Origin of the sequence: Hydrogenophaga sp. IBVHS2, from assembly GCF_002127215.1 — a bacterium.
Taxonomy (GTDB): domain Bacteria; phylum Pseudomonadota; class Gammaproteobacteria; order Burkholderiales; family Burkholderiaceae_C; genus Hydrogenophaga.
The window spans coordinates 281025-336502 of the sequence record NZ_NFUT01000004.1 but is presented as its reverse complement, the minus strand read 5'-3'; the positions used below and the strand labels follow the sequence as shown (position 1 = coordinate 336502).

Annotated in this window: 54 protein-coding genes and 1 pseudogene (2 of these 55 cut by a window edge); 27 read left to right on the top strand and 28 right to left on the bottom strand. The window is 68.4% G+C overall.

All coding sequences use genetic code 11. From position 1 onward, the window contains the following. Both CAP38_RS12340 and rsmA read left to right on the top strand, forming a co-directional pair. A protein-coding gene (locus CAP38_RS12340; RefSeq protein ID WP_086121695.1) for a peptidylprolyl isomerase crosses the window boundary here: on the top strand, positions 1-612 show its 3' end. The gene continues 738 nt to the left of window position 1, outside the view; only the last 612 of its 1350 coding nucleotides appear in the window; the start codon falls outside the window, past its left edge; it ends in the stop codon at positions 610-612. Further along, positions 609-1376: a 16S rRNA (adenine(1518)-N(6)/adenine(1519)-N(6))-dimethyltransferase RsmA gene (gene rsmA / locus CAP38_RS12335; RefSeq protein ID WP_086121694.1), complete on the top strand. Its 768-nt coding sequence runs from the start codon at positions 609-611 to the stop codon at positions 1374-1376. The genes CAP38_RS12340 and rsmA overlap by 4 nt, the downstream gene beginning before the upstream one ends. A 194-nt stretch (positions 1377-1570) precedes the next feature. Here the strand turns inward: rsmA and CAP38_RS12330 are convergent. From CAP38_RS12330 to CAP38_RS12305, 6 genes and pseudogenes are all read right to left on the bottom strand, one after another. Beyond that, positions 1571-1966: pseudogene (locus CAP38_RS12330) on the bottom strand (barstar family protein); the annotation flags it as partial. Positions 1967-2015: 49 nt separating this feature from the next. Further along, on the bottom strand, positions 2016-2474 hold the full coding sequence (locus CAP38_RS12325; protein WP_086121692.1) for a ribonuclease domain-containing protein: 459 nt from the start codon (positions 2472-2474) through the stop codon (positions 2016-2018). 190 nt (positions 2475-2664) lie between these two features. Further along, positions 2665-4992, bottom strand: coding sequence for an NADP-dependent malic enzyme (locus tag CAP38_RS12320; RefSeq protein ID WP_086121691.1), 2328 nt, complete (start codon positions 4990-4992; stop codon positions 2665-2667). Positions 4993-5124: 132 nt separating this feature from the next. Next, complete coding sequence (locus tag CAP38_RS12315) at positions 5125-5715, bottom strand: MOSC domain-containing protein (protein ID WP_256924441.1); 591 nt, start codon at positions 5713-5715, stop codon at positions 5125-5127. Between the two features lies 1 nt (position 5716). Further along, entirely contained in the window at positions 5717-7114 is a 1398-nt protein-coding gene (locus CAP38_RS12310; RefSeq protein ID WP_086121690.1) for an aminopeptidase P N-terminal domain-containing protein, read from the bottom strand. A 26-nt stretch (positions 7115-7140) separates the two neighbouring features. After that, positions 7141-7908 carry a nucleotidyltransferase family protein gene (locus CAP38_RS12305; protein WP_256924440.1) on the bottom strand — a complete coding sequence of 256 codons (768 nt, stop codon included), beginning with the start codon at positions 7906-7908 and terminating at the stop codon, positions 7141-7143. A 132-nt stretch (positions 7909-8040) separates the two neighbouring features. Between CAP38_RS12305 and tkt the strand changes: the two genes are divergently transcribed. From tkt to CAP38_RS12285, 4 genes are all read left to right on the top strand, one after another. After that, positions 8041-10098, top strand: coding sequence for a transketolase (tkt, locus tag CAP38_RS12300; RefSeq protein ID WP_086121688.1), 2058 nt, complete (start codon positions 8041-8043; stop codon positions 10096-10098). Between the two features lie 39 nt (positions 10099-10137). Then, positions 10138-11136 carry a type I glyceraldehyde-3-phosphate dehydrogenase gene (gene gap / locus CAP38_RS12295; RefSeq protein WP_086121687.1) on the top strand — a complete coding sequence of 333 codons (999 nt, stop codon included), beginning with the start codon at positions 10138-10140 and terminating at the stop codon, positions 11134-11136. Positions 11137-11248: 112 nt separating this feature from the next. Then, positions 11249-11887 carry a TetR/AcrR family transcriptional regulator gene (locus tag CAP38_RS12290; protein ID WP_086121686.1) on the top strand — a complete coding sequence of 213 codons (639 nt, stop codon included), beginning with the start codon at positions 11249-11251 and terminating at the stop codon, positions 11885-11887. Then, entirely contained in the window at positions 11884-12789 is a 906-nt protein-coding gene (locus CAP38_RS12285; RefSeq protein WP_086121685.1) for an alpha/beta fold hydrolase, read from the top strand. Before CAP38_RS12290 ends, CAP38_RS12285 begins: the two co-directional genes overlap by 4 nt. Here the strand turns inward: CAP38_RS12285 and CAP38_RS12280 are convergent. Genes CAP38_RS12280 through CAP38_RS12270 form a run of 3 tightly spaced genes read right to left on the bottom strand, consistent with a single transcriptional unit; the run spans position 12765 to position 14830 of the window. Further along, positions 12765-13514 carry an SPOR domain-containing protein gene (locus CAP38_RS12280; protein WP_086121684.1) on the bottom strand — a complete coding sequence of 250 codons (750 nt, stop codon included), beginning with the start codon at positions 13512-13514 and terminating at the stop codon, positions 12765-12767. The genes CAP38_RS12285 and CAP38_RS12280 overlap by 25 nt on opposite strands. Then, positions 13508-14290 (bottom strand): biotin--[acetyl-CoA-carboxylase] ligase, encoded by a 783-nt coding sequence (locus CAP38_RS12275; RefSeq protein ID WP_086121683.1) that lies wholly within the window; start codon positions 14288-14290, stop codon positions 13508-13510. The genes CAP38_RS12280 and CAP38_RS12275 overlap by 7 nt, the downstream gene beginning before the upstream one ends. 18 nt (positions 14291-14308) lie before the next feature. Then, positions 14309-14830 (bottom strand): SET domain-containing protein, encoded by a 522-nt coding sequence (locus tag CAP38_RS12270; protein ID WP_143435824.1) that lies wholly within the window; start codon positions 14828-14830, stop codon positions 14309-14311. Between the two features lie 100 nt (positions 14831-14930). Here CAP38_RS12270 and CAP38_RS12265 point away from each other — a divergent pair, with 100 nt between their 5' ends. Next, complete coding sequence (locus tag CAP38_RS12265) at positions 14931-17885, top strand: DNA topoisomerase III (protein WP_086121682.1); 2955 nt, start codon at positions 14931-14933, stop codon at positions 17883-17885. 19 nt (positions 17886-17904) lie between these two features. Continuing rightward, positions 17905-18552: a glutathione S-transferase family protein gene (locus CAP38_RS12260; RefSeq protein WP_086121681.1), complete on the top strand. Its 648-nt coding sequence runs from the start codon at positions 17905-17907 to the stop codon at positions 18550-18552. Here CAP38_RS12260 and CAP38_RS12255 read toward each other — a convergent pair. From CAP38_RS12255 to CAP38_RS12245, 3 genes are all read right to left on the bottom strand, one after another. Continuing rightward, positions 18537-19922: a sensor histidine kinase gene (locus CAP38_RS12255; protein ID WP_086121729.1), complete on the bottom strand. Its 1386-nt coding sequence runs from the start codon at positions 19920-19922 to the stop codon at positions 18537-18539. The genes CAP38_RS12260 and CAP38_RS12255 overlap by 16 nt on opposite strands. Positions 19923-20001: 79 nt before the next feature. Continuing rightward, a complete protein-coding gene (locus tag CAP38_RS12250) occupies positions 20002-20676 on the bottom strand; it encodes a response regulator transcription factor (protein ID WP_086121680.1) in 675 nt (224 codons plus the stop codon). 48 nt (positions 20677-20724) lie between these two features. Next, complete coding sequence (locus CAP38_RS12245) at positions 20725-21213, bottom strand: MarR family winged helix-turn-helix transcriptional regulator (protein ID WP_086121679.1); 489 nt, start codon at positions 21211-21213, stop codon at positions 20725-20727. A gap of 128 nt (positions 21214-21341) precedes the next feature. On the opposite strand from CAP38_RS12245, the gene recA reads away from it, so the two are divergent. Further along, entirely contained in the window at positions 21342-22463 is a 1122-nt protein-coding gene (gene recA, locus CAP38_RS12240) for a recombinase RecA (RefSeq protein ID WP_086121678.1), read from the top strand. Between the two features lie 18 nt (positions 22464-22481). Continuing rightward, complete coding sequence (recX, locus tag CAP38_RS12235) at positions 22482-22931, top strand: recombination regulator RecX (RefSeq protein WP_086121677.1); 450 nt, start codon at positions 22482-22484, stop codon at positions 22929-22931. On the opposite strand, the gene argC is transcribed toward recX, so the two are convergent. Further along, the gene (gene argC, locus CAP38_RS12230) at positions 22932-23855 is read right to left on the bottom strand and encodes an N-acetyl-gamma-glutamyl-phosphate reductase (RefSeq protein ID WP_086121728.1); all 924 of its coding nucleotides are present in this window, start codon (positions 23853-23855) and stop codon (positions 22932-22934) included. A gap of 169 nt (positions 23856-24024) precedes the next feature. On the opposite strand from argC, the gene sucC reads away from it, so the two are divergent. From sucC to tfpZ, 10 genes are all read left to right on the top strand, one after another. After that, on the top strand, positions 24025-25188 hold the full coding sequence (sucC, locus tag CAP38_RS12225) for an ADP-forming succinate--CoA ligase subunit beta (protein WP_086121676.1): 1164 nt from the start codon (positions 24025-24027) through the stop codon (positions 25186-25188). 16 nt (positions 25189-25204) lie between these two features. Beyond that, the gene (sucD, locus tag CAP38_RS12220; protein WP_086121675.1) at positions 25205-26098 is read left to right on the top strand and encodes a succinate--CoA ligase subunit alpha; all 894 of its coding nucleotides are present in this window, start codon (positions 25205-25207) and stop codon (positions 26096-26098) included. Positions 26099-26345: 247 nt separating this feature from the next. Beyond that, on the top strand, positions 26346-29000 hold the full coding sequence (locus tag CAP38_RS12215) for a CHASE2 domain-containing serine/threonine-protein kinase (RefSeq protein WP_218776579.1): 2655 nt from the start codon (positions 26346-26348) through the stop codon (positions 28998-29000). Between the two features lie 12 nt (positions 29001-29012). After that, on the top strand, positions 29013-29798 hold the full coding sequence (locus CAP38_RS12210) for a Stp1/IreP family PP2C-type Ser/Thr phosphatase (protein ID WP_086121673.1): 786 nt from the start codon (positions 29013-29015) through the stop codon (positions 29796-29798). A gap of 36 nt (positions 29799-29834) precedes the next feature. Further along, positions 29835-30464 carry an FHA domain-containing protein gene (locus tag CAP38_RS12205; protein WP_086121672.1) on the top strand — a complete coding sequence of 210 codons (630 nt, stop codon included), beginning with the start codon at positions 29835-29837 and terminating at the stop codon, positions 30462-30464. Between the two features lie 134 nt (positions 30465-30598). Continuing rightward, a complete protein-coding gene (locus CAP38_RS12200; protein ID WP_086121671.1) occupies positions 30599-31384 on the top strand; it encodes an MBL fold metallo-hydrolase in 786 nt (261 codons plus the stop codon). A gap of 141 nt (positions 31385-31525) precedes the next feature. Further along, entirely contained in the window at positions 31526-32020 is a 495-nt protein-coding gene (locus CAP38_RS12195; protein WP_086121670.1) for a pilin, read from the top strand. A 172-nt stretch (positions 32021-32192) separates the two neighbouring features. After that, positions 32193-32666 (top strand): pilin, encoded by a 474-nt coding sequence (locus CAP38_RS12190; RefSeq protein ID WP_086121669.1) that lies wholly within the window; start codon positions 32193-32195, stop codon positions 32664-32666. A gap of 61 nt (positions 32667-32727) precedes the next feature. Further along, complete coding sequence (locus CAP38_RS12185; protein WP_086121668.1) at positions 32728-34503, top strand: PglL family O-oligosaccharyltransferase; 1776 nt, start codon at positions 32728-32730, stop codon at positions 34501-34503. A 47-nt stretch (positions 34504-34550) separates the two neighbouring features. Beyond that, the gene (gene tfpZ / locus CAP38_RS12180) at positions 34551-35300 is read left to right on the top strand and encodes a TfpX/TfpZ family type IV pilin accessory protein (protein WP_086121667.1); all 750 of its coding nucleotides are present in this window, start codon (positions 34551-34553) and stop codon (positions 35298-35300) included. A gap of 20 nt (positions 35301-35320) precedes the next feature. Here tfpZ and moaC read toward each other — a convergent pair whose 3' ends face one another. Continuing rightward, positions 35321-35818, bottom strand: a complete 498-nt coding sequence (moaC, locus tag CAP38_RS12175; protein WP_086121666.1) for a cyclic pyranopterin monophosphate synthase MoaC — start codon at positions 35816-35818, stop codon at positions 35321-35323. Between the two features lie 58 nt (positions 35819-35876). Here moaC and CAP38_RS12170 point away from each other — a divergent pair, with 58 nt between their 5' ends. Next, a complete protein-coding gene (locus CAP38_RS12170) occupies positions 35877-37403 on the top strand; it encodes a M48 family metalloprotease (RefSeq protein WP_086121665.1) in 1527 nt (508 codons plus the stop codon). Between the two features lie 21 nt (positions 37404-37424). Here the strand turns inward: CAP38_RS12170 and CAP38_RS12165 are convergent, their stop codons facing one another. Continuing rightward, positions 37425-37778 carry a phage holin family protein gene (locus CAP38_RS12165; RefSeq protein ID WP_086121664.1) on the bottom strand — a complete coding sequence of 118 codons (354 nt, stop codon included), beginning with the start codon at positions 37776-37778 and terminating at the stop codon, positions 37425-37427. A gap of 10 nt (positions 37779-37788) precedes the next feature. Then, positions 37789-38487, bottom strand: coding sequence for a TerC family protein (locus tag CAP38_RS12160; protein WP_086121663.1), 699 nt, complete (start codon positions 38485-38487; stop codon positions 37789-37791). Between the two features lie 189 nt (positions 38488-38676). Between CAP38_RS12160 and CAP38_RS12155 the strand changes: the two genes are divergently transcribed. Then, positions 38677-39084, top strand: coding sequence for a DUF3717 domain-containing protein (locus CAP38_RS12155; protein WP_086121662.1), 408 nt, complete (start codon positions 38677-38679; stop codon positions 39082-39084). Between the two features lie 2 nt (positions 39085-39086). Here the strand turns inward: CAP38_RS12155 and purB are convergent, their stop codons facing one another. Then, positions 39087-40511, bottom strand: coding sequence for an adenylosuccinate lyase (purB, locus tag CAP38_RS12150; RefSeq protein ID WP_086121661.1), 1425 nt, complete (start codon positions 40509-40511; stop codon positions 39087-39089). A gap of 89 nt (positions 40512-40600) precedes the next feature. Here purB and CAP38_RS12145 point away from each other — a divergent pair, with 89 nt between their 5' ends. Beyond that, positions 40601-41215, top strand: a complete 615-nt coding sequence (locus CAP38_RS12145; protein ID WP_086121660.1) for a glutathione S-transferase N-terminal domain-containing protein — start codon at positions 40601-40603, stop codon at positions 41213-41215. On the opposite strand, the gene CAP38_RS12140 is transcribed toward CAP38_RS12145, so the two are convergent. From CAP38_RS12140 to CAP38_RS12100, 9 genes are all read right to left on the bottom strand, one after another. After that, complete coding sequence (locus tag CAP38_RS12140) at positions 41216-41665, bottom strand: nuclear transport factor 2 family protein (RefSeq protein ID WP_086121659.1); 450 nt, start codon at positions 41663-41665, stop codon at positions 41216-41218. A 3-nt stretch (positions 41666-41668) separates the two neighbouring features. Beyond that, positions 41669-42532, bottom strand: a complete 864-nt coding sequence (locus CAP38_RS12135; RefSeq protein WP_086121658.1) for an SDR family oxidoreductase — start codon at positions 42530-42532, stop codon at positions 41669-41671. Next, positions 42529-43068: a DUF3833 domain-containing protein gene (locus tag CAP38_RS12130; protein ID WP_086121657.1), complete on the bottom strand. Its 540-nt coding sequence runs from the start codon at positions 43066-43068 to the stop codon at positions 42529-42531. The genes CAP38_RS12135 and CAP38_RS12130 overlap by 4 nt, the downstream gene beginning before the upstream one ends. Before the next feature lie 26 nt (positions 43069-43094). Then, a complete protein-coding gene (locus CAP38_RS12125; RefSeq protein ID WP_086121656.1) occupies positions 43095-44411 on the bottom strand; it encodes an MFS transporter in 1317 nt (438 codons plus the stop codon). Continuing rightward, positions 44408-44995, bottom strand: a complete 588-nt coding sequence (locus CAP38_RS12120) for a chalcone isomerase family protein (protein WP_086121655.1) — start codon at positions 44993-44995, stop codon at positions 44408-44410. Before CAP38_RS12120 ends, CAP38_RS12125 begins: the two co-directional genes overlap by 4 nt. A gap of 20 nt (positions 44996-45015) precedes the next feature. Then, positions 45016-46245 (bottom strand): cyclopropane-fatty-acyl-phospholipid synthase family protein, encoded by a 1230-nt coding sequence (locus CAP38_RS12115; RefSeq protein WP_086121654.1) that lies wholly within the window; start codon positions 46243-46245, stop codon positions 45016-45018. Next, complete coding sequence (locus CAP38_RS12110) at positions 46242-47051, bottom strand: DUF1365 domain-containing protein (RefSeq protein WP_086121653.1); 810 nt, start codon at positions 47049-47051, stop codon at positions 46242-46244. The genes CAP38_RS12115 and CAP38_RS12110 overlap by 4 nt, the downstream gene beginning before the upstream one ends. Then, on the bottom strand, positions 47048-48415 hold the full coding sequence (locus tag CAP38_RS12105) for an NAD(P)/FAD-dependent oxidoreductase (RefSeq protein WP_086121727.1): 1368 nt from the start codon (positions 48413-48415) through the stop codon (positions 47048-47050). The genes CAP38_RS12110 and CAP38_RS12105 overlap by 4 nt, the downstream gene beginning before the upstream one ends. 406 nt (positions 48416-48821) lie before the next feature. Continuing rightward, a complete protein-coding gene (locus tag CAP38_RS12100) occupies positions 48822-49466 on the bottom strand; it encodes a glutathione peroxidase (RefSeq protein ID WP_086121652.1) in 645 nt (214 codons plus the stop codon). Between the two features lie 66 nt (positions 49467-49532). Between CAP38_RS12100 and CAP38_RS12095 the strand changes: the two genes are divergently transcribed. Genes CAP38_RS12095 through CAP38_RS12080 form a run of 4 tightly spaced genes read left to right on the top strand, consistent with a single transcriptional unit; the run spans position 49533 to position 53102 of the window. Beyond that, positions 49533-50486, top strand: coding sequence for a MerR family transcriptional regulator (locus CAP38_RS12095; RefSeq protein ID WP_179188541.1), 954 nt, complete (start codon positions 49533-49535; stop codon positions 50484-50486). Beyond that, complete coding sequence (locus tag CAP38_RS12090; protein ID WP_086121650.1) at positions 50483-50653, top strand: DUF2256 domain-containing protein; 171 nt, start codon at positions 50483-50485, stop codon at positions 50651-50653. The genes CAP38_RS12095 and CAP38_RS12090 overlap by 4 nt, the downstream gene beginning before the upstream one ends. After that, a complete protein-coding gene (locus CAP38_RS12085) occupies positions 50650-52203 on the top strand; it encodes a cryptochrome/photolyase family protein (RefSeq protein ID WP_086121649.1) in 1554 nt (517 codons plus the stop codon). Before CAP38_RS12090 ends, CAP38_RS12085 begins: the two co-directional genes overlap by 4 nt. Positions 52204-52256: 53 nt before the next feature. Beyond that, on the top strand, positions 52257-53102 hold the full coding sequence (locus tag CAP38_RS12080; RefSeq protein ID WP_086121726.1) for a ferritin: 846 nt from the start codon (positions 52257-52259) through the stop codon (positions 53100-53102). Here CAP38_RS12080 and CAP38_RS12075 read toward each other — a convergent pair. Then, positions 53050-53670, bottom strand: coding sequence for a hypothetical protein (locus tag CAP38_RS12075; protein ID WP_086121648.1), 621 nt, complete (start codon positions 53668-53670; stop codon positions 53050-53052). The two genes, CAP38_RS12080 and CAP38_RS12075, sit on opposite strands and share 53 nt — an antisense overlap. Continuing rightward, positions 53667-55478, bottom strand: partial view of a bifunctional [glutamate--ammonia ligase]-adenylyl-L-tyrosine phosphorylase/[glutamate--ammonia-ligase] adenylyltransferase gene (gene glnE / locus CAP38_RS12070; RefSeq protein WP_086121647.1) — the 3' portion only. The gene runs 978 nt beyond the window's last position; the window shows 1812 of its 2790 coding nt (coding positions 979-2790); its start codon lies beyond the right edge, outside the window; its stop codon occupies positions 53667-53669. Before glnE ends, CAP38_RS12075 begins: the two co-directional genes overlap by 4 nt.

The following is a 55478-nucleotide window of genomic DNA, read 5'->3' as shown; positions in this document are numbered from 1 at the left end:
GGCGGCACCTTCGGCATGCGACCGTCGAGTCGCCTGCCCGAGCTGTTCGTCAACGGCGTCAAGGATCTGCCGGTGGGTGGCGTGGCCGGTCCCCTGCGCAGCCCGGCCGGTTTCCACGTGCTCAAGGTGGTCGAGAAGCGCACCGCCGGCGTGGATGCCACCGTGACCCAGACCCGGGCCCGTCACATCCTGCTGCGGCCATCCGCCCAGCTCAGCCAGGCCCAGGCCATCGAGCGGCTCAACACGTACCGCCAGCAGATCCAGTCCGGTCAGGCCCGGTTCGAGGACCTGGCCCGCGAGCACAGCGCCGACGGATCGGCTGCCGGTGGCGGCGATCTGGGCTGGGCCTCGCCGGGCCAGTTCGTGCCGGAGTTCGAGCAGGCCATGGATGCCTTGAAGCCGGGCGAACTGTCCGCGCCGCTGGTCTCCCGCTTCGGGGTGCACCTCATCCGGGTGGACGAGCGTCGCCAGCAGGCACTGAGCCAGCGCGACCAGCGCGAGACGGTGCGCAACATCGTGCGCGAGAAGAAGGCCGCCGAAGCGCTGGAGCTGTGGGCGCGCGACCTCCGGGCCCGCGCCTACGTCGAGATCCGCGAAGAACCCCAGCTGTGAGCCATGTTGCCCGCAAGCGCTTCGGCCAGCACTTCCTGACCGACCACGGCATCATCGACGCCATCGTGGCCGCCATCGCCCCGGTGGCGGGTGAACCGGTGGTCGAGATCGGTCCCGGCCTTGCCGCATTGACGCAGCCGCTGGTGGAACGCCTGGGGCGGCTGACCGTCATCGAGCTCGACCGCGATCTGGCCGCCCGGCTGCGGGCCCATCCGCAGCTCGAGGTGGTGGAGTCCGACATCCTCAAGGTCGACATCACGGCCCTGGCGCAGCGGCTTCAGGCCCCGGGATCGCTGCGCATCGTCGGCAACCTGCCGTACAACATTTCCACGCCCATCCTGTTCCACCTGCTCGACCATGTGGCGGTGGTGCGCGACCAGCACTTCATGCTGCAGAAAGAGGTGATCGACCGCATGGTGGCGGCACCGGCCACCGCCGATTACGGGCGGCTGTCTGTCATGCTCCAGTGGCGCTACGCCATGGAGAACGTGCTGTTCGTGCCGCCCGGCAGCTTCGATCCGCCTCCCAGGGTGGACAGCGCGGTGGTGCGCATGGTGCCGCTGGCGCAGCCGCCGGCCATCGATGTCGGTCTGTACGGCGAGCTGGTGCAGACCGCCTTCAGCCAGCGCCGCAAGATCCTGCGCAACACCCTGGGCCGCTGGCTCGATGCGCGCGGCTTCGCCGGCGGGTTCGATCTGCAGCGCCGCGCCGAAGAGGTGCCGGTGGCCGAATACGTGGCGCTCACCCAGGCCGTCCAGGCATGAAAAAAAGCCGCTGGGCTCAGCGGCTTTTTTTCATCAGGTCACGGGCTTCAGGCGGCGTTGAGCCAGTAGCCGGCATTGAACGGGCTGCTCATGCGCAGCGCCATGGGGCTCACGTCCAGGATCTTGTCGGTGGGCATGGGCTCCTCGCTCTGCACCTCGATCGGCTCTTCACCCTTGGGCGTGCGGGCCACCGAGAAGGAGTAGAAGCAGCGGAACGGGATGCGGCGGTCGGACCAGTAGTCGGCGGTGTCGCGGAAGATGTCGAGCAGCTGCTCGCGGGCTTCCTTGTCGAACTTGGAGTGGGCCGGGATGTGCTCCAGCACCACGATGAAGCCGGTCTGCGGACCCGACTTGTGCACCATGTCCGTCATGCAGTCGTAGAGGGCGTCGAAGTTCTTGCCGAAGTGCGGCGGCAAGGTGTACTGCGCAGCGATCAGCTCCAGGACGTCCTGCTTGCTCTGTGCTTTGGCCAGGTTGGCGTAGAGGAAGTGATGACCCAGCTGTTCGGCGGCAGCCTGCAGTTCCTTCACGCCGAAGGCGCGAATCGACTGAACGATGTTGGTTCGTACATTACGAAGTGGCGTGTCCATCTCCGCGCTTCTTTCCACAGTCAAAGTTAAAGATCCAACGACCCCGGGGTCACCGCACGATCAGCCGGAAGCTGGCGTAGTGGTCCTCGGTGTAGTAACACGCATCCGGCTGCCGGGGCTCCTGCCCGCCGCAGACGATACGCCGCGCCCCCCGATGCTTCAGCCCTGGGGTGGGCACGGTGTATTCCCGGTAATAACCCCGCTTCTCCCGGGGCAGCAACCGTTCGCGGTTGAAAAACACGGTTCCGTCCTTTTCATAACGGAACGGGCCCCCTTGCAGGATCTGACCCATCACCTGCTGACCCTGGACCGGCAGCCCGGACAACGCGATGGTGGTCCCGGTGACGGCGCTCGAGGGCGTCGGATCCGGCGTGCGGGCCTGCACCACGATGGTGCTCAGTACCGCGGTCAGCCCTGCTGCCAGTGCCGCCGCCAACGCCGCCTTGAAGCCCTTGCCGGCCCGGTGCCGGCCGCCGCTGCGCTGGGGACGGATCTGCCACAGACCCATGAACGTTCGCTGCTCCTGAAGTGATCAACCCGCCATCTCCAATGCGATGGAGAGAGGCGGGTTTACCCTGAAATTCAAGACCGCGAGTGTGCCCTAACCAGCCCGGAAATGCAAGTTATTGCACAAAAAGCGGGCACCCGGAAGGGCCATCAGGCCCTTGCTAAGTTGGTGCCCGCTTGCGTGGAGAGGCTCAACGCGAGGCGTTGGCGTCGGCCACCGTGAGGGCTGTCATGTTGACGATCCGGCGCACCGTGGCGCTGGCCGTCAGGATGTGCACAGGTTGTGCGGCACCCAGCAGGACCGGCCCGATGGCGATGTTGCCGCCGGCCGCCGTCTTGAGCAGGTTGTAGGCGATGTTGGCCGAATCCATGTTCGGCAGCACCAGCAGGTTGGCCGAACCCTTGAGGGTCGAGTTGGGCATGAGGGCGGCCCGGGCATCGGCGTCCAGGGCCACGTCGCCGTGCATCTCGCCGTCCACTTCCAGCCACGGGGCCTGTTCGCGGAGCAGCTCCAGGGTGCGGCGCATCTTGACGGCCGAAGGCTGGCTGGACGACCCGAAGTTGGAGTGGGACAGCAGGGCCACCTTGGGCTGCAGGCCGAAACGCATCATCTCCTCGGCGGCCATGACCGTGATCTCGCAGAGCTGTTCCGGGGTCGGGTCGTGGTTGACATGGGTGTCGACCAGGAACACCTGCCGGCCGGGCAGCATGAGGCCGTTCATGCAGGCGTACACCGGGATGTCCTGCGGGGTGCGCGGGCTGCCGCCGACGCGCTTGCCGATCACCTGGTCGATGTACTCCAGGTGGTTGTGGGTGTTGCCCCAGGTGCCGCAGATCAGGCCATCCACTTCGCCCTTGTGCAGCAGCATGGCGCCGATCAGGGTGAGGCGGCGGCGCATCTCGATCTTGGCCAGTTGCTGGGTCACGCCCTTGCGCTCGGTCATGCGGTGGTAGGTCTGCCAGAAGTCGCGGTAGCGGTTGTCCTGCTCGACGTTGACCACGTCGTAGTCGAGCTCCTCGCGCAGGCGCAGGCCGAACTTCTCGATGCGCTGGGCGATCACCGCCGGGCGTCCGATCAGCGTCGGGCGGGCCAGGCCTTCGTCCACCACGATCTGGCAGGCCCGCAGCACCCGTTCCTCTTCGCCCTCGGCATAGGCCACCCGCTTGCGGGCCGCCACCTTGGCCGCTGCATAGATGGGCTTCATGATGGTGCCGGAGGCGAACACGAAGCTCTGCAGCTTCTCGCGGTAGGCGGCCATGTCGGTCACCGGACGCAGGGCCACGCCGCTGTCGGCGGCTGCCTGGGCCACAGCCGGCGCGATCTTGATCATCAGGCGCGGGTCGAACGGTTTGGGAATCAGGTACTCGGGGCCGAAGGCCAGCTTCTCGCCGGCATAGGCAGCAGCCACCACCTCGCTCTGCTCGGCCTGGGCCAGCTCGGCAATCGCGTGCACCGCGGCGATCTCCATCGCGTCGGTGATGGTGGACGCGCCGGCGTCCAGCGCACCCCGGAAGATGTAGGGGAAGCACAGGACGTTGTTGACCTGGTTCGGGTAGTCGGTGCGGCCGGTCGCCATGATGGCGTCGTCGCGCACGGCCTTCACGTCTTCCGGCGTGATCTCGGGGTTGGGGTTGGCCAGCGCGAAGATCAGCGGGCGCTCGGCCATGGACTTCACCATCGGCTGCTTGAGCACGCCGCCGGCCGACAGGCCCAGGAAGATGTCGGCGCCGGCGATCACCTCGGCCAGGGTGCGCTGCTCGGTCTTCTGCGCGAACTGGATCTTGTCCTCGTCCATCAGCTCGGTGCGGCCCTCGTACACCACGCCGGCCAGGTCGGTCACCCAGATGTTCTCGCGCGGCAGGCCCAGCTTGACCAGCAGGCCCAGGCAGGCCAGGGCGGCAGCACCGGCGCCCGAGGTGACCAGCTTGACCTGCCTGATGTCCTTGCCCACCACCTTCAGGCCGTTGAGGATGGCCGCACCCACCACGATGGCGGTGCCGTGCTGGTCGTCGTGGAAGACCGGGATCTTCATGCGCTCGCGCAGCTTGCGCTCCACGTAGAAGCAGTCGGGGGCCTTGATGTCCTCGAGGTTGATGCCGCCGAAGGTGGGCTCCAGCGAGGCAATGATGTCGACCAGCTTGTCCGGGTCCTTTTCGTTGATCTCGATGTCGAACACATCGATGCCGGAGAACTTCTTGAACAGGACCGCCTTGCCCTCCATCACCGGCTTGGCCGCCAGCGGGCCGATGTCGCCCAGGCCGAGCACGGCGGTGCCGTTGGTGATGACGGCGACCAGGTTGCCGCGGCTGGTGTACTTGAAGGCGTTGACCGGGTCGGCCACGATCTCTTCGCAGGGAGCCGCCACACCCGGCGAGTAGGCCAGGGCCAGGTCGCGCTGGTTGGTGAGCTGCTTGGTGGCGGCAATCGCCAGTTTGCCCGGCACCGGTTTCTCGTGGTACTCGAGTGCGGCACGGCGCAGCTCGGCGCGTTTGTTCTCGGGGCTGTTGTCCTTGTTCATCCGGTGTCTCCTGGCGTGTGGATTCCTGCCATGTGAAAGCAGAATTCGCATTCTAAGTTCGGACCCGGGAAAACCCGGTAATCCAGTCCGCACCCCGGGGTCGCAGGGCTTGTGACATTTCGGCGGGGAATCTCAGTCCCGCAGGTGTTTGAGCCGGCGGGCGGCAAAAGCCTCGTCCACCCGCAGACCGCGCGGACCGGGGCGCAGTTCCACCGGATCACCGGCCTGAATCCGGCCGGGCCGGACCACCGACAGGTAGAAGCCCGGGTTGAGCGCGTCCATCATGCGTTGACCCGCGTCCTTCAGGCCCATGCGGGCGTTGAACTTGAAGCAGGGTTCGCGTGGCGCCGTGATGCGCAGCACCGCATCGGGCAGGTGCAGTTCGTCGCCGATCCACAGCGCGTTCTCCAACAGACCCTGCACCAGCAGGTTCTCGCCCAGGGCCCCCGGCGGCAGCGGGTCGTCGAGCAGGCCGCCGCGCTGGGCCTGCCAGAACGGGTAGTGTTCCTGCGGGTAGGCATAGACCGCCTTGTCCAGGCCGCCGTGCACGCTGGGGTCGGCCTGTTCATCGCCCTCCAGGCCGAGCGGGCCCAGGGCCACCGGCCCTTCGACGGCGGTCTTGCCGATGGCCGAGAGGAAGCTGCGTCTGCCGATGATCAGTGGCCGGGCCTGGCCGATGCAGACGTGCAGCACACGCATGGCGGCCGACGGGTCCGCTGCCATGTCAGCCGCGCATGAGCGCTTCGATCTCGTCGGCCTTGACCGGCACGTCGCGCGTGATGAGCTCGCAGCCCTCGGGCGTGACCACCGCGTCGTCCTCGATGCGGATGCCGATGTTCCAGAACTCGCTGGGCACGCCTTCGGCCGGCCGCACGTACAGACCCGGCTCGATGGTCAGGACCATGCCGGGCCGCAGCACCCGGCTGGGCCGGTCGCGGATGGTCTCGCCCGACAGCGGGTCGCGCCGCTCGCTGACCGTGCCGAGCTCGGCGGGCTCCACGTAGCTGCCGCAGTCGTGCACGTCCATGCCCAGCCAGTGGCCGGTGCGGTGCATGTAGAAGGCGAAGTAGGCGCGGCTCGCAATGACGTCCTGCGCGTTGCCGACCTTGTTGCCATCGAGCAGGCCCAGGTCCAGCAGGCCCTGGGCCAGCACCGCCACGGTGGCCTCGTGCGGATCGACAAAGCGCATGCCGGGCCGGGTGGCCGCCACGGCGGCGTCCTGGCTGGCCAGCACGAGGTCGTACAGCGCGCGCTGCGGGCCGCTGAAGCGGCCGTTGGCCGGGAAGGTGCGGGTGATGTCGCTGGCATAGCCGTCGAGCTCGCAGCCGGCATCGATCAGCACCAGCTCGCCGTCGCGGATGGGGGCGGCATCGGCCCGGTAGTGCAGAACGCAGGCATTGGCGCCGGCCGCCACGATGCTGCCGTAGGCCGGGTACTGCGAGCCGTGCTGGCGGAACTCGTGCAGCAGTTCGGCGTCGAGGTGGTATTCGCGCACGTCCTGGCCGGCGCGCAGCATGGCAGCGCTCTTCTGCATGGCGCGGATGTGGGCCCGGGCGCTGATCTGCGAGGCCCGGCGCATGATGGCCAGCTCGTGCGCGTCCTTGATCAGCCGCATCTCGTCGAGCACGCCGCACAGGTCGTGCTGCGTCTGCGGGCACAGCGCACCGAAGCGGACCCGGGCGCGCACCTGGCGCAGCCAGCCCTCCACGCGGACCTCCAGCCCTTCGTGGGTGGCAAACGGGAACCACACGGCACTGCGGTTCTCCAGCAGGCGGGGCAGGCGGCGGTCGAGTTCGTCCACCGCGAAGGCTTCGTTGACACCCAGCGCGGCGGGCGCGGCCTGCGGGCCCAGACGGATGCCGTCCCAGATCTCGCGCTCCAGGTCCTTGGGCTGGCAGAACAGCGTGCTGTGGCCTTCGGCGGTGATCACCAGCCAGGCGTTGGGCTCGGTGAAACCGGTGAGGTAGTAGAAATAGCTGTCGTGCCGGTAGAGGAAGTCGCTGTCGCGGTTGCGCGGACGTTCCGGTGCAGTGGGCACGACGGCGATGCCGCCGGGACCGAGCTGGGCCGCCACGCGGGCGCGGCGTTCGGCATACAGGGCGAAGTGGGGGGTGGCGTCCATGGGCCGGATTGTCGGCCCATTTCGGTTCACATGTCCGGTGCGGTGGCGTTGAGTTCGGCCAGCCGCTCGGGCGTTCCGACATCGGTCCAGGCGCCGTCGAAGCGGCTCGCCGTCACCCGGCCGGCGTCCATGGCCCGGCGCAGCAGCGGTGCCAGCGGTGCGGCCGTGCCCTGGGGGTTGCCCGGGTGGATGTCGCACCAGGGCGGCTCGAACAGGGCGCGCCGGTACAGGCCGAAGGTGCTGTAGGTCAGGCGGGTGCCGTCGGGGCCATCGCCGTTGAGGGCGCGGCCTTGCGCATCCAGCCCGAAGTCGCCCCGGGGGTTGTGCGGCGGATTGGGCACCAGCCACAGGTGGGCCAGCGCATCCCCGGCGGCAAAACGGGCCACCGCCTGCGGGTCGAAGGCAAAGCCGGGGGCGTACACGTCGGCCGCCAGCACCCAGAACACCTCGTCCAGCAGCGGCAGCGCCCGCGAGATGCCGCCGGCGGTTTCCAGCGCATAGCCGAAATCGGTGCCTTCGTCGGAGATCTGCAGCGCCACACCCGGGTGCCGCGCCTGCCATTGCCGACAGTGCATGCCGATCTGTTCACCCAGCCAGGCGGTGTTGACCACGAAGCGGGTCACGCCGCCGGCGGCCAGGGCGTCCATGGGCCACTGCATCAGCGGCCGGCCGTGCACCTGCAGCAGGGGCTTGGGTGTGTGGTCGGTCAGCGGTCGCATGCGCATGCCGCGGCCGGCGGCCAGCACCATGGCGCAAGGGGCGGGCACAGGGCTGCTGGGCAAGGGTGGGGGCATGGGCGGCGGCTGGGCAGGACGGTGGGTTCGATTATGGGTGGCAGCCCGGCCCGATAAAATCCCGGTTTTTCGCGACCGCCGGCCCCGGCGGCCCCGCCGCTGCCCGAGCGGCCCTCCTCATCCGATGCCGCCATGACCGACGCCCTCCCCACCGCCCCCGTCTCTGCCCAGACCCAGGCCAATGCCATCCGGGCCCTCGCCATGGACGCGGTGCAGGCCGCCAACTCGGGTCACCCCGGCGCGCCCATGGGCATGGCCGACATGGCCGTGGCGCTGTGGGGCCGTCATCTGCGCCACAACCCGGCCAACCCGCACTGGGCCGACCGCGACCGCTTCGTGCTGTCCAACGGTCACGGCTCCATGCTGATCTATGCGCTGCTGCACCTCACCGGCTACGACCTGCCCATCGGCGAGCTGAAGAACTTCCGCCAGCTGCACAGCAAGACCGCCGGCCACCCCGAGGTGGGCATCACCCCCGGCGTGGAAACCACCACCGGCCCGCTGGGCCAGGGCATCACCAACGCCGTGGGCATGGCGCTGGCCGAGAAGCTGCTGGCGTCCGAATTCAACCGCGACGGCCATGCCATCGTGGACCACCACACCTATGTGTTCCTGGGCGACGGCTGCCTCATGGAAGGCATCAGCCACGAAGCCATCGCGCTGGCCGGCGCCTGGAAGCTCAACAAACTGATCGCGCTGTACGACGACAACGGCATCTCCATCGACGGCCAGGTCACGCCCTGGTTCATCGACAACACCGCGCTGCGTTTTGCCGCCTGCGGCTGGAACGTGATCGGCCCCATCGACGGCCATGACGCCGACGCCGTGGAGCGCGCCATCGCCGACGCACGCCGCCATGCCGACGGCCCGACCATCGTCATCTGCAAGACCCACATCGGCAAGGGCAGCCCGAACCGCGCCAATACCGCCAAGGCCCACGGCGAGCCGCTGGGCGCCGCCGAGATCGCACTGACCCGCGAGGCCCTGGGCTGGAGCCATGCGCCGTTCGAGGTGCCGGCCGAGGTGTACGCCGCCTGGGACGCCAAAGCCAAGGGCCAGGCCGCCGAGCAGGCCTGGAACGAGCGCTTTGCCGCCTACCAGGCCGCCTTCCCCGAGCTGGCCGCCGAGTTCACCCGCCGCATGAAGGGCGAGCTGCCGCGCCACTTTGCCCAGACTGCCGTCGACGCAGCCGTGGCCGCCCACACCAAGGCCGAGACCGTGGCCAGCCGCAAGGCCAGCCAGATCGCGCTGGAGCATTTCACCGCCGCGCTGCCCGAGCTGCTGGGCGGCAGCGCCGACCTCACCGGCTCCAACCTCACCAACACCAGCCACACCCCGGCCCTGCGCTTCAACCTGGCCGGTGACGTGCAGCGCAACGAGGCCGGCCAGCAAGGCCGCCACATCAACTACGGTGTGCGCGAGTTCGGCATGGCCGCCATCATGAACGGCGTGGCCCTGCACGGCGGCTACATCCCCTACGGCGGCACCTTCCTGACCTTCAGCGACTACAGCCGCAACGCCATCCGCATGGCCGCGCTGATGAAGCAGCGCGTCATCCATGTGTTCACCCACGACTCCATCGGCCTGGGCGAGGACGGCCCCACCCACCAGTCCATCGAGCATGTGGCCAGCCTGCGCCTCATCCCCAATCTGGACGTCTGGCGCCCGGCCGACACCGCCGAGACCGCCGTGGCCTGGGCCGTCGCGCTGCAGAACGCCAGCCGCCCCAGCGCACTGTGCCTGTCGCGCCAGAACCTGCCCTACGCGCCCAAGTCCGACCTGTCGGACATCAGCAAGGGCGCCTACGTCCTGTCCGAGCCGGCGCATGTGGGCCTGAAGAAGAAGGCCCAGGCGGTCATCATCGCCACCGGCTCCGAGGTGCAGCTCGCGCTCAAGGCGCAGGAGCGGCTGGCCCGCGAGCACAAGGTGGCGGTGCGCGTGGTCTCCATGCCCAGCACCAGCGTGTTCGACCGCCAGACCGTGGCCTACAAGAAGTCGGTGCTGCCCGCCGGCCTGCCGCGCGTGGCGGTCGAGATGGGCTCCACCGACGGCTGGTGGAAGTACGGCGTGTCGGCCGTGGTCGGCATCGACACCTACGGCGAATCGGCCCCGGCGCCGGTGCTGTTCCAGCACTTCGGCTTCACCGAACAGAACGTGGCGGACACGGTGCGTGCCGTGCTCGCGAAGTGATCAACCCCCTTTGAACCACCCCTCCAGGAGAGACCCGACATGACCATCAAGATCGGCATCAACGGCTTCGGCCGCATCGGCCGCAACGTGCTGCGCAGCGCCATCCAGAATTTCGCCGACATCGAGGTGGTGGCCATCAACGATCTGCTGGAGCCCGACTACCTGGCCTACATGCTGCAGTACGACAGCGTGCATGGCCGCTTCAAGGGCACGGTCAGCGTCGAGGGCAACACCCTCATCGTCAACGGCAAGAAGATCCGCCTGACTCAGGAACGCGATCCGTCCAACCTGAAGTGGAACGAGGTTGGCGCCGACGTCGTCATCGAGTCCACCGGCCTGTTCCTGGACAAGGCCACCGCCCAGAAGCACCTGGACGCCGGCGCGAAGAAGGTCATCCTGTCGGCCCCCAGCAAGGACGACACCCCCATGTTCGTGTACGGCGTCAACCACGACACCTACAAGGGCGAGGCCATCATCTCCAACGCTTCGTGCACCACCAACTGCCTGGCCCCGATCGCCAAGGTGCTGCACGACAAGTGGGGCATCAAGCGCGGCCTGATGACCACGGTGCACGCCGCCACCGCCACCCAGAAGACGGTGGACGGCCCGTCCAACAAGGACTGGCGCGGCGGCCGCGGCATCCTGGAAAACATCATCCCCAGCTCCACCGGCGCCGCCAAGGCCGTGGGCGTGGTGATCCCCTCGCTCAACAAGAAGCTCACCGGCATGTCCTTCCGCGTGCCGACCTCCGACGTGTCGGTGGTCGACCTGACGGTGGAGCTCGACAAGCCCGCGACCTACGACGAGATCAAGGCCGAGATGAAGGCCCAGTCCGAGGGCGCGCTCAAGGGTGTGCTGGGCTACACCGAGGACAAGGTGGTGGCCACCGATTTCCGCGGCGACACCCGCACCTCCATCTTCGACGCCGATGCCGGCATCGCGCTGGACGGCACCTTCATCAAGGTGGTGAGCTGGTACGACAACGAGTGGGGCTACTCGAACAAGTGCCTGGAGATGGTTCGCGTCGTCGCCAAGTAAGCACCCGCCAACTTTGTGATGCAAAGGCGCCTTCGGGCGCCTTTGTCGTTTCCGTGACCGGCCCATCACCGACCGGCTTGACACTAGACCGACCGGTCTATAGATTTGCGCCATGTCGCCCGAAACACGCCCTCCTGCCGCCGCCGCGCCGACCCCCGGCACGCGCGACCGCCTGATCGCTGCCATGACCGATGCCCTGCGCCGGCGGGGCTACCACGGCACCGGCCTGTCGGACATCCTGCAGCAGGCCGGTGCGCCCAAGGGCGTGCTCTACCACCACTTTCCGGGGGGCAAGGCCGATCTGGCGGTGGCCGCCATCGAGCAGGTGGTCGACCGCATGGAAACCGGCCTCGACCAGCTGCTGGCCCGCCAGCCCGACCCGCTGCAGGCCACGCGGCAGTGGCTTCAGGCCGCCACCGGACGGCTGCAGGCCAGCGATTTCGAGAGCGGCTGCCCGCTGGCCACCATCGCACTGGAAACCACGGCGGCCGACACCGCGCTGCGGCAGGCCCTGGCCCGCGCCTTCGACCGCCTGCGCCGGCGGCTGGCTCAGGCGCTAACGTCGGCCGGCCACGACACGTCCCGGGCCGACGCCCTGGCCGCCCTGATCGTGTCCGCCTACGAAGGCGGTCTGCTGCAGGCACGGGTGGCGCACAGCACCGATCCCCTGAACCGCGTCACCGATGCCCTGCTCGACCTGCTGGCACCCGTCGCGCGACCCGATTCCCCCGCCACCGGAGCCACCCCATGAACCCGACCGACACACCCGGCGAACGCCTCACCCTGCTGGCCGCCGACGGCTACGCCATCGCTGCCACCCGCTACCGGCCTGCGCAACCGCATCCCCGCCGGCCGGCACTGGTGGTGGCCGGCGCCACCGCCGTGCCGCAGGGCTTCTACCGGCGGTTTGCGGAGCACGCGGCGGCACGCGGTTACGACACCCTCACCCTGGACTACCGGGGCATCGGCCTGTCGGCTCCCGACACCCTCAAGGGCTTTCGCATGGACTACCTCGACTGGGGCCGGCTCGATCTGGCGGCCGGCGTGGCGGCCATGCAGAAGGAAGGGCGGCCGGTGGTGCTGGTGGGCCATTCCTACGGTGGCCATGCCCTAGGGCTGCTGCCCGACCCAAGCCAGGTCACGGCCGCCTGGACCTTTGCCACCGGCGCCGGCTGGCACGGCTGGATGCCGCCGCTCGAGCGCCTGCGGGTGCTGTTCATGTGGCGGGTGCTGGGGCCGCTCATGACCCGCCGGGCCGGCTACCTGCCCTGGAGCAAGCTGGGGATGGGCGAGGATCTGCCCCTGGACGTGTACCGCCAGTGGCGCGACTGGTGCCGCCACCCGCGCTATTTCTTCGACGACCCGGCCATGAAGCCGGTGACCGAGCGCTTCGACGCGGTGCGCTTTCCCATCGTGGCGGTCAATGCACTGGACGATGCCTGGGCGCCACCGGCCTCCCGGGATGCCTTCATGGCCGGCTACCGCCAGGCCCCGGTGCGCACGGTCACGGTCGATCCGCGGGGCAGCGGCATCGGCCCGGTGGGCCATATGGGCTATTTCAGGCCCCAGGCCCGGGCGCTGTGGAACGACGCACTGGACTGGTTCGACGGCGTGCTGGCGCAGCCCCGTCAGCCCGCGCAGGCCGTGAGCTGACGGTTGCCGATCGCCGGACCGAGCGACTGGATGCGATCGCGCTGGCTGGCGGTGATGGCCGGCAGGCGCAGGCTGAAGCTGGTGGACGCTGCCCGCTCCTGGGCCACGCGTGCGGTCTTCACCCCCTTGCGCACCACCTGCTGCAGCGCGGTCTGGGCCGCTGCCTCGCTGGAGAAGGTGCCCAGCGACAGACCGGGCGCCAGGCCGGTGGTGGCGACGTCGCGGAACTCCACCCCCAGCTCCCGCAGCTCGGCCTTCTTGGCGCTCACCTGTGCGGCGTTGTCGTAGCGCCCCATGTAGACGATCCAGCGGCCGGCACTGGCCACCTCGCTCAGGCGCCAGCCGCTCTCGGGCAGCTCCATGCGCCGCAGCTCGGCCCGCAGCCGATCGGCCTGGGCCGCATCGAAGCCGCCCGCCTCGAAGCAGGCAGTGGCTTCGGATGCCGACGCAGCGGCGGCGGAGACCGGTGCAGGCGCAGCGCTGGGCGCTTCCGGGGGCGCGGCGGCGTCGGCCACCGCCACCGGCGGTGCGGTCGACAGGGTCGGTGCGGGCGCGGTTCGCGGGCCGTTGAGCAGGCGCACGGCCTCGGGCCGCAACTGCTGCTCCACCCGCTGGGGCTCATGCGCCGACCGGGGCGCCAGTCCCCAGGGGGCGAGCCAGCCGGTCTGCCAGGCATAACTGCCCAGGTTGGCCAGCACCAGCAGGATGACGAGCGCCCTCAGCATGGCCGCACGCTCACTTCGGCGCTGCTGACCTCGCGCAGGCCCTGGGCCGTCATCACCCGCAGGCTGCCGTCGGGACCCACACCCTGTCCGGTGCCGAGGGTGCCGTCGGAGAGCACCAGTTCGCGGTCGCGCAGCGCGTCGCGCGCCGCAAAGCGGGCGGCAAACGCGCCGAAGCCCAGGCTGGCGAAGGCCAGCAGGTCGTTGACCAGCGCAGGCGCCACGGCTTCCAGGGCCTCGCCGTCGGTGAGGCCCATGCGGCACTCGGCCAGCCCGGCCGGCTGCACCGGCGGGAGTGCTCCACCCGCCGACAGCACCGACGCCGGAGGCCGGGCGATGTTCAGTCCCACGCCCACGATGACCATGCGTGCGGCGCCGGGTGCCTCACCGGCACTGGCGGTTTCCACCAGGATGCCGCCGGCCTTGCGGCCGTCCAGCCAGAGGTCGTTGGGCCATTTGAGGCGCAGATCGGGGTGCAGCGATTCGGCCAGGCTCACCCCCACCACCAGCGACAGGCCGGACCAGTCGGCCGGCGCCAGGGGCAGGCCGAGCGAGAACGCCAGGGAATGACCGGGCGGGCTGGACCAGGACTTGCCCAGGCGGCCGCGGCCGGCGGTCTGTTCCTGGGCCACCAGCAGCACCGGATCCTGCAGGCCGCTGCGCGCACGGCGCATCAGCTCGCTGTTGGTGGAATCGATGGTGGGCAGCAGCTCGACCGTGAAACCGGGCAGCACCGGTGCGATGGCTTGCCAGACGGATTCGAGGTGCGCCGTGAGCATGTCGCGCCGGGCGGTGGGTCAGCCGAGGCGGGTGGCGCGCCCGCCGCGCCTGGGGGCCAGCAGGGTGCCCCGGCATTTCGGTGCGCCGCACCAGCAGGGGTACTGCTTCTTGAGCGCGGGGGTGAGGGGTTCGTCGATCACCAGGCCGTAGTCGTAGAACAGCTCTTCGCCGGCCGGGATGTTGCGCCTGGCGCGGATGAACACCCGGCCGTCTTCCACCTCGGCCTCGCAGTTGGGGTTGCAGCTGTGGTTGATCCAGCGCGCCGAATTGCCGCCGTACTTGGCATCGATGACGTGGTCTTCGTCGATGTGGAAGTAGAAGGTGTGGTTGGGGTCGGTCGGGTCGTGCGGGTGGCGGTCGAGTGCCTCGGCCCAGGTGATGACCTCGCCCACATACTCGATGAGGGTTTCGCCCTCGGCCAGATCGACCAGCGCGTACACCCCGCGACCGTGCACACCGGAGCGTCGGACCTGGATGCGCCGCACCGGGGCGGAGGCTTTTGGCTGGCGCGCCGAGGGCTTTCCGGGGCTTTTCGTCACGGTCGGAGTTTTTGGTAAGGTTGTTTCATGCAGGTGCGCGCGTGTGTGTGCGCACCCACGAGCGCGCCTGCGTGTGCGCGCGGAAAGCCGGATTGTAGAGATGAAAACCCCTGGTTCGACCAAGACACTGGTCATTGCCGAGAAGCCGTCGGTGGCGCAGGACATCGTGCGTGCGCTCACGCCGGTGGCCGGCAAGTTCGACAAGCACGAGGACCACTTCGAGAACGAGCAGTACGTCGTGACCTCGGCCGTGGGCCACCTGGTGGAGATCGCTGCGCCCGAGCAGTTCGACGTCAAGCGCGGCAAGTGGAGCTTTGCCCACCTGCCGGTGCTGCCGCCGTATTTCGAGCTCAAGCCGATCGACAAGGCCAAGTCGCGCCTGAACGCGGTGGTGAAGCTGGCCAAGCGCAAGGATGTGGGCACCCTCATCAACGCCTGCGACGCGGGCCGCGAGGGCGAGCTGATCTTCCGCCTGATCGAGCAGTACGCCGGCGGCCTGAAGAACGGCCAGTACCAGGGCCTGGGCAAGCCGGTGCAGCGCCTGTGGCTGCAGTCCATGACGCCGGCGGCCATCCGCGAAGGCTTCGAGCAGCTGCGCAGCGACGCCCAGATGCGCGGGCTGGCCGATGCGGCCCGCAGCCGTTCCGAGGCCGACTGGCTGGTCGGCATCAACGGCACCCGGGCCATGACCGCCTTCAATTCGCGCGACGGGGGCTTCTTTCTCACCACGGTGGGCCGGGTGCAGACGCCCACGCTGTCCATCGTGGTCGAGCGCGAAGAAAAGATCCGCGCCCACAGGGCCCGCGACTACTGGGAGATCCACGCCAGCTTCCTGGCCGAGGCCGGCGAGTACCCGGGCAAGTGGTTCGACCCGAACTTCAGGAAGCCCGCCGGTGACGATGCCGACCCCGACCAGCGGGCCGATCGCCTGTGGGACCACCGCGAAGCCCTGGCCATCGTGGAGGCCGTGCGCGGCAAGGCCGCCAGCGTGACCGAGGAGCGCAAGCCCACCACCCAGGCCAGCGGCCTGCTCTACGACCTGACCAGCCTGCAGCGCGAGGCCAACGGCCGCTTCGGCTTCTCGGCCAAGACCACGCTGCAGCTGGCCCAGAGCCTGTACGAGCGCCACAAGGCCCTGACCTACCCGCGTACCGATTCGCGCGCCCTGCCCGAGGACTACCTGCCCACCGTCAAGCAGACCTTCGAGATGCTGGCCGACAGCGGCATGAAGCACCTCGCGCCGTTTGCCCTGACCGCGCTCAACAACGGCTACATCCGCCCCAGCAAGCGCATCTTCGACAACAGCAAGGTCTCGGATCACTTCGCCATCATTCCCACGCTGCAGGCGCCCAGCGGCCTGTCGGACGCCGAGCAGAAGCTCTACGACCTGGTGGTGCGCCGCTTCCTGGCGGTGTTCTTCCCCAGTGCCGAGTTCATGGTGACCACCCGCATCAGCCAGGTGCTCAACCACCACTTCAAGACCGAGGGCAAGGTGCTGGTCAAGCCGGGCTGGATGGCGGTCTACGGCAAGGAAGCCGCCGAGGACGTGGCCGATGCCAAGGACGGCGACAAGGGCCAGAACCTGGTGCCGGTGCGCGAGGGCGAGACGGTGCGCACCGAGTCGGTCGAGGCCAAGGGCCTCAAGACCCGGCCGCCGGCCCGCTACAGCGAAGCCACGCTGCTCGGCGCCATGGAGGGTGCCGGCAAGCTGGTGGACGACGACGAGCTGCGCGAGGCCATGCAGGAGAAGGGCCTGGGCACCCCGGCCACGCGTGCCGCCATCATCGAAGGTCTGCTGACCGAGAAGTACATGCTGCGCGAGGGGCGCGAGATCATCCCCACCGCCAAGGCCTTCCAGCTCATGACGCTGCTGCGCGGCCTGGAGGTGGAAGAACTCTCGCGTCCGGAGCTCACCGGCGAATGGGAATACAAGCTGGCCCAGATGGAGCAGGGCCAGCTCAGCCGCGAATCCTTCATGGCCGACATCGCCGCCATGACCGAACGCCTGGTGAAGAAGGCCAAGGAATACGACCGCGACACCGTGCCGGGCAACTACGCCACGCTGCAGTCGCCGTGTCCGAACTGCGGTGGCGTGGTGAAGGAAAACTACCGCCGTTATGCCTGCACCGGTGCCGATGGCAACAGCGAAGGCTGCGGCTTCTCGTTCACCAAGTCGCCGGCCGGCCGCACCTTCGAGATCGACGAGGCCGAAGCCTTCGTGCGCGACCGCCACATCGGCCCGCTGGAAGGCTTCCGTTCCAAGGCGGGCTGGCCCTTCGTGGCCGAGATGGTGCTCAAGTTCAGCGAGGACGACCGCAACTGGAAGCTGGAATTCGACTTCGGCGACGACAAGCGCGAGGAAGAGACCGGCGAGCTGGTCGAGTTCACCGCCAGCGAGTCGCTCGGCGCCTGCCCCAAGTGCGGCGGCGCGGTGCACGAGCATGGAGCCAACTATGTGTGCGAACGCGCCGTGCCCACGGCGCAGCAGCCCACCCCGAGCTGCGACTTCAAGAGCGGCAAGGTGATCCTGCAGCAGCCGGTGGCGCGCGAGCAGATGAGCAAGCTGCTGGCCACCGGCAAGACCGACCTGCTGGACAAGTTCGTGTCGATGCGCACGCGGCGTGCCTTCAAGGCCTTCCTGGCCTGGGACAAGGAGGCCGGCAAGGTGAACTTCGAGTTCGAGCAGCGCGAGAGCAAGTACCCGCCGCGCAAGACCGCCGCACGCCCGGCCGCCAAGGCAGCACCCGTCAAGAAGGCGGCGGCTGCCAAGAAGGCCCCTGCCGCAAAGAAGGCCGCCGCACCCAAGGCACCGCGCAAGACCACGGCTGCCACCGGCAAGCAGCCCAGCGCCGCCCTGGCGGCCGTCATCGGCGAAGGCCCGGTGTCGCGCCCCGAGGTGGTCAAGAAGCTGTGGGACTACATCAAGGCCAACGGCCTGCAGGACGCCGCCGACAAGCGCCGCATCAATGCCGATGCCAAGCTGCGCCCGGTGTTCGGCAAGGACGCGGTGACCATGTTCGAGATCGCTGGCCTGGTTGGTCAGCACCTGGAATGAGCTTCAACGGAGACAAGCCATGAGCCTCAAACTGTTTTACGCCCCGGGCGCCTGTTCCTTCGTGCCCCACGCCGCCCTGGAGCTGGCCGGTGCCACGTTCGAACCGATGCTGGTCAAGCTGCACAAGGGCGAGCAGCGCGCGCCCGAGTACCTGGCCCTCAACCCGCGCGGCCAGGTGCCGGTGCTGGTGGACGGCAGCGACGTGGTCACCCAGATCCCCGCCATCGCCCTGCACATCGACAGCCTGTTCCCCTCGGCCGGTCTGCTGCCGGCCGGCGGCATGGCGCGCACCCGCGCGCTGCAGACCCTCATGTGGATGAACAACACGGTGCACCCCACCTTCACCCATGTGTTCATGCCGCAGAAGTTCACCGCCGACGAAGCAGCCCAGAAAGCGGTGCGCGAGCACGCCGCGGTGGCCTACCAGGGGCTGCTGCAGGAGATCGAGACTCTGGCCCAGGCCGCCTCGCCCTGGCTGGCCGGTGCCCAGCCCGGTGTGCTCGATGCCTATGCCCTGACCCTGCTGCGCTGGGGCGGCTATGCCGGCATCGATCCCACCACCCTGCCCGCCACCTGGGACCTGGCCCAGCGCTTTGCCGCCCTGCCGGCGGTGGCCCGTGCCATCGAACGCGAGCGGCTGCAGCTCAACGTCTACAAGCCGGCCTGAGTCTCGTCGGCCTTCGGCGGGAACTTCACCGACACCCGCAGGCCGCGCTGGGCGCGCTCGGGGTGGCTGTCTTCCATGTGCACCGTGGCGCCGTGCTGCTGGGCGATCTCCTGCACGATGGCCAGGCCCAGGCCTGAGCCGTCCACATTGGTGCCCAGGGCCCGGTAGAACGGCTGCATGACCAGATCGCGCTCGTTCTCGGGCACGCCCGGCCCGTTGTCCTCCACCTGCAGCACCTGCACGCCGCTGAAGCGGTCGGCCAGCACCCGGGCGGTCACCACGCCGCCACGCCCGCAGTAGGCCAGCGCGTTGTCCACCAGGTTGCGCACCATCTCCTGCAGCAGCACCGGGTTGCCCATGGGGTGCAGTTCGGGCGGCATGTCGTCCGGGCCCTCGTAGCCCAGGTCGATGTCCGCTTCCAGGGCCCGGGGCACCGAGTCCTGCACCACCGTCTGCACCAGCCGCGCCAGATCGATGCGCGCGCTGGGCAGGGCGCGCCCGGTGGATTCGGCCCGCGCCAGCGCCAGCAGCTGGTTGACGGTGTGGGTGGCGCGCGCGCTGGAGCGCGAGATCTGCTGCAGCGAGCCGCGCAGCTCGCGCGGGTCGGTCTCGCGCTGGGCCAGTTCGGCCTGCATGCGCAGGCCGGCCAGCGGCGTCTTGAGCTGGTGCGCCGCATCGGCCAGGAAGCGGCGCTGGGTGGTGAGCGAGGCCTTCAGGCGGGTGAGCAGGTCGTTGATGGACGACACCAGCGGCGCCACCTCCTGCGGAATGAAGGATTCCTCGATCGGGCTGAGATCGTCGGGCCGGCGCGCGCGGATGCGCTGCTCCAGCTCCGACAGCGGCCGTATGCCGCGCACCAGCGCCAGCCACACCAGCAGCACCGCCAGCGGCAGGATCACGAACTGGGGGACCATCACGCCCTTGATGATCTCGTTGGCCAGGGTGGAGCGCTTGCCCTTGGTCTCGGCCACCTGCATCAGCACCGGCCCGGCCGTGTCGTTGCGGTCCAGCCAGGTGTAGGCCACACGCACCTCGTCGCCACGCACCACGTCGTCGCGCAGCAGCACGCGGCCCGGTCCGGGGGCGGGATCGTCCTGCGGGGGCGGGAAATCCCCCTCGCCGCTGACCAGCCTGCCCCGGGCATCCACGACCTGGTAGTACACCAGATCGCTGTCGTCGGCCCGCAGCAGGTCACGCGCCTGGTTGTTGAGCACGAACATCACGCGGCCGTCGTTGTTGACCACCAGCTGGGTCAGGGCCTGCAGGTTGAATTCGAGGGCCCGGTCGAAGGGCTTGCTGGCAATGCCCTGGGCCACGAACCAGGTGAGCGCCAGCGACAGGGGCCACAGCAGCAGCAGTGGCGTGAGCATCCAGTCCAGGATCTCGCCGAACAGGCTGCGCTGCTCGCGCTGGAACAGACCGAAGCCGACCGAGACGGCCCGCTCCGGATCAGCCGGGGATTTTTTCAAGGCAGTAGCCCAGACCGCGCACGGTGGCGATGCGGATCGGGCCCTTCTCGATCTTCTTGCGCAGCCGGTGGATGTAGACCTCGATGGCGTTGTTGCTCACCTCTTCGCCCCATTCGCACAGGCGCTCGACCAGCTGGTCCTTGCTGACCAGGCGGCCGGCCCGCTGCAGCAGCACCTCCAGCAGCCCCAGCTCGCGGGCCGAGAGTTCGACCATCTTGCCGTCGATGGTGGCCACGCGGCCGGCCTGGTCGTATTCCAGCGGGCCGTGGCGGATGGTGTTGGTGGTGCCGCCCATGCCGCGCCGGGTCAGGGCCCGCACACGGGCTTCGAGTTCCTGCAGGCTGAACGGCTTGGCCATGTAGTCGTCGGCGCCGTAGTCCAGGCCCTTGACGCGTTCCTCGATGCTGTCGGCGGCCGTGAGGATCAGCACCGGCAGCTGCGAGCCGCGCGAGCGCAGCCGCTTGAGCACCTCCAGCCCGTGCAGGCGGGGCAGACCCAGATCGAGGATGAGCAGGTCGAACTCGTTGTTGGTCATGAGCGCCGCGTCGGCCTCGGCGCCGCTGGCCACATGGTCCACCGCCGCACCGGCGGCGCGCAGGCTGCGCAGCAGCCCGTCCGCCAGCACCTGGTCGTCTTCCGCAATCAGTATCCGCATGCCTGTCTCCTGGCTTTTGGGTTCGATTCTAGGGTGCCCCCCGGGGTGTCAGGTGCGTGCGTAGGCTTCCAGCCCCAGGCTCACGACGGTCGCCACGTCGGGGCCGACCTGGCTTCTGAACTCTGCTTCGGTCTGCGCCACCGCCCGCCGGAAGGCATCCAGCCACAGCAGCCCCGCCGCCGTGAACACGATGCGCCGTGCGCGCCGGTCCAGCGGGTCGGGCTCCCGCCGCACCAGGCCCCAGGCCTCGCACTGCGTCACCAGATCCCCCATCGCCTGCTTGCTCATGCCGGCGTGGGCGGCCAGATCGGTCAGGCGCGAGCCGCGCAGCGACAGGTGCCGGGTGATGTGCACATGCGCTGCGCCCACCTGGTCGCGCTCGGCCAGATGGGCCAGCGCCAGCGGCACCTCGCCGTCGCTGGCCATGAGCTGCAGCACCCGGGCATCGAAGCGGCGCATGGCCTCGCCCAGCAGGCGGCCCAGATGCCCACCGCGCCAGCGGTCGTCGGGCCCGGTGGGCGGGGGGTGCAGATCCATGGCCGCGAATGGTAAGGCAAACTGACCAAAAAATCATGATTTGGAAAAGTATTCGCCGCTACACTCCTGTTCACCCATCCAGTGCTGGATGCAACCCCACCCACCAGGAGCCTCGCATGGACACCGGAATGAAAGCCAACAACCCCCTGAATGCCGAAAAGGCCAAGGCCCTGCAGGCAGCCCTCGCCCAGATCGAAAAGCAGTTCGGCAAGGGCACCATCATGCGGCTGGGCGAAGGCGAGGCCATCGAGGACATCCAGGTCGTGTCCACCGGCTCGCTGGGCCTGGACATCGCGCTGGGTGTCGGCGGCCTGCCGCGCGGCCGGGTCATCGAGATCTACGGTCCGGAATCCTCCGGCAAGACCACGCTCACCCTGCAGGTGATTGCCGAGATGCAGAAGCTCGCCGGCACCTGCGCCTTCGTGGACGCCGAACACGCGCTGGACGTGCAGTACGCCCAGAAGCTGGGTGTCAACCTGCCCGACCTGCTCATCTCCCAGCCCGACACCGGCGAGCAGGCGCTGGAAATCGTCGACTCCCTGGTGCGATCCGGCGCGGTCGATCTGGTGGTCGTCGACTCGGTGGCCGCGCTCACGCCCAAGGCCGAGATCGAGGGTGAAATGGGCGACCAGCTGCCCGGCCTGCAGGCCCGCCTCATGAGCCAGGCGCTGCGCAAGCTCACCGCCACCATCAAGAAGACCAATTGCACGGTGATCTTCATCAACCAGATCCGCATGAAGATCGGCGTGATGTTCGGCAGCCCCGAAACCACCACCGGCGGCAACGCGCTCAAGTTCTATGCCTCGGTGCGCCTGGACATCCGCCGCACCGGCACCATCAAGAAGGGCGAAGAGGCCATCGGCAACGAGACCAAGGTCAAGGTGGTCAAGAACAAGGTCAGCCCGCCCTTCAAGACGGCCGAGTTCGACATCCTGTTCGGCGAAGGCATCAGCCGCGAGGGCGAGATCCTCGACCTCGGCGTGCTCAACCGCGTGATCGAGAAGTCGGGAGCCTGGTACGCCTACAACGGCGAGAAGATCGGCCAGGGCCGCGACAACGCCCGCGAGTTCCTGCGCGAGAACCCCGACCTGCGGGTGGAGATCGAGAACAAGGTCCGTACCGAACTCGGCGTGCCGCTGCTGCCGGTGGACGGTGGCGCGGAGGAGCCGGCCGCGCCGGCTGCCCGCAAGTCCAAGGCCAAGGCCGACGCCAAGGCCGACGCCAAGGCCGACGCGGAAGTCGCGGAGTAAGCCTTCCACGATCGCCCGGTGGGTTTCCAGACGCTCTCGCTCAAGGGCCGGGCCCTGCGCCTGCTGGCCGGCCGCGAGCATTCGCGACCCGAACTGCAGCGCAAGCTCGCCGCGCACGAAACCGAGCCCGGCGAACTGGCCCGGGTGCTCGACGAACTGGAGGCCAAGGGCTTCATCAGCGAGCAGCGGGTGGTGGAGTCGGTGGTGCACCGGCGCGCCGCCCGCCTGGGCACGGGCCGGGTGAAGCAGGAGCTGCAGGCCAAGGGCGTGAGCCCCGAGGCCATGGCGGCGGCCGTCGAGGCCTTGCGCCACACCGAGGTGGATCGTGCGCGTGAGGTCTGGCGCCGGAAGTTTGGCGAGGCAGCGCCCGATGCCGCCGGGCGGGCGAAGCAGATGCGTTTCCTGGCCTCGCGCGGTTTCGGCACCGAGACCATCCGCCGCGTGGTCAGCGGCGCCGACGACGACTGATCACAGCCCCAGCATCAGCTGCAGGTTCTGCACGGCCGCTCCGCTGGCGCCCTTGCCCAGGTTGTCCAGCCGGGCGATCAGCACCGCGTGCCGGTGGGCCTCGTTGGCAAACACCCGCAGTTCCAGCCGGTTGGTGTCGTTCAGCGCGGTGGCATCGAGCTTGCCGTTCTCGGTCGCCGGCAGCACCTGCACCCAGCCACCAGCAGCTGCGCTGTCGGCGTAGTGACGGGCCAGTGCGTCGTGCAGGTCGGCGGCCTTCGGGCGGCCGGGCAGGTCGTCCAGGTGCAGCGGCAGCTGCACCAGCATGCCCTGGCGGAAATTGCCCACCGCCGGAATGAAGATGGGCCGTCGGGTCAGGCCGGTGTAGCGCAGGATCTCGGGCAGGTGCTTGTGCGACAGGCCCAGCGCATAGGCTTCGAACAACGGGGCCTGACCGGCCTCATAGGCTTCGATCATGGTGCGTCCGCCGCCCGAGTAGCCGCTGACCGAGGGCAGGGCGAGCGGGAAGTCGGCCGGGATCAGTCCGGCCTGCACCAGGGGGCGCAGCAGCGCGATGGCACCGGTGGCGTAGCAGCCCGGGTTGGCCACCCGGTCGGCCTGCTGCACCGCCTCGCGCTGGCCCGCCGCGAGCTCGGGGAAGCCATAGACCCAGCCCGGCGCGCAGCGGTGGGCGGTGGAGGCGTCGATGATGCGTGGCTTGCGTCCCGGCAGGCTGTCGATCATGGCCACCGACTCGATGGCTGCGTCGTCGTGCAGGCACAGGATCACCAGGTCGACCCCGGCCATGAGCTCACGCTTGGCGTCCGGGTCCTTGCGACGGGCCGGGTCGATGCTGACCAGCTCCACCCCGCTCATGCCCTGCAGCCGTTCGCGGATCTGCAGTCCGGTGGTGCCGGCTTCGCCGTCGATGAAAACCTGGGCCATGTCGCGCTCCATGTCAGTTGGGTTTCAGGCGCGTGGCCATAATTACGGCCGGGAACGCGACCCGGTTTGGTGCAACGCACCATGATACAGTCCCCGGTTGCTCACCCGAGCCCCGTCCCCGGCCACCCTCGCCGCGCCGGACATCTGACCCATCCTTGAGAGAGAACTCATGAAGATTCACGAATACCAGGGCAAGGACATCCTGCGCCAGTTCGGTGTGCCGGTGCCGCGTGGCATCCCGGCCTTCACGGTGCAGGAAGCGGTGGAAGCCGCCCAGAAACTCGGCGGCCCGGTCTGGGTGGTCAAGGCCCAGATCCACGCCGGCGGCCGTGGCAAGGGGGGTGGCGTCAAGGTGGCCAAGAGCATCGAGCAGGTCAAGGAACTGGCCGGCCAGATCCTGGGCATGCAGCTCAAGACGCACCAGACCGGCCCGGAAGGCCAGAAGGTCCGCCGCCTCTACATCGAGGACGGCGCCGACATCCAGAAGGAGTACTACCTGTCCGTGGTGACCGATCGCGGCACCCAGAAGGTGGCCTTTATTGCCTCCAGCGAAGGCGGCATGGACATCGAGGAAGTGGCCCACGCCACGCCCGAGAAGATCGTCAAGGTGTTCGTCGATCCCGCCACCGGCCTGACCGCTGCCCAGGGTGACGAGCTGGCAGCCGGCGTGGGCATGCCCGCCGACTCCAAGGCCCAGTTCATCGATGTCTGCCAGAAGCTCTACAAGTGCTACATGGACACCGACGCCTCGCTGGTGGAGATCAACCCCCTCAACCGCGACGGCAAGGGCAACATCATCGCCCTGGACGCCAAGTTCAACTTCGACTCCAACGCCCTGTTCCGCCACCCCGAGATCGTGGCCCTGCGCGACCTGGACGAGGAAGACCCGGCCGAGATCGAGGCCTCCAAGTTCGACCTCGCCTACATCAGCCTGGACGGCAACATCGGCTGCCTGGTCAACGGCGCCGGTCTGGCCATGGCCACCATGGACACCATCAAGCTGTTCGGCGCCGAGCCGGCCAACTTCCTCGACGTGGGCGGCGGTGCCACCCCCGAGAAGGTGACCGAGGCCTTCAAGATCATGCTCAAGAACGACAAGGTCAAGGCGATCCTGGTCAACATCTTCGGCGGCATCATGAAGTGCGACACCATCGCCACCGGTGTGATCACGGCCTGTCGTGCCGTGAACCTGAGCGTGCCGCTGGTAGTGCGCATGAAGGGCACCAACGAAGAGCTGGGCAAGAAGATGCTGGCCGAGTCGGGCCTGCCCATCATCAGCGCCGACACCATGGCCGAAGCCGCTCAAAAAGTGGTTGCCGCCGTCAAAGCCTAAGCCCCGGAGAAGCAACATGTCGATCTACATCAACAAAGACACCAAGGTCATCACCCAGGGCATCACCGGCAAGACGGGCCAGTTCCACACCGAGAAGTGCCAGGAATACGCCAACGGCAAGAACTGCTTCGTGGCCGGCGTGAACCCCAAGAAGGCCGGCGAGTCGATCTTCAACATCCCGATCTACTCCACCGTCAAGGAAGCCGCTCAGCAGACCGGCGCCACCGTGTCGGTGATCTATGTGCCGCCCGCCGGCGCAGCCGCTGCCATCTGGGAAGCCGTGGAGGCCGACCTCGACCTGGCCATCTGCATCACCGAAGGCATCCCGGTGCGCGACATGCTGGAGGTGCGCAACCGCATGAAGGCCAAGGAAGCCGCCGGCGGCAAGAACACCCTGCTGCTGGGCCCCAACTGCCCCGGCCTGATCACCCCCGACGAGATCAAGATCGGCATCATGCCCGGTCACATCCACAAGAAGGGCCGCATCGGTGTGGTGTCCCGCTCGGGCACGCTGACCTATGAAGCCGTGGCGCAGCTCACCGAGATCGGCCTGGGCCAGTCCAGCGCCGTGGGCATCGGTGGCGACCCCATCAACGGCCTCAAGCACATCGACGTGATGAAGGCCTTCAACGACGATCCGGACACCGACGCCGTGATCATGATCGGCGAGATCGGCGGCCCCGACGAGGCCGAAGCCGCCCTGTGGTGCAAGGCGAACATGAAGAAGCCCATCGTCGGCTTCATCGCCGGCGTCACCGCCCCTCCCGGCAAGCGCATGGGCCACGCCGGTGCGCTGATCTCCGGCGGTGCCGACACCGCCGACGCCAAGCTCGCCATCATGGAAGAGTGCGGCTTCAAGGTCACGCGCAACCCGTCCGAGATGGGCCGCCTGCTCAAGTCGCTGCTCTGATCGGCCGCCCCTGGGCGCTCCGACAGTGGAAAAAGGGCAACGGAAACGTTGCCCTTTTTGCATGGAAAGTCCGATCGACGGCCCACGCCGTGCCGTTTTGCACGACGCTGTGGCCTGTCAGGATTGTCTGGACCCTGAGCCTGAAACAAAATGCAACTGCGTGGGCGGGTGGTCCGCCGTGCGTGGTCAGGTGCGCCGGACCTTCCTCTGTCCCCCCGGTTCGCTGATCCCTGCCCGACTCTGACCCGTGCCGTCCCGTCCCGACCCTTCGCGCAAGCCCCGCCGGCGTCTGCCTCGCCACGACATGATCGTGGGTGCAGTGGTGCTGCTGGTGGTCATGCTGCTGTACCTGGGTACCGACATGGTGCAGGGGCTGGAGCGGCGGCTCTACGACCTGGCCAGCACCGGCAGCGGCCGGGAACCGAGCGACAAGGTGGCGGTGATCGCCATCGACGACCTGAGCATCGCCAACATCGGACGCTGGCCCTGGCCGCGGGAGGTCCACGCCGAGCTGGTCGACCAGCTGGTGGCGGGCGGCGCCAAGACCATCGCCCACACGGCGTTCTTCGTCGAACCCCAGAACGAGCGGGCGCTGGCGCCCCTGCGGGACCTGCGCGAGCAGCTGGAAGGCCGCTCGAGCATGCCCGAGGCCTTCAATGATCTGGGCCCGGTGTCGCGCGAGCAGCTGCTGGCGTTCATCGGTCAGACCGAGGCCCGGCTGGATTCCGACGCCCGCCTGGCCCGCAGCATCGACCAGGCCGGCAACGTGGTGCTGGGTTCGGTGTTCGAGCTCGGCGCCCCCCGCGGCCGTCTGGACTCGCCCCTGCCCGCCTACGCCCAGCGCCGGACGCTCGGGGATGCCACGGGCATGGGCCTGCCGGCCAGCGCCAGCCTGCAGCCCCTGCCCATCTTCGGGGAGCCGGCGGTCGGCATTGGTCATCTCAACCAGCAGCCCGATCCGGACGGCGCGGTGCGGCGCGAGCCCTTGCTGGTCGAATACGACGGCTTTGCGGTGCCATCCCTGGCACTGGCGGTGGCCGCACACAGCCTGAACCTGGGGCCGCAGGATTGGGGGCAGGAGCCCGGCGTGGGGGTGCGTCTGGGCAATGCGGTGGTGCCCACCGACGCGTCCGGGCGCATGCTGCCGCAGTTCTATCCGCCCGTCGCCGGTCGCGGCGCATTCGCCGCCGACTCCTTCTACGACGTGGTGAGCGGCCGGATCAACGCGACCAAGTACGCCGGCAAGATCGTGATCATCGGGGCCACGGCGGCCGGGGTCGGCACCTCGTTCCCGACGCCGGTATCCAGCGCCACGGCGCCGGTCACGCTGGTGGCCCACAGCGTGTCCAGCCTGCTGCAGGGGCACCATTTCTTCCGTCCCGGGTGGGCCGCACTGGCCGAGACCGGCGTGGTGCTGCTGGTGGCGATCTACCTGGTGCTGGTGCTGCCGCGCCTGCGTGCTGGGCCGGCGGCGGCCGTCACGGCGGCTGCCACGGTCCTGCTCGCCACCGCCAGCTGGATCGCGCTGACCCGGGCGGGCTGGTGGCTGCAGCTCATGCTGCCTCTGGTGCTGCTGCTGGTGGGTCACCTGGCGCTGACCACGCGCCGCTTCCTGGTCACCGAAACGCTCAAGCGCCGTTCCGATCAGGAATCGGCCGAGACCAACCGGCTCATGGCGTTGCAGCTGCAGAGCCAGGGGCAGCTTGACCAGGCCTTCGACCGCCTGCAGCGCGTTCCCCTGAGCGAGGCCGTGGCGGACAACCTGCGGTTGCTGGCCCAGGATTTCGAGCGCAAGCGGCAGTTCAACAAGACCGTGGCGGTGTACGAGCACCTGTTGCGGCTGGACCCGACCGACACCGACACCCAGGCCCGCGTCGAACGCGCCCGCCAGCTCGCCTCCACCGTCATGCTGGGCAGCGGCCCGGGCCATCCGGGCGGCACGCTGGTGCTGGGTGACGGCGGGGTGGAGCAGCCGATGCTTGGCCGCTATCGGGTGGAAAAGACCCTGGGCAAGGGGGCAATGGGCGTGGTCTATCTGGGCCGCGATCCCAAGATCGGCCGGGCCGTGGCCATCAAGACGCTTGCGTTGTCGGCCGAGTTCGAGGGGCAGGAGCTGCAGGACGCGCGTGACCGCTTTTTCCGCGAGGCCGAAACCGCCGGCCGGCTGCAGCACCCGAACATCGTCACCATCTTCGACGCCGGCGAAGAGCACGATCTCGCCTTCATCGCCATGGAGCTGCTGTCCGGTCACGATCTCACGCGCCATACCCGTGCAGACGATCTGCTGCCACCGCATCAGGTGCTGGAAATCGGCGAGCAGGTGGCCCTGGCGCTGGACCATGCCCATGCCCTGGGCGTGGTGCACCGCGACATCAAGCCCGCCAACATCATGGTCGACCCCGCCACCGGAGCGGTCAAGGTCACCGACTTCGGCATTGCCCGTGTGACCGACAGCAGCCGGACCAAGACCGGGGTCGTCCTGGGGACGCCGAGCTTCATGGCGCCGGAGCAGCTGGCCGGACAGCGGGTGGACGGGCGTGCCGACCTCTATTCCCTGGGCGTGACGCTGTTCCAGCTGCTCACCGGACGCCTGCCCTTCCAGGCCGACTCCCTGGCGGCGCTCATGTTCCGCATCGCCAATGAGCCCCCGTCGGCACTGACCAGCCTGCGACCCGACCTGCCGATGGAACTGGGTGCGTGTCTGGCCAGCTCGATGGCCAAACACCCGGCCGAGCGCTTTCAGACCGGCGCCCAGATGGCCGCCGAGCTGCGGCGCATCGCGGCCCGGTTGCCCGATGACGACGCACCCACTGGCTTCCCGACCACCCAGATCACCCTACCCTCGTCCGTATCGACCGCCCAGTCTGTTTCCGTCTCGGGGCCACCGGATATACGGTTATAAAGCCGACCAATCATGAACTTTGAGTATTTCTGTCTCACCGACACCGGACTGGTGCGAGACAACAACGAGGACTCGGTGGCCCTGGACACCGAGTCCCACATCGCCGTCCTGGCCGACGGCATGGGCGGCTACAACGCCGGTGAAGTGGCCAGTGCCATGGCCACCAGCTTCATCAAGACCGAACTGGGCCGCTGGATCACCGAAGGCGGGTTCGAGGCCAGCCCGCGCGAGCTGCGCCGGGCCATGGAGGTCTGCGTCGACAACGCCAACCGGTCGATCTTCAATGCCGCCAACGCCCATGCGGGCTACGCCGGCATGGGCACCACGCTGGTAATGGGCGTGTTCGTGGCCGGTCGGGCCATGATCGGCCACGTGGGCGATTCGCGCTGCTACCGCCTGCGCAAGGGTGAATTCGTGCAGATCACTCGCGACCATTCCCTGCTGCAGGAGCAGATCGACGCCGGGCTGATCTCGCTGGAGCAGGCCCAGTTCGCCACCCACAAGAACCTGGTGACCCGCGCCCTGGGTGTGGAAGACAGCGTCCAGCTGGAGGTCAACGAATTCCGGGTCGAGGACGAGGACCTGTTCCTCTTCTGCTCCGACGGCCTGAGCGACATGGTCAGCGACGAGCGCATGGCCACACTGCTCGTCACCGCCGGGACGCTGGAGGAAAAATGCCACGCTCTCGTGGACGCCGCCAACGACGCGGGCGGACGCGACAATATTTCTGTGATACTGACGCACGCAAGTGACCGTCAGGCTCGCAAAGGCCTGCTTTCACGCATGCTCGGACGATAAACCATCTCAAAAACGGACAGGACACAGGAGTCGGCCATGCCGAAAATGATCGTTTCCATCGACGGCGTCGTCATCAAGGAAGTGCAGCTGACCAAAGACCGCACCACGCTGGGTCGCCGTCCTTACAACGACATCGTCATCGACAACCTGGCGGTCAGCGGCGAGCATGCGGTGCTTCAGATGGCGGGCGCGGCGGTCACCATCGAAGACCTCAACAGCACCAACGGCACCTACGTCAACGGCAAGGCGGTCAAGAAGCAGCCGCTGGCCAACAACGACACGGTCGAGATCGGCAAGTACAAGATCCGGTTCATTCAGGACGGTGCCGAGGTTCCGGCCGAGTCTTACGAAAAGACCATGGTCATCAACGCCGGCAGCGTGGTGGGCGCCAGCGCCGCGCCGGTGGGCAACGCGGCCATCCGGGTGATGTCCGGTTCGGCGGCCGGGCGGGAGGTGCCCCTGGTCAAGGTGGTCACCACCATCGGCAAGCCCGGCGTGGCCGTGGCCGCCATCACCCGCCGGCAGAACGCCTACGTCATGGCGGTGGTGGAGGGTGTGGTTCGTCCTTCGGTGAACGGTCAGGCCCTGGGTGAAGAGGCCGTGGAACTGCGCGATGGCGACCTGCTGGAGCTGGCCGGCACCCAGATGCAGTTCGTCCTACTCTGACGGCTGGACCCCGTTGCCGCTGGCCCGAGGCCTTCGGGAAGCGGGTTTTTGCCAAATAAGTCCTGTTCTGCGGTGCCCGCAGAGGTTAGTCTGGCGGATCGATCCATCTCCGCCCGACCCGAGTCCCGCCCACCATGAAAGTCCAGGTTCTGGGTTGTTCCGGCGCCATCGCGCATGGCTGCCGGACCACCGCCTTCCTGCTGGATGACGACGTCCTTGTGGATGCCGGCACCGGCGTGGGCGATCTGCCGCTGGACGTCATGGCCGGCATCGACCACGTGTTCATCACCCATGCGCACCTGGACCACGTGGCGGCCCTGCCGCTGATGCTGGATGCGGTGGCGTCGGCCCGGCTGACGCGTGGTGCCGGTGCCGTCACCGTCCACGCCCTGCCCGAAACCATCGAGGCCCTGCAAACCCATCTGTTCAACGGGCTGATCTGGCCCGATTTCACGCTAATCCCCAGCGCTGAGACCCCCCTGCTGGTGTTTGAACCCCTGCAGGTGGGCGACACCTGGACCGATGGCCGCAAGACCGTCGAGGCATTGCCTGCCGTGCACAGCGTGCCGGCGGTGGGTTATGCGGCCTGGGGGCAGGGTGGGGCCTGGGTGTTCAGCGGCGATACCGGCCGCAACCCGGCCTTCTGGGCACGCGTGAATCAGCTGCCGGTGGCCCAGCTGGTCATCGAGACCGCCTTCAGCGACCGGGAGTCCGATCTGGCCCGCCGCAGCCAGCACCTGGCGCCCGGCACCCTGGCGGAGGAGCTCGCCTCGATCGCGCCTCACGCCCGATATCCCATTTGCATCACCCACACCAAGCCCGCCGAGACCGAGCTCATCATGGCCGAGATCCTGCGGCTCGACGCCGCATTGCGCCACGACATCCGCTGGCTGCAGGCCGGCCAGACCTTCGAGCTCTGATCCCGGCTCGACCGCCCGTCCTGCACCGTCCCGGCCTCATCGGCCGTCCGGATGGGCCGACTTCCTCCCGGTACTCAGACAAGGTCGCCGAATCCCTCGGTGGCGCGGCCTTGGCCGCTGTGTTTCTCCGAAGGAGTCAGCATGAGCTTGTCTGCGAAACCCACCCTCGTCCAGCGCGGTTTCACCCTGATCGAACTGATGATCGTGGTGGCCATCATCGGCATCCTGGCTGCCGTGGCCTTGCCGGCCTACCAGGACTACACCGTGCGGGCACGGGTGTCCGAACTGATCTTGGCAGCCTCGTCCTGCCGGGGCTCGGTGACCGAGACCATCCTGAATGCCACCTCGGCTTCGGCGCTGGCCACTGCGCTGCCCGGCTCCTGTTCGGTATCACCCACCAAGATGGTGTCGTCGGTCAGCGTGGATGCGACCAATGCCGCGATCACCGTGGTGGGCAATGCAGCCAACCTGGGCACCGGGACCGGCACGTCGATCCGCCTGAGCCCGTACGTGTCCAGCGGGCCGTTCAACGCCAACAACCATGCCGGTCAGGTCGTCAGCGAATGGCGCTGCGGGCCGGCAACAGGCAGCAATCCGATCGACGCCAAGTACCTGCCGGGCTCCTGCAGAAACTGACAACGGGTGATTGGTGACAAAAATTGGCGCGGCAGCACCGGCGTGCGCAGGTCAATTTTTGTCACAAACCCAGCCAAGCGTGACTTATTGGGCACTCGGTGGGGCATCCCGGGCTGGCACGCAACCTGCTGTGAATGCGTGTCCCCAACCCGAACCCCTCTGAGGAGTCTTCATGAAACGCACCCTGCAAAAAGGTTTCACCCTGATCGAACTGATGATCGTGGTGGCCATCATCGGCATTCTGGCCGCCGTCGCTCTGCCGGCTTACCAGGACTACACCGTCCGCGCCCGCATGTCGGAAGTCGTGTTGGCCGCTTCGTCGTGCCGTACTGCCCTGACTGAAGCATTCCAGACCGCGCCGGCGGGTACCGCAGTCGCCAGTGTCGTTGGTAACAACTGCAACATTCAGCGCACGCAGTTCGTGTCTGGTGGCACCGTGACCAACGCCGGTATCATCCAAGTTGCCACACTGTCGACTGTTGGCGGCGGTATTGCTGCCGGTGCGCTTGTCACCCTCGCCCCCTTCACATCGGCCAACAACGCTCCTGTGGCCGGGGATGTGATCGCTCGCTGGCGCTGTGGTTCCACCGCCGACGGTACCACTGTAGACGCCCGCTTCCTGCCCGGTTCGTGCCGCGGTAACTGATTCCGAAGGAACCAAATGGGCCGCGTCAGCGGCCCATTTTTTTTGTAGCTTCGAATGCTTCATGACCACCAACGCCCCATCGCTTCGCCTGCAGACCTTTGAAGATGCTCTGGCGGCATGCCTGCTGGCACTGGCATGGCTGGTACCCAATCATCAGCTGCCATGGACCGCCTTCCATCACGAGTTGGTCATGGGGGTGGCCCTGGGCTCCATGCTCGTGCTTCTGGCTTGGCAGGCTCGCCAAGGCTTGGGGTTTCCAGCGTTCGGTTTGCTGGTGATGCTGCTTGCGCTCATGCCCTGGGTCCAATGGGGCTTCGGTATCCTGCCCAAGATGGGCATTGCCTTCATTTCCAGCGCGTACATCGGTGCCGTGGGCCTTGCGATAGCGCTGGGCTTCAGCATTCGAGGCATGGCTCGCGAGCGTCTCATGGGCATCCTGACGCTGGCCTTGATCATGGCGGCGCTGCTCAATCTGCCCATACAGTTGATCCAATGGTTCCAGTGGTACACGACCGACATCACCTCCGTCCAGTCGATGCTCATCACGCCGATTGCCAGCGACAGCCGCCCATCCGGGTCCATCCTGCAGCCCAACCTGCTGGCCACCTTGCAGGTCTGGGCCCTCCTGGGCTTGACGTGGTGGCGCGTGGAGCGCCGGTTGAGTGGGCCGATCTTCCTGCTGGTCTTTGTGCTTGTGGTGACGGGCATGGCTCTGACCCAGTCGAGGGCCGGCATGCTGGAGATGGCTCTGTGCACGGCAGTACTGGGGCTGTTCGCGCGAAAGTGGGCAGGACCGAGGGTTTGCATCGTGTGGGCGGTGATGCTGGCGTTGCTGGTGGTCTGGTCCTTGAATTTTCAGGCGGTGGCCGATTGGTTGGGAGTGAGAGGAGCTGCTGAAGGGCGTTTGTCTGCCATCGATGGAGCACGAATCGACGCATGGTTGGCCTTCGGTCTGGCGGTGCTGGAGAGCCCCTGGTGGGGATTCGGCATCACCGATGTCGGGTACCCCTATTTCCTGCAGGCCGAGACCCGTCCGGACATCTACATAGGACAGCGGTTCGGACACGCGCACAACCTGTTGCTTGATCTGGCACTGTGGGTCGGCATCCCCTTGGCGGCCCTGCTCACGACCCTCTCCGTTGCATGGGGTTGGCGCCGCTGGCAAGACGCCATCCGGACGCCGTCCTTGCTGATACCAGTGCTCATGCTCATGTCCCTGACGGTTCATTCGATGCTTGAGCTGCCGCACCAGTATCTTTACTTGCTGGTTCCTGCAGGGCTGTGCATCGGCATGCTGTGCGCTGCCAGCGGTGCCGCTCCTGTGATGCAGCTCGGCCGTGCAGGAGCGATCGCTGCCGCATTCAGCGTCTGGGCGGTTGCCGCTGTCACTGCCTGGGATTACTTTCCCTACCAGGAGCGCTACACCGAGTGGCGGTTCGACAATCTGGGCGTCGGCTATCGGCTCGACCGTCCCATCAAGCCACCCCTCGTACTGGATCAGCTGCACGATGAACTGGTGCTCTACCGGACCGACTTCACCAAGCCCTTGTCGTCCGAGCAATTGGACTGGGTGGAAGAAACCGCGCGCGCAGTCACCACGGCACCTGCCATGTACTACGCCGCACAGGCGCTTGCCATGGGTGGGAGGACGCAGGACGCGTTGCGCTGGATGCGCCGCTACAACGCCGTTACGCCGCCTGAGCTGGTCGAGCAGACCCGGCGCATATGGGCCAGAGACCAGCGCACCCATCCAGCCATGAGGGGCATTGATTGGCCGCCCTATGCCGGCCGGTTGTCAACTTTCCGCTTTGAAACTGAGCCCACCTCGGGACCATAATTCCGGCGTTTGAGGGGCTGTTGAACGCCCGGGAAAGCCTACTTTTCATGTCTCGACGAATCCAATGGGCCGGAGTCCATCTGGCCATCAGTCTGCTGATCGCTGCCCTGGTGGCTGCGCTGGTGTTTCTGGTCTGGTTCCCGCACCCCTTTCGTGAACTCGCGGGCGGTGCCAAGTTGTTCCTGATCATCGTCACGGTCGACGTGATCCTGGGCCCCGCCGCCACGTTGATCGTGGCAAGCCCGAAAAAGTCGCTGAAGGAGCTCAGGTTGGACGTGGCCTTCATCAGCCTGCTGCAGATCGCTGCGTTGGGCTACGGCTTGTGGACCATGGTGCAGGCCCGGCCGGTCTACATGGCCTTCGAAGTATCGCGATTCCGGGTCATTCATGCGGTCGATGTGAATCCGCAGATGCTGGCTGAAGCTCCGGAAGAGTGGCGCCAGCTCCCGATGGGGCGTCCCCGGCTCGTGGCGGTGCGCCCGTTCCGTTCCGATCAGGAGCAGACGGATGCCATGTTCGCTGAACTGGGGGGCCTCACGCTGGGCGCCCGCCCCGATTTCTGGATGCCCTATGCCGATGCCGTGGCAGCGGTGAGGGCCGAGGCCAAGCCGCTGGCCGAGCTGCTGCAGCGCAAGCCCGAAGCCCGTGCCGCCGCCGAGGCCATGGCCAAGGCGCTGGGGCGTCCGGTGGAAGGTCTGCTGTATCTGCCGGTGGCGGGTCGCAACCTGTTCTGGACCGCATTGATCGATCCCGACTCCGGCATGCCGGTGGAGTACCTGCCGATCGATCCGCACTGAGCGGACGTCAGGGTGGCCGTTCAGGTGGCCACGAAGTGGCCGCTCTTGCCGCCCATCTTCTCCATCAGGCGCACGCCGTCGATGGTCATGGCGCGGTCCACGGCCTTGCACATGTCGTAGATGGTGAGCAGGGCCACGCTGGCAGCGGTCAGTGCCTCCATTTCCACGCCGGTCTGGCCGGTGCATTCGGCCCGTGCGGTGCACAGCACGCTGTGGGTGGCCGGCTCGATCTCGAAGTCCACCGCCACGCGGGTGAGCGCGATCGGGTGGCACAGCGGGATGAGATCGCTGGTCTTCTTGGCGGCCATGATGCCGGCCAGCCGCGCGATGCCCAGCACGTCGCCCTTCTTGGCGGTACCGCCTTCGATCAGGGCCAGCGTGGCCGGCAGCATGGTGATGCGGCCCTGCGCCACGGCGACCCGGTGGGTGCTGGCCTTGGCCGCCACGTCGACCATGTGGGCCTGACCCTGGGCGTCGAAGTGGGTCAGGGGCTGGGAGGAGGTTTCTGTGACAGACATGGGGCGGCTTTTACGCGGGGTTCGTTGAACCGGTCATCGGAGGCGGCATCATACGGGGATGAAGATCCGTCCGCTGGCTTCCCTGGGCCTTGCGCTGGCCCTGAGCACCGCCTTTCCGTTGCCGGCCCAGGTGGTCCGTGACGGCCCCAGGGCCCAGGCCTTGCCCAGTCTGGGGGAGGGGTCGGGCATGTCGCTGTCGGCCGAGCGCCGGCTGGGTGACCGCATCGCCACCCGCATTTACCGCGATCCCGATTACCTCGATGACCCGGTGGTGGGCGACTACCTCGAGGCCCTGTGGCGGCCCTTGATGGCCGCGGCCCGCCAGCGCGGCGAGATCACGCCCGAGCAGTCCGAGCGGCTGGCCTGGGAGCTGATGGTCTCGCGGGAGCGGGCCGTCAACGCCTTTGCCCTGCCCGGGGGTTACCTGGGCGTGAACCTGGGGCTGCTTGCGCTGACCGAGCGGCCGGAAGAAGTGGCCTCGGTGCTGGCGCACGAGCTCAGCCACGTCTCGCAACGCCACATCGCTCGCCTGATCGAGAACGACGAGCGCATGGCACCATGGATGCTGGGCGCCATGATCCTGGGCGCGCTGGCCGCCGGGTCCAACCCGCAGGCGGCCGGTGCGGCGATCATCGGCGGGTCGGCAGTGGCAGCCCAGAATTCCCTGAACTTCTCGCGCGACATGGAGCGCGAGGCCGACCGGATTGGCTTCGGCGTGCTCACCGATGCCGGCTTCGACGGTCAGGGCTTCGTGACCATGTTCGACAAGCTGCAGCAGGCCTCGCGCCTGAACGACGATGGCGCGTTCCCCTACCTGCGTAGCCACCCCCTGACCGGCGAACGTATTGCCGACATGCGGCTGCGCCTGCCGGTCGGGCCGCTGGCGTCGGCCGCACCGCGTCCGGGACAGCCGTCGCTGGCCTTCCATGCCCAGGTGTCGGCCCGCGCCAAGGTGATGTCGGAGAAAAGTCCCGATCGCTGGCGGGCGCTGCTGGCCACCGGACAAGGCGCCGATGCCGGCGTGGGTGCCCGCTACGCGGCGGCGCTGTCGGCGCTGCGCCTGGGTCAGCGCGACCGGGCCATCGAGCTGGCCGAACAGCTGCGGCGTCAGGTGCCGGTCGATGGGCGTCCCTGGGCCGACGCGCTGCTGCTGGAGATCCTGCTGGCCCCGGGACAGCTCTCGCCCAACCACTCACCGCGCCTGGCCGAGCTGCGCGATGCGGCACTCGCCGGCAGCTCGCGCACCGCGGTGCTGCTGGGTGCACAGGCGGCGCTGGCCACGGGCGAACCGGGCCGCGCCGCAGGCCGGCTGCAGGAGTGGGTGGTGTCGCGCCCACGCGATGCCCAGGCCTGGCAGCTGCTGTCGCGTGCCCACCAGGCCCAGGGTCAGGTGTTGCGGTCGGTCCGGGCCGACGCCGAGGCCCGGGCGGCCCAGCGCGACTTCAGCGGGGCGCTGGAGCGCCTCAAGGCGGCCCAGGCGCTGCCGCCCGCGCAGCGCAATGCCGATCCGATCGAGCTGGCCATCGTGGACAGCCGCCGTCGCGATGTGGAGCTGCTGTTGAAGGAATCGATGCGCGAGGACTGAGCCCCGCGCAGAAGGCCGGGGTCAGCGACCGAAGACGGCCCGCATGGCCTGATCGATGAGCAGCGAGAGCACTGAATAGATCAGCGAGCCCAGGAGCGCGGCACCGAAGCCGGCCACGAAAAAGCCGTCGAGCACGCTGGCAGCGGCCCAGAACAGCAGCGCGTTGATGACGAACAGGAACAGGCCCAGCGTGACCACCGTCACTGGCAGCGTCAGGATGACCAGCACCGGCCGCAGCGTGATGTTGAAGAACCCGATCACCGCGGCGGCCAGCAGGGCCGACGTGAAGCTGCGCACTTCGACCCCGCTGTAGAGGTAGGCGACCGCCAGCAGCGCGCAAGCGGCCAGCAGCCAGCGGACGATCAGGCGACCCATGGCGAGCCGATCAGGTGGAGGCCGCGCCGCCCGCGGCGCGGCGGTTGTGCAGCCAGCCGGCGGCCAGCACGCCCACGATCACCACCGCGACCACCGCCCAGTACAGGGCGTTGGCGGATCCTTCGGGCTTGAAGATGTCCTTGAGCATCTGCTCGTTGACCATCATCTTGCCGGCCGTGAAGGCCAGCACGCCGGCGCCTACGTACATGATGGCCGGGAAGCGCTCGACCAGCTTGAGCACCACGGTGCTGCCGAACACGACGATGGGAATGCTCACCAGCAGGCCGATGACCACCAGATCGAACGAGCCCTGTGCCGCACCGGCCACACCCAGCACGTTGTCGATGCCCATGACGGCGTCGGCAATGATGATGGTCTTCATGGCACCCCAGAAGGTGGTGGCGACCGGACCGTGCTCGTCACCGTCGCCTTCGTCCTCGGCGATCAGCTTGTAGGCGATCCAGATCAGGGCAATGCCGCCGATCAGCATGAGGTAGGGGATCTTGAGCAGCCACACCACGGCCAGCGTCATGGCCGAGCGGACGATGATGGCGCCCACCGTGCCCCAGATGATGGCCTTCTTCTGGTGTTCCTTGGGCAGGTTGCGGGCGGCCAGGGCAATCACGATGGCGTTGTCGCCAGCGAGCACCAGGTCGATCAGGATGATGGCCAGCAGCGCTGACCACCAGGCGGCGGACATGAATTCCATGCAGTTTCTCCAGGGGTTGCGGCCGAAGGTCCTGCCCGTCACGCGCGGACTCCCCCTCCCTCGGCAAAGTCCTCCATTTTATCGGCGGCGCGTGTTTCGGGTGTACGCATTTGCCGCAGCCGCTTGGGCCTGCGGTCGCCTCGGAGATGGCAGGGTGGCTATGATCGGCCTCCCTCCGACAGACCCCCCATGGCCGGCATCCACATCTCCGACATCGAAGCCGCGATCAACTACTGGCGCGAACGCTCGCCGTCCCCCGACGGCGTGTCGCTGGCCGCGCCCTTGCGGGCGCTGGCCGAGGTGTATGCCCTGCTGGTGTACTTCCGCGAGACCGAGGCCGACGAGCGCACCCTGCCGCCGGCCGCCCGCGACGCCTGGATGGCCTGGTACGCCAGCACGCCGGACACGCCCTGCATCGCCATCTGCTCCACCAGCCAGGGGGACGAGGTCTGCAAAGGCTGCGGCCGGTCGTTCGACGAGGTGCAGCGCTGGACCGAAATGACGCCCGGCGAGAAGCGGGCCACCTGGCGCCGCATCACCCTGGAGGGCGATGCCTGGCGCTTCAACCGCTACGCCGAACGGGCGCGCGGCAACTGAATTCAGACCCGGCGGGCCAGCTCCGCGGCCTTGCCCACGTAGCTGCCCGGGGTCATGGCCAGCAGGCGGTCTTTCTCGGACTGCGGGATCTCCAGGCTGCGGATCAGGCCGTGCAGCGCTTCGGCGGTGACCGTCTTGCCGCGCGTGACTTCCTTGAGCTTCTCGTAGGCGCCCTGCACGCCATAGCGGCGCATCACGGTCTGGATGGGCTCGGCCAGCACTTCCCACGACGCATCGAGGTCCGCGGCCAGGGCTTCCTCGTTGAGTTCCAGCTTGTTCAGGCCGACGCCCAGCGCGTGGTAGGCGAGCACCGCATAGCCCAGGGCCACGCCCATGTTGCGCAGCACGGTGGAGTCGGTCAGGTCGCGCTGCCAGCGGCTGATGGGCAGCTTCTCGGAGAGGTGGCGCAGCAGTGCATTGGCCAGACCCAGGTTGCCCTCGGCATTCTCGAAGTCGATCGGGTTGACCTTGTGCGGCATGGTCGAGGAGCCGATCTCGCCCGGCTTGAGCTTCTGCTTGAAGTAGCCCAGGCTCACATAGCCCCAGATGTCGCGCGACAGGTCGATCAGGATGGTGTTGGTGCGGGCCACGGCGTCGAACAGCTCGGCCATGTAGTCGTGCGGCTCGATCTGGATGCTGTAGGGCTGGAAGGTCAGGCCCAGGCCCAAGGGTTCGGCGGTTTCCACCACGCGGCGGCTGAAGGCTTCCCAGTCGAAGTCGGGCCAGGCGCTCAGGTGGGCGTTGTAGTTGCCCACGGCGCCGTTCATCTTGCCCATCAGGCGCACCGCGGCGATGCGCTCGCGCGCGGTCTGCAGGCGCACCACCACGTTGGCCATCTCCTTGCCCACGGTGGTGGGGCTGGCGGTCTGGCCGTGGGTGCGGCTGAGCATGGGCACGTCGGCAAAGGCCTGGGCCATGTCGCGCAGCTTGTCGATCACCGCATCGAGTGCCGGCAGCACCACCAGTTCGCGCGCGCCCTTGAGCTGCAGGGCGTGGCTGGTGTTGTTGATGTCCTCGCTGGTGCAGGCGAAGTGCACGAACTCGGCGGCGCGCTCCAGCTCGGGCCGGGCCTCGAACTTGGACTTGATCCAGTACTCCACCGCCTTGACGTCGTGGTTGGTGGTCTTCTCGATGGCCTTGATGGCCTCGCCGTCGGCCTCGCTGAAGTTCTTCACCAGGCCCAGCAGGTAGGTGCGGGCGCCGGGCGAGAGCGGCTTGAACTCCTCGAAGCCGGCATCCGACAGGGCAATGAACCAGGCGATCTCCACCTGCACCCGGCGGTGCATGTAGCCCAGCTCGCTCATGAGCGGACGCAGGCTGGCCAGGCGACCGGCGTAGCGCCCGTCGAGCGGCGACAGGGCCGAGATGGGGGACAGGCTGGCCGAGGAGCCAGGGGCGGAGGCGGGGGTGGCAGGGGTCGGGCGCATCCCCGGGATTGTAGGAGGGCCGCTGTCAGCGACGTCGGGGGGTGCGTCGCTAGAATCGATCGTCCCACCAATACCCCCTACCGTCCAACATGAAACTCATCGGAGCCATCACCAGCCCTTACGTGCGCAAGGTCCGCGTCGTCATGGCCGAGAAGAAGCTCGACTACCAGTTCGTGCAGGAAGATGTCTGGTCGCCGGACACCACCATCATGGCTTCCAACCCGCTGGGCAAGGTACCCTGCCTGGTCATGGAAGGTGGCGAGGCGGTGTTCGATTCGCGGGTCATCGTGGAATACCTCGACACGCTCTCGCCGGTGGGCAAGCTGATCCCGCCCGGCGGCCGCGAGCGGGCCGAGGTCAAGACCTGGGAGGCCCTGGCCGATGGCGTGCTGGATGCCGCCGTGCTGGCCCGTCTGGAAGCCACCTGGGCCGGCCGCACCGACCAGCAGCGCAGCAAGGCCTGGATCGACCGGCAGATCGCGAAGATCGAGGCCAGCCTGAAGTCCATGAGCCAGGGGCTGGGCGACAAGCCCTTCTGTTCGGGCAACCACCTCTCGCTGTCCGACCTGGCGGTGGGCTGCGCCCTGGGTTACCTGGACTTCCGGTTCCCGGTGATCAACTGGCGCGACCCCTACCCCAACCTGGCCCGGCTGGCCGAGAAGCTCAACCAGCGCCAGAGCTTCATCGACACCCGACCGGTCTGATCACTCGCCGGCGCGGCGCTTGAGCCAGCGCATCAGCGCGCCCACCAGCGGCAGCTTCTCGTACAGCTCTTCGGCCGCGTCCCAGTAGTCGCGGTGGTCGGCGATGCGGCCATCGTCGGCCAGCTGCAGGTGCGAGCCGCCCCGGATCACCTGTGGGCGCTCGGTGTCGAAGCGCCGGAACCGGAAGTGGAACTCCCAAGCCAGGAACACCTGGGCGCCATCGACGATGCGCTGCGTCACCACGAAGCGGGGTTCGTGCAGCGAGACGTACATGTGCTCGAAGATGCCGCGCACGGCGGCCGTGCCGCGCACCTCGTTGAACGGGTCCTTGAAGCGGGCATCCGCGGTGTAGAGCCGGTCGATCTCGCCCAGCGATGCCGGCGACAGGTGCTCGAAGTAATGGCAGATGCGCTCGGTGGCGGCGCGGGCCGCAGCGTCGTCCAGGGCCATGCGTCAGAGTCCGGTGAAACGCCGCACCAGCGGGAAGAACAGCCGGTAGGGCAGCAGCCGCAGCAGCTTCATGAAATGGGTGAAGCGCTTGGGGTAATGGATCTCGAAGGCGCCCTTGCCCCAGTCGGCCAGCATGGCATCGGCGGCCTGCTGCGGCGTGATCAGGGCCGGCATCTCGAACTGGTTCTGGGCCGTCAGCGGCGTCTGCACGAAGCCGGGATGCACCACGCTCACGCCCACGCCGTGCGGCGAGAGATCGAGGTAGAGGTTCTCGGCCAGATTGGTCAGCGCCGCCTTTGTCGGGCCATAGGCCAGGCTCTTGGGCAGGCCCCGGAAGCCCGCCACGCTGCTGATCAGGCTGATGTGGCCGGCGCCGCGGGCCAGCATCGCCGGCACCACGGCGTCCAGCACATGCAGGGCGCCCTGGTAGTTGATGGCCCAGTGGCGCTCCAGGTCGGCCATGTCCATGGCGGTGGCGCGCATCTCGCGGTAGTGGCCGGCGCAGTACACCACCAGATCCAGCGGTCCTTCGGCCAGGATGGAGCGGGCGGTGGTCCGGACTGCCTGGGCATCGGTCACGTCCAGCGGCCAGGCCTGGGCCGGATGGCTGCCGCCATGCGCGGCGGCAAAGGCCTCCAGCGCCTCGGCGCCGCGGGCCGACACCAGCACCTGCGCGCCCCGTGCATGCAGGGCCCGGGCACAGGCTTCGCCGATGCCGCTGGAGGCGCCCACCAGCCACACCCGCCGGCCGGTCCAGTCGGTCAGCGGCGGGTTGAAGGGCGCCCAGAAACCGCGCGGTGGCGCAGTGGCCTCGGCGGGCTGACGGGGCACCACGGCCCCTCGGGTGTCGGTCGCGCTGCGGTTCATGGTGCGCGCTTCACGAAACTCAGGGTCACTTCGCCCAGGCGGATGCCGAACTTGCTCATCTCGGCCTTGTTGAGCATGACGCGGTCGTCCATGAGGTACATCCAGTCGTCGAACTGCACCTCCCAGACCTTGCCGTCCACCGGCAGCGCCAGGGTATAGCCCCAGCGGAAGGCGTTGCCCTGCGTCTCTCCGATGGCTTCACCCACCACGTCGTCGGCGCGACCGCTGTAGCGGCCGTTGCCCAGGTGCTTGAGGCGCCAGATGCGCTTCTGGGTGGTGCCGTCGGAGTAGATGAAGTCCTCGTCCAGCACGCCTTCGTCTCCGTTCCAGGTGCAGCGCATCACCACGGTGAAGCGCTTGACCACCGCGCCCGACCGGTCGGTGAAGATGCCGTAGGCATCCAGCGTGCCGTTGAAGTACTGGCGCAGGTCAAGCACCGGCTTCTCGGCCGCGTACTGGCCGACCTGGGGGCCGGCGCAGCCGGCCAGGGTGGCGGCACCGGCCAGACCGGCTGCCAGCAGGAGTCGTCGTTGCATGATGGGGTTCCGTTTCAGATGGGGTTTCAGACAGGTTGGGGCGCGCGCAGGGCAGGTCGGCGGATCACCAGCCCGTACAGGGCGGCACCGGCCAGCAGCTTGAGCACGCAGGGCAGCAGGCAGTAGGCGGCGGTCAGCGTCATGAGGGCCTGCGGGTCGCGGGAGCCGGGCTCGTAGCCCAGCCAGGCCAGCACCGGCAGGGCCAGGCCGGCCGCCAGTGCCAGGTTGAGCTTGGCGGCAAAGTTCCACCAGCCGAAGTACGCACCCTCGCGCCGGCCACGTTCGCCCAGATCACCGATCAGGCCGGCCAGCAGCGCGCCGGGCACGGTGAGGTCGGCGCCCAGGGCCATGCCCGAGAGCGCACACACCACGATGAAGGGGGCGATGTCGCCCGTGCCCAGGGTGGCAGCCCACACGAACACGGCCACCGACAGTCCCATGCCCAGCAGCCAGCTGCGCGCCAGCCCGAAGCGGGCCACGATGCGCACCCACAGCGGCATCGACAGGGCCGCGCACAGGAAATACGTGCCCAGAAAGGCCGGTTCGATGCTGCCGGGTGCCTGCAGCCGGTCCTGCACGAAGAACAGCACCAGGGTGGCCGGCACGGCGCTGGCCGTGCCGTTGATGACGAACACCGCCAGCAGCCGCACGAAGGCGCCCTGGCGCAGCGGCGAAGGGCCGGCGACGGCCCGGGGTGCATCGGCATCCGGGCTGGCGGGCGGCCGGATGCTGCGGCTCCAGGCCCACCAGCCCAGGGCCAGCAGCACCGCAAAACTGCCCACCATGGCGCCCAGACCCAGGGTGCCGGGCAGCACGGCGGCGATCAGCACACCGCACAGGCCCAGCGCTTCGCGCCACGCCACCACGCGGCTGCGCTGCGCTTCGGTGCCGCCCAGGCGGGCACCCCAGGCCTGGTGCGCCACGCTCATCACGCTGAACACGGTGTAGCTCAGGGCCATCACCAGCCCGGCCCATCCCAGCAGCAGCGTGCCGCCGTCGCGCACGGCAGCGGGTGGAAAGAACAGGGCCCACAGGCCCAGGGCCAGCAGCACGGCCGACAGGCCGCTCACCCCCAGCACGGCGCCGGGCGAGCGCGCCGCGAGCCGGTCGCACCAGCGGCCGATGATGGGGTCGAGCACCGCGTCCACCAGCCGCGCGGCCAGCAGCACCGCGCCCAGCGCAGCCAGGGGGGCGCCGAACTCGCGGGCATAGTGGTTGGGCAGGACCACATACAGCGGCAGGGCCACGAAGGCCAGCGGCAGTCCCAGCAGGCCGTAGGCCACGCCATGGCGCCAGGCGCCCGGTCCGATGAAGCGTGCTGCCGGGTCCTGCGACGTGTTCATGGCGTGCGGGGCGAGGCGCCCGCCACCGATTGCAGCAGCGTCTCCCGCATGCGGGGCTGCGAGGTGCGCGGCGACAGCCAGATGCCGAAGAACTGGCGCGAGAAGGCGTCATCCGCCACCTCGCCCAGCAGCCGGCCATTGAGGTAGAAGCGGGCGCCGACGCCGGGCACATGCACGCCGGTGATGCGGTCGCCTTTCTTGACGTTGGGGAACAGGTCGGTCATGGCCTTAAGCCATGCCGCCGCACGCGATTCGTCCAGCGGGGCCACGCGCCGCATCTCGTCGATCGAGCGCTCGGCGATGTCGGCGCCATCGAAGTTGCGCAGGTAGGCCAGCTCGAGGGCAAAGCGCTGCTCGCCAAAGCGCGCGGCGTCGAAGCCCGGGCGGGCAAAGAGCGTGGCGTCGTAGACGTCGAAACCCCACACCTTCAGCCGCGCCTGACCGACGCTGGTCTTGTCCTGCAGGGCAGCAGTAAGGGTGGGTTCAGGGGGATTGGCCTGCGCCGGCAGCCCGCTCAGCAAAAACATGGCGCAGACCAGCGGGGCCAGCAGCGAGGTCGGCAGCGATGGGTTGCGGATGTTCATGCCGGCTCTCCGGTGGTGGGTCAGGCGGGCTTGCGCAGCGTGTACTGCACGACGTCGATGTTCCGGCCCCGGAAGCCGGCCTCGCAGTACGCGAGGTAGAACTCCCAGATGCGCATGAAGCGCTGGTCGAAGCCCAGGGCCAGCACCCTGTCCTGCTCGTGCAGGAAGCGGTCGCGCCAGCGGGCCAGCGTCTCGGCGTAGTCCAGGCCGAAGGCGAACTCGTCCACCACCTCCAGGCCGGCGGCGCGCGCCTGGGCGCGGAACTCGCTCGGGCTGGGCAGACAGCCGCCGGGGAAGATGTACTGCTGGATGAAGTCGGTGCCCTTGATGTAGCGGTCGAACAGGGCGTCGTCGATCACGATGCTCTGGATGCAGGCCTGGCCGCCGGCCTTGAGCAGGCGGGCCACGGTCTGGAAGTAGGTCGGCCAGTACTCGCGGCCCACGGCTTCGATCATCTCGATCGAGCAGACCGCGTCGAAGGGCTGGTCGCGGATGTCGCGGTAGTCCTGCAGGCGCAGGTCGGCGCGCCCGGCGCCGCCGATGCGCTGCATGCGCTCCTGCGCGAATTCCAGTTGCTCGGTCGACAGGGTCACACCGGTGATGCCGGCGTCGAATTCCAGGATGGCCTTCTCGGCCAGCGCGCCCCAGCCGCAGCCGATCTCCAGCACGCGGTCGCCCGGCTTCACGCCGGCCATGCGCAGTGCGCGACGCACCTTGGCGTGCTGGGCGTCGACCATGTCCTGATCCGGCGTCTCGAACCAGGCCGACGAGTAGTTCATGGTCTCGTCGAGCCACAGGCGGTAGAACGGGTTGCCCAGGTCGTAGTGGGCATGGATGTTCTTGCGGCTGTTGGCCTTGCTGTTGCGGTTGAGCAGGTGCTTGATGCGGTAGGCCAGGCGCCCGAACCACGAACCGTAGATGACGTCCTCCACCTCGCGGCGGTTGGCGATCATCAGCTCCAGCAGCGTGGTCAGGTTGGGGGTGGTCCAGTCGCCGGCAATGAAGCTCTCGGCAAATCCGATGTCGCCCGATTTCAGGGCGGCGCTGCACACGTTCCAGTTGTGCAGCTTCATGCTCGCGTGCGGGCCTTCGGTGCCGCCGAAGCGCTGCACCGAGCCGTCGGGCAGGGTCAGCGTGAGGCTGCCGTGGACCAGGCGCTGCAGCAGCTGCAGCGTGGTGCGGGCGGCGGCAGGCGCGTTGCGCGGCAGCGCGAAGCCGGCGGGCTGTCGGGTGGCGGTGGTGCTGTTCATGTGAGACGGGGTTCGGCATCCGGCCGCTGGGCCGGGACAGGGGTCACGAAGTCGCCCGGTGCGGGCGGCTGGCGGAAAAACGGGGCCTTGCGCCACCACAGGCGCAGGGCCTGCCAGTGGATGCGGACGATCACGCCCAGCGTCATGGCCGGATGGCTCCAGAGCGCACGGCGGCGGGTGGCGGCATCCAGCGGCAGCAGTTCGCCGCACACGCTGGTGTTGAGCAGCACCGGCGAGCCGGCACGCTCATCGTCGTGGTAGTCGATGCGGGCCACGGTGCGCTCGCGCCCGCCTTGCTGCGTGCGCATGAACACGAATCGGTAGCGGCCCTGCACCGGGCAGAAGGGGGAAACGTGAAACACCTTGGCGGCTTCGCAGGGCACGCCATAGCGGGGCTCGTCCAGCAGGTAGCAGTGCCGCTCGCCGAAGGTGTTGTTGACTTCGGCCAGCACGGCGCGCAGCGTGCCATCGGCCCGGTGGCAGTACCAGAAGCTCACCGGCTTGAAGGTGTAGCCGAGCACGCGGGGGTAGGTGTGCAGCCAGACCTCTCCGTCCGCATCGTGGATGCCGTGGCCCTCCAGCACCGATTCCAGCCAGGCCAGCGCATCCTCGCGGCCGTCGCCATGGTCGCGGTCATGGAAGGCCAGGGCCGCGGAACGGTTGCGGGCCAGCGCGCCCGGGCCGTTCTGGCGCAGGCTGCGCATGGGCAGCATCAGGAAGTAGGTGGGATAGGCAAAGGCGTTGCGGCGCGGGCGGTGCCGCGTGTGGCGCACCTGGCCGAAGCCGATCTGCGCCAGCGCCGTCATGCAAACACCCCCGGCAGGGCAGCACGGCGGGCGGCCTGGTCGTCGGTGTGCGGCACCAGGCCGAAATGCTCGATGAGCGAACGGGCTGCGTGCAGGCCGGCCTTCAGGCCGTCCTCGTGGAAGCCGTAACCGCACCAGGCACCGGCGTAGAAAGTGCCCAGCTGGCCCTGCAGCGCCGGCACCCGGGCCTGCGCGCGGATGGCGGCGAGATCGAACACCGGGTGGTCGTAGTCCCAGGCACCCACCACGAAACGCTCCTCGATCTCGCGCTGCGGATTGAGCGACACCACCACCGGCTGCTGCACCGGCAGCGGCTGCAGCATGTTGAGCAGGTAATGCAGGCAGACCTGGGCCGATTCGCGGCTGGCGCTGGCCGAGCGCTCGTAGTTCCAGGCGGCCCAGGCGCGGCGGTTGTCGGGCAGCACGCGGGCATCGGTGTGCAGCACCGCGCGGTTGGCCTGGTAGCGGATGGCGCCCAGCACCTCGCGCTCGTTGGCCGAGGCCTCGCCGCCCAGCAGGCGCAAGGCCTGGTCGGTGTGGCAGGCCATCACCACGGCGTCGAAGCGGTCCACGCCGCGGTCGGTGACGATGCGCACACCCTGGCTGTCGCGCAGCACCTGGCGCACCGGCGTCGAGAGGCGGGCGTCCGGCACCTCGGCCACGATCTTGTCGACATAGTGGCGGGCACCGCCGCGCACCGTGTACCACTGGGGCCGGTTGCTCACCTGGATGAGGCCGTGGTTGTGGCAGAAGCGCACCATGGTGGCCACCGGGAAGGCCAGCATCTGGTCGGTCGGGCAGCTCCAGATGCAACCCATCATGGGCAGGAAGTACCAGTCGCGGAATTCGTCGGAGAAGCCCTGGTCGCGCAGGAAGTCGCCCAGGGGCTGCAGCAGCGGGCTGTTCTCGCGCAGGTCTTCACCCTGCTCGGCCAGCCGGGTGGTGATGCGGTTGAAGCGCAGGATGTCGGCCAGCATGCGCCAGAAGCGCGGGTTGAGCAGGTTGCGCCGCTGCGAGAACACGGTGGAGAGGTTCGAGCCGCTCCATTCGAGCGTGCCGCCGCCCGGGGCTGCGCCCGGCGCCTGCACCGAAAACGACATGTCCGACGGCGCTATCTCCACGCCCAGCTGGGCGAACAGCGCCAGCAGGTTGGGGTAGGTGCGCTCGTTGAGCACCAGGAAGCCGGTGTCCACGCCGAAGGTGGTGGGTCGGCCCTGGGCGTCCGGCAGCGTCATGTCCACCGTGTGGGTGTGACCGCCGAAGTAGTCGTTGGCCTCGAACAGCGTCAGGTCCGCCAGGCCGTGCAGCGTGTGCGCGGCGGCCAGCCCGGAGATGCCGGAGCCGACGATGGCCACGCGCGGCATGGGCCGGGCGGGCATGCCGCCCGAGGTGGCCGAGGAGGGGGTCTGGGGGTCACGGTACATGGCGGTCACCGTGCGGCCCCGATGGCCAACGCCAGGCGCCGACCGGAAGAAGAAAGAACTGCGAAGCGCCCCGAAACGAACAAGGGAGGGAGGGAGGAGGAGGAGAAACGCCTCGGGATTGCAGACCGACCGGGGTGGGCCGTCAGACTTCGCAGTTCGGAAAACGGGGGATGGCTGCCCACCGGCTCACCACCCATGACGGCATGGAGTGCCGCCCGATGGAGGAAGTTCCGCCAGATGTTCAAGACCATGCGAAAGGCTCCTGGGTGATGTCCCGTCCCCGCGGGGCAAACCGCAGCGGATCGTGGGTGTATTTGAACTGATTGGTCTGATTGTGACTGATCGGTCACGATTTCTCCGACAACATTTTCTCAATATCCTTCCGGATTGAGGGGTCTTTCGGGTCCACCGAGCTGGCGTAGCTCTTGACCACCTGCCCCGAGCGGTCGATCAGGTACTTGTGGAAGTTCCACTGCGGCCGCTGGCCGGTGCGCTGGGCGAGCTGCTGGTACATCGGGTTGGCGGCGGTGCCCACCACCGTGGTCTTGGTGAACATCGGGAATTTCACGCCGAACGTGCTTTCGCAGAATTCGGCGATGGAGGCATTGCTGCCGGGCTCCTGGCGACCGAAATCGTTGGTGGGAAAGCCCAGCACCACCAGGCCCCGGTCCTTGTACTGGCTGTAGAGGGACTCCAGTGCGCCGTACTGCTGGGTGAAGCCGCAGAAGCTCGCCGTGTTGACCACCAGCACCACCTGGCCGGCGTACTGGCACAGGTTCTGGGGCTTTTCGTCCTGCAGCCTGTCGAAGCGGTGCTGCAGCACGGCCGGGCAGTTGGCCGCTGCGGTGCCGGCGGTTGCGCGGGCCGGCGCGTTCTGGGCGCTGGCAGGCACGGTGCCGAGGGCCGCCAGGGCGACGGTCAGTGCAGCCCCCAGGCGGGCGATTCGATGACGGGCTGCTCGGGATTGGCCCGCTTCATACAGTGAATTCATCGGTTGACCTCCATAATGCGACGCGATTGTGATCGGTTGTCCATGACAAATAACAGCGCTCTGCCCTTGGCCCCACACACCATTGCCGATGTCGAGCGCGACACCGGCCTGGGCAAGGACACCCTGCGGGTGTGGGAGCGGCGCTACGGATTCCCCCAGCCCCAGCGGGATGCCCTGGGGGAGCGCCGTTACACCGACGACGACCTCACCCGGCTGCGCCACATCCGCCGGCTCATCGACGCCGGACACCGGCCCGGGCAGATCGTTCCCCTGTCGCTGGAGCGGTTGCTGGCCCTCTCCTCCAGCAATACGCAGCCGGACGCCCGTCAGATGCAGCCCGGCGAAAGTTCCGGTGGCAGCGTCGACGTCCACCCCTGGCTCGACCTGCTGCGCCGCCAGGATGCGGCCGGGCTGCGGCAGGCGCTGGTGCGCATGATCAATGAACGCGGTCTGGCCCGCTCGCTCATCGAGGGCGTGGCCCCCATGAACGTGCTGGTGGGCCAGTCGTGGCTGGAAGGCCGCCTGGCGGTGCACGAGGAACATCTCTACACCGAGGTGGTGCAGGGCACCCTGCGCCATGCCATGGTGGCGCTGCAGCCGCCCGCCCGGCCACCCCGCGTGCTGATGACCACCCTGCCGGGGGAGCAGCACGGCCTGGGGCTGCTGATGGCCGAGTGCTTCATGGTGCTCGAGGGCTGCCACACCGTGCCGCTGGGGGTGCAGACCCCCATCCCCGACCTGGTGAACGCGGTGGCGGCCGCCCAGGCCGACGTGGTGGCGCTGAGCTTCACCGCCGCGCAGAACCCGCGTGATGTGCGGGCGGCGCTGGATCAGTTGCGGGAGATGCTGCCGCCGGGCGTCGAGATCTGGGTCGGCGGATCCTGTCCGGCGCTGTACAAGCCGGTGCGCGGCCGTCCGGGCGCGGCATCGGGCGGCCGGGGTTACTGGCCCCTGGGCCGGCTGCAGGACATCCCCCTGGCGGTCTCGCGCTGGCGGGCCGAGGCCGGGCAGCCCGCATGAGCCGCGAATCGGGTTTCCGCGGCAACAAGGCCAGCCTGCCCAGCAAGCCCTGTGCGGCGTGCGGACGTCCCATGACCTGGCGCAAGAAGTGGGAACGCACCTGGGAGCAGGTCAGGTACTGCAGCGACCGCTGCCGCGCCGACGCGGCCCGCCGTCCCGCGCCATGAGCGGCGCCATCCGCCACCTGGTCCTGGTGCTGGGCGACCAGCTCTGGGCCGGCAACCCGGCCCTGGCCGGCTTCGATCCGGCGCAGGACCGCGTGCTCATGATCGAGGCCCCCGGCGAGGCCACGGCGGTCTGGAGCCATCCGGCCCGCATTGCGCTGTTCCTGTCGGCCATGCGGCACTTCCGGGCCGAACTGCAGTCCCGGGGCTGGCCGCTGACCTACATCGGGCTCGACGACCCGGCCCACGCCGATCGGCCCGGTCTGCCCGAGCGCCTGCAGGCCATGCTGGCCGAACTCCAACCGCAGGCGGTGCAGGCCTGCGAGGCCGGCGAATGGCGCCTCCAGCAGGGCATCGAGGCAGCGGCCCGCGCGGCCGGGGTGCCGCTGCACTGGCACGAGGACACCCACTTCCTGTGCAGCCGCGCCCGCTTCGCCCGCTGGGCCCAGGGGCGCAAGGAATGGCGCATGGAGTTCTTCTACCGCGAGATGCGGCGCGAGCACGGCGTGCTGATGGAGGGCAAGGAGCCTGCAGGCGGTCAGTGGAACTTCGATGCCGACAACCGCAAGAGCTTTCCCAAGGCGGGTCCGGGCTGGATTCCGGAGCCGGCCCGCTTCGAGCCCGACGCCATCACCCGCGAGGTGCTGGCCCTGGTTCAGCGCCAGTTCCCGGATCATCCGGGCTCATTGAGCGAATTCGGCTGGCCGGTCACGCCCGAGCAGGCGCGCCAGGCGCTGCACCGTTTCATCGACGAGCGCCTGATCGCCTTCGGCGCTTACCAGGACGCCATGTGGACCGACACCCCGTTCGGCTGGCATTCGCTGCTGTCGGTGGCGCTCAACCTGCACCTCATCGATCCGCGCGAGGTGATCGCGGCGGCCGAGACCGCGTGGCGCGAGAAGAACCTGCCGCTGGCGGCGGTGGAAGGATTCATCCGCCAGATCCTGGGCTGGCGCGAGTTCATCCGCGGCGTGTACTGGATGGACATGCCCGGCCTGCGCGAGGCCAACCACTACGGCCACGCGCGCCCGCTGCCGGCCTGGTACTGGACCGGCAACACCCGCATGGCCTGCATGCGCGACACCATCGGACAGACCCTGAAGCACGGTTACGCCCACCACATCCAGCGGCTCATGGTCACCGGGCAGTTCGCCCTGCTGGCCGAACTCTCGCCGCAGCAGGTGGCCGACTGGTACCTGGCCGTTTACGTGGATGCCATCGAATGGGTCGAGCTGCCCAACGTCGCGGGCATGGCGCTGTTCGCCAACGGCGGGCGCTTCACCAGCAAGCCCTATGTGGCCAGCGGCCAGTACATCGACCGCATGAGCAATTACTGCAAGGGCTGCGCCTACGCCCCGGCCCAGCGCAGCGGCGAGGGGGCCTGCCCGGTCACCACGCTGTACTGGAACTTTCTGGACCGGCACGAAACCGAACTGGCCGCCAGCCCCCGCACGGCGCTGATGGTGAAGAACCTGCAGAAGCTCGACGACGCCACCCGCGCATCCATCCGGACGCACGCCGCGTACCTGCTGGACCGCCTGGACTCGATTTAAGACCGTTGACACAGGCAACCGCCTAAAATTGCGGCGGCTTTCGAAGGATGAACATGCTGTACCCCGAACTCTTCAAACAACTCGAATCGGTCCGCTGGGACATGGACAAGGACATCCCCTGGGACCGTTTCGATGCCGGCCTGCTCACCGACGAACAGGCGCAGACCATCAAGATGAACGCCATCACCGAGTGGGCTGCGCTGCCGGCCACCGAGATGTTCCTGCGCGACAACCGCGACGACTCCGATTTCTCGGCCTTCATGTCGATCTGGTTCTTCGAGGAGCAGAAGCATTCGCTGGTGCTCATGGAATACCTGCGCCGGTTCCGGCCCGAGCTGGTGCCCACCGAGGAAGAGCTGCACCAGATCCGCTTCGAGTTCGACCCGGCCCCCGCGCTGGAAACCCTCATGCTGCACTTCTGCGGCGAGATCCGCCTGAACCACTGGTACCGCCGTGCCAGCGAATGGCACACCGAGCCGGTCATCAAGCACATCTACCAGACCCTCAGCCAGGACGAAGCCCGCCATGGCGGCGCCTACCTGCGCTACATGAAGCGGGCCATTGCCAAGTTCGGCGACGAGGCCCGGTCGGCCTTTGCCAAGGTCGGAGTGCTGATGGCCAGCGCCCGCCGCACGGCCCAGGCGCTGCACCCGACCAACCTGCACGTCAACAAGGCGCTGTTCCCCAACGACACCATCCAGAGCCGCCTGCCCGATCCCGAGTGGCTGGAGCGCTGGCTGGACAGCCAGATCCATTTCGACGCGGTCTGGGAGACCAAGGTGGTCGAGCGCATCCTGCACAACATGAGCCTGCTGATGGACAGCAGCTTCAAGACGGTGCAGGAACTCAACCGGTTCCGGAAGTCGCTCGCCGTGCCGGCCGCGGCCACCGCCAGCTGAGGCTGGCCAGCAGCCCCAGCAGCAGACCCCAGGCCGCCCCCACCAGGTGGGCCGCCTGCACCACCGAGGTTTCATTGCCCGGGTCCCACACCACCGGGTAGAGCCACGGCCGCTCCAGCGCCAGCTTGGCCAGCATGGCCACCAGCAGCAGCGCCCCCCAGCGACGCGCCTTGGGCACCGCGATGCGGCGCGTCAGGAGCATCACGGCCAGCACCAGCACGCCCGCATGCAGCACACCGGACAGACCGCTGGCATGGCCGATGTGAGGCCACAGCGGCAGGCACAGCGGCACCAGCGGCCAGCACAGCAGCCAGGCGGCGGTGGCTTCGCGGGGCGGACGCAGCACCCAGGCCAGCAAGGTGAGCATGCCCAGCCCGACCTGATGCGAGATGAGTTCGGGCGTCGACGCGTGCACCCAGGCGTGGGTCCACAGCGTCCAGGGCTGGCGGTCCCAGGCGTCGGCACGCCAGGTGAGGGCGGCAAGCGCCGGCTCACGCGCCCACCACAGCAGCATGCTGGCCACACCGTGCAAGGCGCACAGCAGCAGCCAGCCGCGCGAGGCCTTCATGGGACCACGTGGCCCAGCACCTGCTGCCACAGGGCGCGCACCGCCGCCGCCGCGTGCTCGGTGCTGGCCGGATCCACCTGGGTGGTGGTCTCGTCCAGCCGGGCACGGTGCTGGACCTGCCTCAGCTCGCGGTAGGCGTCGGCTGCCGCAGCGCCCATGCCGGGCGGCAGCAGCCCGGCCGCTTCGGCCCGGCGCAGCAGGTGGATGTTGCCGGTGTTCAGGCGCAGTTCGGTGTGGGCGGTGGCATGCAGCAGAACCAGGTACTGCACCACGAACTCCACATCGACCATGCCGCCCGGGCTGTGCTTCACGTCGAAGCCGCCGCCGCGCACCGGATGGGCCTGACGCACCTTGCCGCGCATGCTCACGATCTCGCGCGCCAGATCGATCGCCTCGCGCGGGGCGGTGATGACCGATTCGCGGATCTGGTCGAAGCGCTGGTGCATGGCGGGGCTGCCCAGCACGCAGCGGGCACGCGTCATGGCCTGGTGCTCCCAGGTCCAGGCCGCGTTGCTGCCGCGCTGCTGCTGGTACTGGGCGTAAGCGTCCAGGCTGGTCACCAGCAGTCCGGAGTTGCCGTTGGGCCGCAGGGCGGTGTCGATCTCGTAGAGGTCACCCTCGCCGGTCTTCACCGTCATCCAGTTGATCATCTTGCGCACGAAGGCCGCATAGATCTCGGCCGCGTTATCGTGCGGGTCGTCGTACACGAAGACGATGTCCAGATCGCTGCCGTAGCCCAGCTCCTTGCCGCCGAGCTTGCCGTAGCCGATGACCGCCATCGACGGCTCGTCGCGGTGCCGGTTCTTCAGTCGCTGCCAGCACCAGCGGGCGGTGAGCGCCAGCATGGTGTCGGCCAGCGAGGACAGGTCGTCCGCCACCTGTTCGACCGTCAGCACGCCCTCGACGTCGCGGGCCAGGGTGCGGAACACCTCGGCATGGTGGGCCCGGCGCAGCAGGTTGAGCAGGGCCTCCTCGTCGTCCTCGCCGGTGCGCCGCAAAGAGGCGCGGCGGTCCTCGAGGTCGGCCTCGAACTGGGCCGGGTCGAACCGTTCGGCCAGCAGCTGCTGGCTGGCCAGTTCGTCGATCACGCCCGGGTGCTGCAGCAGGTAGCGTGCGGGCCAGCGGGCCGCGCCCAGCAGGCGCAGCAGGCGCTCGTGCACCGAGGGGCGTTCCTGCAGCAGGGCCAGATAGCTTTCGCGGCGCAGCAGCGGTTCGATCCAGTCGGCCATGCGCAGCGCGGCCTGCTCGCTCACCCGGCCCTCGTCGATCCAGGCACCGGTGCGCTGCACCAGCCGCACCAGCCGGCTGCGGGTGTCTTCGCGCAGGGCCAGCACGCGGGGGTGGGTGCTCCACTGCGCCACCCGCTCGGCCAGTTCCCGTGGCAGCGTGGGCAGCACCGCCTGCAGGTCGGTGCCCGGATTCGTGCTGTCGGCGCGGTTGCCGGCGCAGCCCTTGCCGCTGCACTGGCCCTTGGCCGGTCCGCCCAGCAGGATGTCGAATTCCTCGGCCACCACCTCCCGGTGTGCGTCCAGCGCGTGCAGGAAGCCGGCCACGGTGGGGTAGCCCATGCTGGTGGCCAGCCAGGCCAGGTCGTCGTCGCGCGTGGGCAGCACATGGGTCTGCTGGTCGTCCAGGTACTGGACGCGGTGCTCCACCCGGCGCAGGAAGCTGTAGGCCTCGGCCAGCGCCTGTGCCGTGGTGGCCGGCATCAGTCCGGCCTTGGCCACCCGCTGCAGCGCGTCCAGCGTGGGGCGGGTGCGCAGTTCCGGGAACTGGCCGCCGCGCACCACCTGCAGCAGCTGCACGGT

Excerpts from the sequence above, each read along its gene's own strand:
- CAP38_RS12325 (WP_086121692.1), bottom strand. The coding sequence starts at position 2,474 with ATGGGTCTGTGGCAGATCCGTCCCCAGCGCAGCGGCGGCCGGCACCGG.
- CAP38_RS12320 (WP_086121691.1), bottom strand. The coding sequence starts at position 4,992 with ATGAACAAGGACAACAGCCCCGAGAACAAACGCGCCGAGCTGCGCCGT.
- CAP38_RS12315 (WP_256924441.1), bottom strand. The coding sequence starts at position 5,715 with ATGGCAGCGGACCCGTCGGCCGCCATGCGTGTGCTGCACGTCTGCATC.
- CAP38_RS12310 (WP_086121690.1), bottom strand. The coding sequence starts at position 7,114 with ATGGACGCCACCCCCCACTTCGCCCTGTATGCCGAACGCCGCGCCCGC.
- CAP38_RS12305 (WP_256924440.1), bottom strand. The coding sequence starts at position 7,908 with ATGCCCCCACCCTTGCCCAGCAGCCCTGTGCCCGCCCCTTGCGCCATG.
- tkt (WP_086121688.1), top strand. The coding sequence starts at position 8,041 with ATGACCGACGCCCTCCCCACCGCCCCCGTCTCTGCCCAGACCCAGGCC.
- gap (WP_086121687.1), top strand. The coding sequence starts at position 10,138 with ATGACCATCAAGATCGGCATCAACGGCTTCGGCCGCATCGGCCGCAAC.
- CAP38_RS12290 (WP_086121686.1), top strand. The coding sequence starts at position 11,249 with ATGTCGCCCGAAACACGCCCTCCTGCCGCCGCCGCGCCGACCCCCGGC.
- CAP38_RS12285 (WP_086121685.1), top strand. The coding sequence starts at position 11,884 with ATGAACCCGACCGACACACCCGGCGAACGCCTCACCCTGCTGGCCGCC.
- CAP38_RS12280 (WP_086121684.1), bottom strand. The coding sequence starts at position 13,514 with ATGCTGAGGGCGCTCGTCATCCTGCTGGTGCTGGCCAACCTGGGCAGT.
- CAP38_RS12275 (WP_086121683.1), bottom strand. The coding sequence starts at position 14,290 with ATGCTCACGGCGCACCTCGAATCCGTCTGGCAAGCCATCGCACCGGTG.
- CAP38_RS12265 (WP_086121682.1), top strand. The coding sequence starts at position 14,931 with ATGAAAACCCCTGGTTCGACCAAGACACTGGTCATTGCCGAGAAGCCG.
- CAP38_RS12260 (WP_086121681.1), top strand. The coding sequence starts at position 17,905 with ATGAGCCTCAAACTGTTTTACGCCCCGGGCGCCTGTTCCTTCGTGCCC.
- CAP38_RS12255 (WP_086121729.1), bottom strand. The coding sequence starts at position 19,922 with ATGCTCACGCCACTGCTGCTGCTGTGGCCCCTGTCGCTGGCGCTCACC.
- CAP38_RS12250 (WP_086121680.1), bottom strand. The coding sequence starts at position 20,676 with ATGCGGATACTGATTGCGGAAGACGACCAGGTGCTGGCGGACGGGCTG.
- CAP38_RS12245 (WP_086121679.1), bottom strand. The coding sequence starts at position 21,213 with ATGGATCTGCACCCCCCGCCCACCGGGCCCGACGACCGCTGGCGCGGT.
- recA (WP_086121678.1), top strand. The coding sequence starts at position 21,342 with ATGAAAGCCAACAACCCCCTGAATGCCGAAAAGGCCAAGGCCCTGCAG.
- argC (WP_086121728.1), bottom strand. The coding sequence starts at position 23,855 with ATGGCCCAGGTTTTCATCGACGGCGAAGCCGGCACCACCGGACTGCAG.
- sucC (WP_086121676.1), top strand. The coding sequence starts at position 24,025 with ATGAAGATTCACGAATACCAGGGCAAGGACATCCTGCGCCAGTTCGGT.
- sucD (WP_086121675.1), top strand. The coding sequence starts at position 25,205 with ATGTCGATCTACATCAACAAAGACACCAAGGTCATCACCCAGGGCATC.
- CAP38_RS12210 (WP_086121673.1), top strand. The coding sequence starts at position 29,013 with ATGAACTTTGAGTATTTCTGTCTCACCGACACCGGACTGGTGCGAGAC.
- CAP38_RS12205 (WP_086121672.1), top strand. The coding sequence starts at position 29,835 with ATGCCGAAAATGATCGTTTCCATCGACGGCGTCGTCATCAAGGAAGTG.
- CAP38_RS12200 (WP_086121671.1), top strand. The coding sequence starts at position 30,599 with ATGAAAGTCCAGGTTCTGGGTTGTTCCGGCGCCATCGCGCATGGCTGC.
- CAP38_RS12195 (WP_086121670.1), top strand. The coding sequence starts at position 31,526 with ATGAGCTTGTCTGCGAAACCCACCCTCGTCCAGCGCGGTTTCACCCTG.
- CAP38_RS12190 (WP_086121669.1), top strand. The coding sequence starts at position 32,193 with ATGAAACGCACCCTGCAAAAAGGTTTCACCCTGATCGAACTGATGATC.
- CAP38_RS12185 (WP_086121668.1), top strand. The coding sequence starts at position 32,728 with ATGACCACCAACGCCCCATCGCTTCGCCTGCAGACCTTTGAAGATGCT.
- tfpZ (WP_086121667.1), top strand. The coding sequence starts at position 34,551 with ATGTCTCGACGAATCCAATGGGCCGGAGTCCATCTGGCCATCAGTCTG.
- moaC (WP_086121666.1), bottom strand. The coding sequence starts at position 35,818 with ATGTCTGTCACAGAAACCTCCTCCCAGCCCCTGACCCACTTCGACGCC.
- CAP38_RS12170 (WP_086121665.1), top strand. The coding sequence starts at position 35,877 with ATGAAGATCCGTCCGCTGGCTTCCCTGGGCCTTGCGCTGGCCCTGAGC.
- CAP38_RS12165 (WP_086121664.1), bottom strand. The coding sequence starts at position 37,778 with ATGGGTCGCCTGATCGTCCGCTGGCTGCTGGCCGCTTGCGCGCTGCTG.
- CAP38_RS12160 (WP_086121663.1), bottom strand. The coding sequence starts at position 38,487 with ATGGAATTCATGTCCGCCGCCTGGTGGTCAGCGCTGCTGGCCATCATC.
- CAP38_RS12155 (WP_086121662.1), top strand. The coding sequence starts at position 38,677 with ATGGCCGGCATCCACATCTCCGACATCGAAGCCGCGATCAACTACTGG.
- purB (WP_086121661.1), bottom strand. The coding sequence starts at position 40,511 with ATGCGCCCGACCCCTGCCACCCCCGCCTCCGCCCCTGGCTCCTCGGCC.
- CAP38_RS12145 (WP_086121660.1), top strand. The coding sequence starts at position 40,601 with ATGAAACTCATCGGAGCCATCACCAGCCCTTACGTGCGCAAGGTCCGC.
- CAP38_RS12140 (WP_086121659.1), bottom strand. The coding sequence starts at position 41,665 with ATGGCCCTGGACGACGCTGCGGCCCGCGCCGCCACCGAGCGCATCTGC.
- CAP38_RS12135 (WP_086121658.1), bottom strand. The coding sequence starts at position 42,532 with ATGAACCGCAGCGCGACCGACACCCGAGGGGCCGTGGTGCCCCGTCAG.
- CAP38_RS12130 (WP_086121657.1), bottom strand. The coding sequence starts at position 43,068 with ATGCAACGACGACTCCTGCTGGCAGCCGGTCTGGCCGGTGCCGCCACC.
- CAP38_RS12125 (WP_086121656.1), bottom strand. The coding sequence starts at position 44,411 with ATGAACACGTCGCAGGACCCGGCAGCACGCTTCATCGGACCGGGCGCC.
- CAP38_RS12120 (WP_086121655.1), bottom strand. The coding sequence starts at position 44,995 with ATGAACATCCGCAACCCATCGCTGCCGACCTCGCTGCTGGCCCCGCTG.
- CAP38_RS12115 (WP_086121654.1), bottom strand. The coding sequence starts at position 46,245 with ATGAACAGCACCACCGCCACCCGACAGCCCGCCGGCTTCGCGCTGCCG.
- CAP38_RS12110 (WP_086121653.1), bottom strand. The coding sequence starts at position 47,051 with ATGACGGCGCTGGCGCAGATCGGCTTCGGCCAGGTGCGCCACACGCGG.
- CAP38_RS12105 (WP_086121727.1), bottom strand. The coding sequence starts at position 48,415 with ATGCCGCGCGTGGCCATCGTCGGCTCCGGCATCTCCGGGCTGGCCGCC.
- CAP38_RS12100 (WP_086121652.1), bottom strand. The coding sequence starts at position 49,466 with ATGAATTCACTGTATGAAGCGGGCCAATCCCGAGCAGCCCGTCATCGA.
- CAP38_RS12090 (WP_086121650.1), top strand. The coding sequence starts at position 50,483 with ATGAGCCGCGAATCGGGTTTCCGCGGCAACAAGGCCAGCCTGCCCAGC.
- CAP38_RS12085 (WP_086121649.1), top strand. The coding sequence starts at position 50,650 with ATGAGCGGCGCCATCCGCCACCTGGTCCTGGTGCTGGGCGACCAGCTC.
- CAP38_RS12080 (WP_086121726.1), top strand. The coding sequence starts at position 52,257 with ATGCTGTACCCCGAACTCTTCAAACAACTCGAATCGGTCCGCTGGGAC.
- CAP38_RS12075 (WP_086121648.1), bottom strand. The coding sequence starts at position 53,670 with ATGAAGGCCTCGCGCGGCTGGCTGCTGCTGTGCGCCTTGCACGGTGTG.